Consider the following 57671-nt stretch of genomic DNA (forward strand, 5'->3'; position numbering starts at 1 on the left):
CGCCAGGATCCAGGAACTGTTCGCCGGCGAGGACCTCGCCCTGGCGGCGGCCGAACGCGCCGCCGGAGACCTCGTCAGCGACGCCGCCCTCGAGGAGCTCAGGACGGAGTCGGCGGCGGCCGAACGCAAGGCCCGGGAAGCCGTGCTTGCGGCCGGACTGGCGGAAAACTCGCTCCGGACCCTAGGACGCATCGCCGGTGACTACGGGGAACTCGCCGCCGCCGGCAGGGGACCGCGGGACCGGGCCGCGCTGCTCGCCGCCGTGGCCGACGCGGCCAAGGGCGGAGGCGACAACAGCTACCGCATGAGCCTGAACAGTTACGTCCTCGCCGCCCGGCTTGAGCAGGTGGCCGTCGCTGCCTCGGAACGCCTGATCGGCATGAGTGACGGCCGCTACACGCTGCAACACACCGACGCCAAGGCCGCGCGCGGCGCGAAGTCCGGCCTCGGCCTGGAAGTTGTGGATGAGTGGACCGGCCAGCGCCGGGACACGGCGACCCTCTCCGGCGGCGAGTCCTTCATGGCCTCCCTTGCGCTGGCCCTCGGGCTGGCAGACGTCGTGCAGCACGAGTCCGGCGGCGTGGACATCGAGACCCTCTTCGTGGACGAGGGCTTCGGCAGCCTCGACGAGCAGGCGCTGGAACAAGTTATGGACGCCCTCGAAAGCCTCCGCGACGGCGGCAGGGTAGTGGGGCTCGTGAGCCATGTGGCGGAAATGAAGCAGCGCATCGGCACCCAGCTCCAGGTGGTCAAGGGCCGCAGCGGATCCACCCTGCACATCAGCGACGACACCCGGGTCTGAGCCCTTCCCTGGGACCGTCCCGGGGCCTGGTCCCGGGACGGCCGTTACGGGATCGGGTATCATTGATCTGTTACCGGGTCGCGCGCATCGGGAGGAGGGACGATGCGCACTATTTGAGCGAACCCGGAAACCATGAATCCTTCACCGTCTTCTTTGGCGTCTACTCTTGACGCCCCAATTTCGACCGACACCCTAACGGCGTCCGCCGCACAGCCGTCCGCCGCAGTGCAGGCCCCTGCGCCCGCCAAGGGCGGCCGCTACGCGCAGCTGCCACTGCTGGCCGGCCGCAGCTTCATCCCCCTGGGGCTCTTCGCCCGCCTGCCGCTGGCCATGCTCACTGTCGGCGCCCTGACGCTCGTCACCGCCGTCACAGGCTCCTACGCCGTGGGCGGCGCCGCAGCCGGCGCCGTCGGCATCGGTTCCGCACTGGGCGCCCCCGTCCTGGGCGTCCTCGCTGACCGGCTTGGCCAGCGCGGCGTCCTGCTCGTGTCCGCCATCGCCAACACCGTGGCCATCGTTGCCCTGATCCTCACGGCCTACCTCATCCCCGGGGTCCATGACCTTGCCGCCGCCGTCCCCGTGCTGGCCGCGGCCTTCGTGGCCGGGGTGAGCTGCCCGCAGGTCGGTCCGCTGGCCCGGGTCCGCTGGATGGCGCTGACATCCCGGACGTCCGGGGCCGGAGCCCGTGCGGGCGGAAACTCCGCGGACCTGGACACCGCCCTCTCCTATGAGAGCACCGCGGACGAGCTCACCTTCGTGCTCGGCCCCGCACTCGTCGGTATCCTCGCGAGCATGCTTGCACCGTGGCTGCCGCTGGCCCTGGCCGCGGCACTGACTGTTGTCCTCGTGCCCGCCTTCGCCGTCCACCCCACGAACCTTGCGGTGGTCCGCACAGCGCGGCGCCGGGCCGCCGGACCGGCAGCAGGACTGTCAGCCGGTCTGGCTCCGACAGCGGCGGGGGACGGCCACGGGGACACCCGCACGGCGGCCCAGCGCGCCAGAACCTTCGCCGCCGTCGCCCTTCCTGTGCTGGCGATGGTGTGCATGGGCACCTTCTTCGGCTCCACCCAGACAGCGCTGAGTTCGTTCTCCGCCAGCTTCGCGACCTCCGAGCTCGCGGGCCTGCTCTACGCCGTCATGGGCCTGAGCTCTGCGGCGGCCGCCCTCTCGGTCGCGTACTGGCCCCGCCGCTTCACGGTGAACGCCCGCTGGATTGCGTGCGCGGCCCTCATGGCCGGCCTCGCATCACTGCTGTTGCTGCCCTCGACGGCGCTGCCCATGGTCCTTGTGCTGTTCGTCCTGGGCCTGCCCGTCGGCCCGCTCATGGTCACCGTCTTCGCCATCGGCGGCCTCGTGGCCCCGGCCGGAAAGCTCGGCACGGTCATGACGGTCCTGGCCAGCGGCATCGTCGCCGGCACCGCGCTCGGATCCTCCATCGCCGGACAGCTGGCCCAAAACTTCGGGTACTCGACGGCGTTCCTGGTTCCGGTGTGCGCCGCTACGGCGCTGTTCCTGCTGGGAACGGCCGCCGCCGTCGTACTCCGGCAGCGCGGGAGGAAGACGGCACCGGCCGCCTAAGCCTGCTCGCGACAGGACGACGGCGCTGCGGGATGGCGCACGCGTCTAGCCCAGCTGCGCCTCGATGCGCCGGGCCGCCTCCGTGAGGGCCCCGGCGACGGTGTCCGGATCCTGTGCGGCGCGGATATAGACGACGGCGAGGGCGGCCGGCCGGCCGCCCGGCACCCGCAGCGGCACCGCAATGGAGGACACGCCTGGGATCACCTCGTCATGGCTTGCGGCAAAGCCGCGGCGCCGGGCCTCGGCGGCCTCGGCCCGGTACGGGATGCCCGGGGCCAAGGCCCGCCACTCCTGTTCCGGGAAGGCGGACTGGATGGCGATGCCCGGTGCCCCGGCGCTGATGGGATGCCGCGACCCCGGGTGCTGCACCACCGCGGCGCCGCTGTGCCGCGGATCCACCGTCACCAACGTCACGCACTCCTCCCGGTCCCAGACCGCCACGAAGGCGCTCATGGTCAGGGTGTTGGCCAGCAGGGTCAGTTCCGGCAGGGCCGCCGACTGCAGGTCGCGGGAGACCCCGCGCGCCAGGACGGCGAGGCCCGGGCCCGGCTGGACCCGGCCGCTGTCGTCGCGCACTAGCAGCGAATGGTCCTCCAGGGTGCGCAGGATCCGGTAGGCCACGGAGCGGTGGACGCCCATGGCATCGGCGAGTTCGGCAATGGTGAGCGGCTGCTGCGCCTCGGCGAGGATCTCCAACGCCCTGATGCCGCGGGACAGCGTCTGGGATGGAGAAGCCTGGACGGTGCCGGCGTTCGGGGTCATGGGGTCCATCCTAGGGGCGGGGTCGCTGGCCGCCGGGCGTGCCGGGCAACCCTTGTGCTCCGGCTCACGGTCCGCTAGCGTTCTATATGGGAACTACTTGTTCGATTATAGAACACATCCACTTCAAAGCGCACCTGATCCAAGCACACGTGATCCAAACACAGTTGATCCACCACGCAGCCTAGGAATACGCCACAAACGCAAGGAATCAACGATGATTGCCCATCCACGCGACCACGCCGGGGGTGTCCCGGGCCGGCTGTCTGCCCCGCGGTCCAACCACTTCAGGGGCAGCCTTGGCAGGTTTGCCACCGGCGTGGCGATCGTGACCTTCGACGGGGTCACGAAGCGCCACGGGATCACCGTGAACTCCTTCACCTCAGTCTCGATGGACCCTCCGCTGGTGCTGGTGAGCATCGCCCGCACCGCCAGGGCCCACGATGAACTCGACGGCCGGCCCTTCACGGTGAACATCCTCGGCGCCGAGCAGCGGCATCTGGCCATGCACTTCGCCGGCAGCCCCGGTCCCGAGCCGCTGTGGGTGGAGGGGGACACCGCGCCGCGGCTGTCCAATGTGCTCGCCTATTTCGAATGCAAGCCCTGGGCGGCGTACGACGGCGGCGACCACACCCTGTACATCGGTGAGGTGGTGGACTTCAACTACCGCAACGGCGATGCCCTGGCGTTCGCCAACGGCACCTTCACCACCATCCCGGAAAGCCTGCTGGGCATGGAGGACCTGCTCTAGCGCCGTGCCAATTCTATTCAACACGGCTCAGCTCAACGACGACTGGAGGAAGACCAATGGGCATCCGTACCGGACGGCAGTACCTGGACAAGCTCAACGCCATGAGCCCGCACGTGGTGATCGACGGCGAGGTGGTCAGCGAGAAGATCGCCGAGCACCCGGCTTTCCGCAATGTGGCTCGCTCCTACGCCGGGCTCTTCGACATGCAGCACGACCCGAAGTACCAGGAGGCGCTCACCTACACCTCGCCCAGCACCGGGGACTTGGTCAACGCCTCCTTCCTGGTGCCCAAGACCATTGAGGACCTCCAGCGGCGCCGCCGCGCCATCTCCACCTGGGCCGAGTCCTCCAACGGCTTCCTTGGCCGGTCCGGGGACTATATGAACTCCGCGCTCACCGCGCTGGGCACGGCCGGGAAGTGGTTCTCGCAGGCGGATCCGAAGTTCGGCGAGAACATCCGCAACTACTACGAGTGGGCTAGGGAAAACGACGTCCTCGCCACGCACACCCTCATCCCGCCGCAGGTGAACCGCTCGGTCTCCGGTTCGGAGCAGCTCGGCGGCCAGCTCTCGGCCCGGATCGTGGAGGAGCGCGAGGACGGGATCGTCATTCAGGGCGCGCGGATGCTCGCCACCATCGCCCCGATCGCGGACGAGCTCCTCGTGTTCCCGTCCACGGTCCTGCGGGGCACCCCGGAAGACGCGCCCTATTCCTACGCGTTCGCCATCCCCAATGATGCCCCGGGCCTGCGCTACCTCTGCCGTACCTCGCTGTACAACGGCGGCAGCACCCACGACGAGCCGCTGGCCTCCCGCTATGAGGAAATGGACGCCGTCGCGGTCTTTGACCACGTCTTCGTGCCCAACGAACGCGTCTTCATGCTCGGCCACCCGCAACTGTGCAACAGCTTCTACACCGAAACCGGCGCCGGCGCGCTCATGACCCACCAGGTGGTCACCCGCACCATCGCCAAGAGCGAGTTCTTCCTCGGCCTGGCGTCGGAACTGGCCGAATCGATCGGCATTGACGGGTTCCAGCACATCCAGGAGGACATCGCCGAGCTGATCATCGACGTCGAAATCGGCAAGGCGCTGATCCGCGCGTCCGAGGCCGACGCTGAGCTCAATGACGCCGGCGTCATGCTGCCGAAGTGGTCCACGCTGAACGCTGCCCGCAACTGGTACCCGAAGATCGCCCAGCGCTTCCCGCAGATCATCCGGAAGTTCTCGGCGTCGGGCCTCATGGCCCTGCCGGGCGAGGCGGACGTCAACAGCGAAGCCCGGGAGGACATCGAGCTGTACCTGCAGGGCAAGACCCTGACCGGCCCCGAGCGCGTCCGGCTGTTCAAACTGGCCTTCGACGCCTCGATCTCCGGGTTCGCCGGGCGCCAGTCGCTCTACGAGTACTTCTTCTTCGGGGACCCGGTCCGCATGGCCGGCGCCCTGGTAAACACCTACGACCGCGGCCCGGTCCGGGCCAGGGTCCGCGAGCTGCTCAACCGCCCGGACTGACACGCGGAAGACATACTCCGGGAATATGTGTGTCCTATCACACATTTCATAGTAGTATTTAAAATACTAACTGACCGTTCGATCAGTAATTCCAGCAGGACTCAGTTATCCACTTCGCACCCACTTTGGGCAGTACCGCTGCCCCCAACAACGGAGTTTCAATGACCGCAACTTCACGTGTCGACACCGAGGCGGGTCCCAGCAGCAAACATGAGGAACGCAAGGTCCTCGCCGGGACGCTGGTCGGCACCACCATCGAGTGGTACGACTTCTTCATTTTTGCCCAGCTGACAGCAACGCTGCTCTCACCCCTGTTCCTCGCCCCGCTGAACGAATCCAACCCGGGCCTGGCACAGATCCTGTCCTTCGCCCTCATCGGCATCAGCTTCCTGTTCCGCCCGCTCGGCGCGATCGTTGCCGGCCACCTGGGTGACCGCCTCGGACGCAAGGCCATGCTGGTCTTCACCCTGATCATGATGGGTGCCGCCACGGCGCTGATCGGCATGCTGCCCACCTACGCGCAGATCGGCGTCTGGGCCCCGATCCTCCTGATCCTGCTCCGTGTCATCCAGGGCTTCTCCGCCGGCGGTGAATGGGGCGGCGCAGCCCTGATGGCCGTCGAGCACGCTCCCAAGAGCAGGCGCGGCCTGTTCGGTGCCTACCCGCAGATCGGTGTTCCGGTCGGCATGATCCTCGCCACCGGCCTGCTGTACTTCCTCAACACGTCCATGTCCAAGGAAGACTTCGCGTCCTGGGGCTGGCGTGTGCCGTTCCTGCTCTCGATCGTGCTGATCGTCGTCGGCTACCTGATCCGCCGCGCCGTTGCCGAGAGCCCCGTCTTCAAAGAGATGCAAGACCGCAAGGAAGAAAGCAAGGCGCCGCTCAGCGAGCTCATCCGCAAGCACAAGAAGGCAGTTCTCTACTCGACCATGATCTTCATCGGCAACAACGCTGCCGGCTACCTGTTGATCGCGTTCTTCATCTCCTACGCCACCAAGTCCCTCAAGATGCCCACCCCGCAGATCCTGCTGGCCACCACGCTGGCTTCCTTCGGCTGGCTCATCTTCACCCTGGTCGGCGGCTGGCTCTCGGACAAGATCGGCCGCGTCAAGACCTTCCTTATCGGCTACGGAATTGTCTTTGCCTGGATGATCCCGATGTTCGCCCTCATCGACACCAAGAACATCGTGCTCTACGGCGTCGCGCTGTTCGTCCTGACCATCGGCCTGGGGCTGTCCTACGGCCCGATGTCCGCCATGTACGCCGAGATGTTCCCGGCAGAGGTCCGCTACTCCGGCATCTCGATCGGTTACGCGTTCGGCGCCATCCTCGGCGGCGCGTTTGCAGCCACCATCGCGGAGACCCTGCTGCAGGGCACGCACTGGACCGGCTCCATCGGCATCTACATCATGATCCTCTGCGTCATCTCCGCCATCGGTGTCCTCCTGGCCGGCGAGACGAAGGGCCGCCCGCTCGGCGTCAGCCATCACGCGCCGGCCGAAGAGGCCAAGCGCTAGCCACAAAGCAAGGCACAAAAGAGGCACGGACCGCGGTCCGTGCCTCTTTTGTGTTGGCCTGTGGCAGCTGCCTGTCTGCTCAGACGCCCAGGAAGCTGATGGCACCCTGTTTGAAGGCGCGGCTGGTGATGGCGTTGGTGTGGTTCCGGCCCGGCAGCACCAGCTGTTCAACCATGCCGCCGGCCTTGGCGCCGAGGGCGGCAAGCTCCGGCATCGAGGCGGCCCGGTCGTCCTTTTCCCCTGCCACGAGGAGCATCGGCATGTGCGGGACGGCTTCGGCGGGATCGTACGGCTCGGTCTTGATCGCCTCGACCAGGGAGAGCAGCGCGAAGATGTTGTTGCTGGGCAGCAACATGGCCATCTTCAGCAGGCCCGCGGTTGATTCGTCCGCGATCGGGGTGCCGTCGGCCAGGTACCGCTGCGCGGCGATCAGGTCGAAGTCCGCCAGCGGATCGGCGACATTGGGGCCGCCCAGGACCAGCCGGTGCACCAGCTCATGCTGGGTGGCGCCGAACTCCCAGGCGAGCCGGGATCCCAGCGAATAGCCGATCACGTCGAGCCCGCTGGAGGGGTCGCCGTCGCGCAGGGGCCGCGTCCCGGCGTCGAACACTATTTGCAGCAGGTCCGCGCGGATCCGGCTGGGGGAGTAGGAGTCCATGTCCTCCGGCGCCCCGCTGCGGCCGTGGCCGGGCAGGTCCACGGTGATGACGCGCCGGCCGGCCTCCAGGAGCGCGGCGAGCCAGCCGGTGTCCTCCCAGTTGAGCTTGGACGAGGAGGAGAAACCGTGCAGCAGCAGGACCGGACGGAGCCCGACGTCGTTCTGGGGCTCATGCACCTGCACGTACAACTGGGGGTCGGTGCCCTCCACTGTGTGGGAATGCAGTTCGCCGGTGTGTCTGCCGCTCATGCTCTCAGTCCTCATCAAGTACGGCGCTCAGGCGGACCCGGCGCTTTGGTGCCTCTTCCTTCGGGACCGTGCCCACGATGCCGGCGGTGTTGTCCGGCACCTCAAACACAATCAGGGGCTCGCCGACATTGATCTTGTCACCGGGCCCGCCGTAGATACGCACTACCTTACCTGCCTGCGGGCTGGGCAATTCAACGGCCGACTTGGTGGTCTCGACCTCCACGAGCGGCTGGTTGCGCTCAACCTGCTCGCCCGGTGAAACCAGCCATTCGAGCACGGTTGCCTCGATCAGGCCCTCGCCGAGATCGGGAAGGGGGAAGGAAATTTCAGCCACGTTTGTACTCCAATACTCGCTGGATGCCGAAGAGGATCCGGTCAATGTTCGGGATGTATTCATCTTCCAGATCGCCCGAGGGGTACGGGACGTCGAAGCCGGTGACGCGCTCCACCGGTGCCTTGAGGGTGTCAAAGCAGCTCTGCGTGATCAGCTGCGCCACTTCGGCGCCGAGGCCGGAGGTCAGCGGCGCTTCGTGGACGACAACGGCGCGGCGCGTCTTGCGCACGGAGGCGGCCAGCGCCTCGGCGTCGATCGGCTTGAGCCAGCGCAGGTCCAGGACCTCGATGTCGATCCCGTCCTCGGCCGCGAGCTCGGCCACCTGCAGGCAGCGGGAGACCATGGCGCCCCATGCGACCAGCGTGAGGTGGCGGCCTTCGCGCATCACCTTGGCGCCGGTGGGGGAGCCGGCTGCATCGTGTCTGGAGACGTCTACCTCGCCCTTCTGCCAGTACCGCGACTTCGGCTCCATGAAGATCACCGGGTCCGGCCGCGTGGCGGCGTACTTGAGCAGGTGGTAGGCCTCGTGCGGGTTCGACGGCGAGACCACCTTGAGCCCGGGCACGTGGGCGAAGAGCGCCTCGAGGCTTTCCCCGTGGTGTTCGGGGGCGCGGATGCCGCCGAAGCTGGGCACGCGCAGGGTGATGGGCATCGGCATGGTGCCCCGGCTGCGGTAGTTCATCCGGGCGATCTGGCAGACGATCTGGTTGATGGCCGGGTAGGCGAAGCCGTCGAACTGGACCTCGGGAATGGGGTGGAACCCGGCCATCGCCAGGCCCACCGACATGCCGAGGATGCCAGATTCCGCCAGCGGGGTGTCGAAGACCCGCTGCGGGCCGTGCTTGGCCTGCAGCCCGTCGGTGATGCGGAAGACGCCGCCGAGCCGGCCGCAGTCCTCGCCGAAAATGACGGCCTTGGGGTTCTCCGCGAGGACCTCGTCGAGGGCGCGGTTAAGCGCCTGCTGCATCGACATCACGGTGGTTGATGCGGGGCTGTCTGCGGCCGTGTTGGTGACAGTGTCGTCGGCAGTGTTGTCGCCTGCGGCGTCTACGTTTTCGAGAATCGAGTTAGACATGTTCGGACTCCTCGCGCCAGTTGGCGGCCTGGGCCTGCAGGGCCGGGGTGGTTTCCTGGAAGACCAGGTCAAACATTTCAGTTCCGGGACGGGAGCCGAGGGCCTGGATGCCGGTGCGGATCTGCTCCTCTTCGGCCTTGGCCGCGGCCAGCGCCTCGGCGAAGAACGCCTCGTCCGCGATTCCATCGGCCAGTAGCCGCTGCCGGAGCCGCTCGAGCGGGTCGATGCCGGATTCGTCGCGTTCCTCGTCGAGGGAGCGGTAGCGGCCCGGATCATCGGAGGTGGAGTGCGGGCCGCGGCGGTAGGTCATGGCCTCGATGAGCACCGGGCCGTTGCCGGAACGGGCATGTGCGAAGGCGCGGCGGGTCGCCTCGAGAACCGCGACGACGTCGTCGCCGTCGATCTTCAGCGCCGGGATCCCGTAGCCCGCGGCACGGGCTGCGACGGAGCCGCCGGCCACCTGCCGTTCGGTGGGGACCGAGATGGCCCAGCCGTTGTTCTGGACGAAGAACACCACGGGCGCCTTCATCACGGCGGCGAAGTTCATTGCCTCGTGCACATCGCCCTGGGAGGAGGCGCCGTCGCCGAAGTAGGTCAGGGCGACGCCGTCTTGGCTGTCGAGAGTCTGGCCGTGGGCCCAGCCGACGGCGTGCAGCACGGAACCGGCGACGACCGCCTGGATCGGGGCCAGCCGGGATTCCATCGGGTTGTACAGGCCGCCGTGCCACGTGGCCTTGTGAGTTGACATATAAGCCACCATGTCCACCCCCATGGTCCGGGCGACACCCATCTCGCGGTAGGTGGGGAAGACGAAGTCACGGGTGGTGTCCACGGCGTAGCCGCTGCCCACCTGGGCTGCCTCCTGGCCGAGCTCGGGGGCGTAACCGGGGATGATGCCTTGGCGTTGCCAGGCGATGGCCGAGGTGTCGAGGTGCCGGACGGCCACCATCAGCGAATAGAGCTCTCGGAGCTCGTCGGCAGTGAGCGGCCCGGCAGCGCCGCCGGAAGCCACGGGGAGAAGTGTGTCCATGCCTGTGACCCTAGTCACCGGCGGCGGGGTAGGCAATCAGCCTAGGTTGGGGTGCCCAGACTGCACACTTCTGCCGGCCGTGGCGCCGGGACGCTTGGCAATTTGTCTAGCGTCCCGGCTGGTCCCTTAGTCGGTTAGACGGCTGGCCGGCTGGCCGGCTGGTCGGCCTCTGCGCCGGCGCTGCGGTTGCGGGTGATCCGGGCACCGATCCAGCACGCCGCGGCGATGCCGGCCACCAGCGCCAGGGTGCTGAAGAGCTGCGTGCTGGTTTCCGGGCTGCTGAAGCCGACGGCGAAGATGAGCGCCAGGAGCACGAGTCCGAAGATCGTCAGCCCGGGGAAGCCCTTCATCCGCAGCGGCAGCGCGGTGCCGTCACGGTCGGCCCGGCGCCGCAGGATCAGCTGGGACACGAGGGCCGTGCCCCAGACCACGAGGCACGTCGATCCGACGAGCTGGAACAGTGCCGGGAGAATCTGGTCGGGGAAGAGCAGTTCCAGCACGGCGGCCAGGAAGCCGAAGGCCACCGAGACGCCCACGGCCACCACGGGGACGCGTGCCTTGTTGACCTTCGAGAGGAAGCGCGGCGCTTCGCCACGTTCCGACAGCGAGAAGACCATCCGGGAGGCGCCGTACAGGTTGGCGTTCAGCGCGGAGAGAAGCGCGACGACGGCCACCAGGGTGATCGCGGCACCGGCGCCCGGGATGCGGGCGACGTCGAGGACGCCGGCGAACGGGGACTTCAAGGCCGCCGAGGTTGAGGGGAGGACTGCTGCGATGACGAACACCGAGCCAATGTAGAACGCAAGGATCCGCCACACCACGGTGCGGATCGCTTGGGCGACGCTGCGCTCCGGGTTCTCCGTCTCAGCCGCGGCCACGCTGACAATCTCCGTGCCGCCGAAAGCGAAGGTCACCACGAACAGTGCGGTGGCGATGCCGCCCAGGCCTGCCGGGGCGAAGTCGGAGGTGAAGTTGCTGAGCCCGGGGGACGGGACGTTCGGCAGCCAGCCCAGCAGCAGGGCCGCGCCGATGGCCAGGAACAGCACGATGGCGGCGACCTTGAGGATGGCGAACCAGAACTCGAATTCGCCGAAGTTCTTCACGCCGGCCAGGTTGACCGCCGTGAACAGGGCCATGAAGATCAGTGACAGTGCCCAGACGGGGATCACCGGCCACACGGTGAACAGGAGCGCAGCCGCACCCAGGGCCTCGGCCGCGATGACCACCACGAGCTGCAGCCACCAGAGCCAGCCGACGGTCGCACCCGCGGTCTTGCCCATCGCCTTTTGCGCGTAGACGGAGAAGGCGCCGCTGTTGGGGTTGGCGGCGGCCATCTCCCCGAGCGCCCACATGACCAGGATGATCAGGGTTCCGGCGACGAGGTAGGAGATCAATACGGCGGGTCCCGCCGCCTGGATTCCGGCCCCTGAGCCGAGGAACAGGCCGGCGCCGATCGCGCTGCCCAATCCCATCATGGTCAGCTGGCGCGGCTTCATGCTGTGCCCCAATTTCGGGGCCGGGAGGGCGGTGGGCAACTTCGCTATGGACTTCGTTGTCATACTGGCGAACCTTCGTGTGGTTTGGATCTGTGAGTCCTTATGGGACCTATTGAATTTACCGTCTTTGGCCGGGCGCTATGGGCCGCCGGGGCTCCGCAGGCGTGAGAGCATAGTGGCAGTTTGCTAACTGATTCGGGGCATCGGCGGCGGTTTGTTTGGGCCGGGCCCGCTTGGGAAGGAAAAATCCATGGACGTTGATCCGCTGGATGCAAAGATTGTCCGATTTTTCACGGATTCCCCCAGGGCCTCGGTCCTGGAGGCTTCCCGGGTGCTGAAGATTGCCCGCGCCACGGTGCAGTCGCGCCTGGACCGGATGCAGGACGCCGGTGTGATCGGCTCGTGGGTGCCGCAGCCCGATCCGGCGCACTTCGGATTTCCCGTGGTGGCGTTCTGTTCCCTCACGATCAACCAGGACCTCGGGCACGACGCCGTCGTGGAGGCCCTGTCGCGGATCCCCGAACTGATTGAGATCCACACCGTCTCGGGGAGCTCGGACCTTATGGCCCGGATAGCCGCGCGCTCCAATTCGGACCTCCAGCGTGTCCTCGATGCCATGATTGCGACCAGGTCGGTCCTGCGCTCGTCCTCCGTGATCGTGCTCAATACCCACTTCCAGGGCCGCACCCTGCCGCTGCTCGAAGCCGCGGCCACGAGCAAGTGACAGGCCAGGCGGGTGGCCGGCCTGCCGGCTCGGCGGCCGGCCCACGGGGCTGTGAGCTAGACGACGCTCAGGTTTCCGGGCAGGCCGGTCCGGCCGGTGAGCAAGAGCAGCAATTCGCCGGCGGACGGCAAGCGGGAGCCGATGGCTCCGGCGAGCTCCAGGGAGGCCGCAACCGCCGGGGCCAGCGAGGCGGGCGGCGGGAGCTGCAGGGCGCGCGCCAGGTCCAGGGTGTGCACGGCCAGCTCGAAGGTCCGGGTCGGCAGGTAGTCGATGAGCGTCATTACCCCGGCGGGGGTGGCCACCAGGGCATCGTCCGGCGTGTTCCGGACGAGGGCCGTGACGCGTTGGACAAGCTCCCGCACCGCTGCGGCCGGGTCCCCGCCCAGGGCTTCCCCGGTTTCCTTGCCTCGCCGCGCGATCGCATCCGGCGAGGTGGCGCCCCGGACGGCCAGGAAGTATTCCACCGGACCGACCACCCGCTCCCCGGTGGCCGGGGTGGCGAGGTAGGTCTCCACGGTTGTCAGGGCGCGGCTCGTGTGGCCGGTCAGTGCCCGGACATCCCATTCGCCCAGTGCCGGCCGCGACCACGCCGGGCGCGGGACCTGTTCGGCGAGCTCCAGGAATGCCCGGGCCGCTCCCGCGTAGCGGGCCCTGACTGCTTCTGCGTCCATAGCCCCGATGTCCCCAGCCTCGATGTCCATAGCCCCGATTAATACCGTTGCCGGTACCCGCGGACAAGCCCGGACCGAACCCCCGGGGCCGCCCTGGTCCGCCCATGGTCCGCCCATGGTCCGCCCATGGTGACCTGAAACATTTTGCGCCCGGCCGGCGCGGCCGTATCATTAGTTCTAGTCAATTTGACTATAACTAATCCGGCGGTCGGGCCGGATCCGTCCGGGCAGTCCATCGCAGGACCCGCCCGGGACCCAAGAGGGCGGGTGGATCACCGTTTACACCACAGCAGCCAACGTCTCGGAGCGCCAGACCGCTCCGCCGTCGTTGGCCATCTCCACTGTGATCTTTGCGCTGCGCCCCAGCGAGAAGTCCGGACGGCCCACGCTGTGGATCCCGCTGGTGCGCCGGATCCGCGAGCCGTTCAAGGGCCTCTGGGCCCTGCCCGGCGGCCCACTCACGCACTCCGAGTCACTCCAGGACGCCGCCTCGCGGAACCTGCGCGAAACCACGGGACTGGCCCCGAACTACCTCGAACAGCTCTACGCCTTTGGCGGGCTGCACCGCTCGCCCACCCAGCGCGTCGTCTCGATTGTGTACTGGGCGCTCGTCCAGCCGACGGAGGCCGCGCTCGCGGACGAATCGGAGAACGTCCGCTGGTTCCGCGCCGACCGGCTCGGCGAGCTGGCCTTCGACCACAACGCGATCATCGACTACGCCCTGTGGCGGCTGCGCAACAAGATGGCCTACGGATCCATCGCCTACCACCTGCTGGGCGAGTACTTCACCCTTGCCCAGGTCCGGGAAGTCTACGAGGCCGTCCTGGACCGCGAACTCGATCCCGCCAACTTCCGCCGGCAGGTCAAGGCCACGCCGGAAATCGAAGAAACCGATCACTACCTGCAGGGCGGCAAGCACCGCCCGCCCCGCCTCTACCGCTTTACCGGCCGCCCAGGCCTTGACCCAGACAACAGGAGCACACCATGAGCAGCGTCAACACGGCAATCCAGCTGATCACGCGCGAGCAGGCCACCACCATGACGGGGGGCGCGGCCGCCTCCACCTGCAGCCCCGCGCTGGCCCAGGGGCCCTGGGACTACGACCTCGCCGAGGCCCTCGCCGGAGTGCCCGCCTACGGACCGGGCGCCTCCTCCACCGACGCCGCCCCGGCCTCGACTCCCCGGCAGGGGCAGCTCCCGGAAGAGTACAAGCTCGCCAGCGACGCCGAACTCGACGCCCGGATCCGCGCCGCCAAAGCGGCGCTGGGGGACCGCGCCGTCGTGTTGGGGCACTTCTACCAGCGCGACGAAGTGATCGAATATGCCGACTTCGTGGGCGATTCCTTCCAGCTCGCCAATGCGGCCCTGACCCGGCCGGACGCCGAAGCGATCATCTTCTGCGGCGTGCACTTCATGGCCGAGACGGCGGACATCCTGTCCCGGCCGGACCAGGCTGTGATCCTGCCCAACCTCGCCGCGGGCTGCTCCATGGCGGACATGGCGGACATCGACTCGGTTACCGAGTGCTGGGAACAGCTTGAGGACGTCTTCGGCACGGAGCCCGACGCCGAGGGCCGGGTCCCGGTCATCCCCGTCACCTACATGAACTCCTCCGCAGCCCTCAAGGGCTTCTGCGGCGAGCACGGCGGGATCGTCTGCACCTCCTCGAACGCCGCGACCGTGCTGGAGTGGGCGTTTGAGCGCGGCCAGCGCGTGCTGTTCTTCCCGGACCAGCACCTGGGCCGCAACACCGCCAAGGCCATGGGGGTGCCGCTGGAGCAGATGCCGATGTGGAACCCGCGCAAGGACCTCGGCGGCAATGATGAACAGGCCCTGCTCGATTCCCGGGTGATCCTCTGGCACGGCTTCTGCTCGGTCCACAAGCGCTTCAACGTGGGCCAGATCGAGAAGGCCCGCGCCGAGTTCCCCGGCGTGCAGGTGATCGTGCACCCGGAATGCCCCATGGAGGTGGTGGACGCCGCCGATTCCGCCGGGTCCACCGACTTCATCAAGAAGGCCATCGCCGCGGCCACCGAACCCACCACGTTTGCGATCGGCACCGAGATCAACATGGTGAACCGTCTCGCCGCGGAATACCCGCAGCACACCATCTTCTGCCTGGACCCGGTGATCTGCCCGTGCTCCACCATGTACCGCATCCACCCCGGCTACCTTGCCTGGGTCCTGGAAGCGCTCGTGCGCGGCGAGGTGCTCAACCGCATCACCGTGGACGAGGACGTCGCCGCGCCGGCCAAGGTGGCGCTGGAACGCATGCTGGCGGCGCGGCCGTGACCAGGCGGCTCGTGATTGTCGGCAGCGGGGTTGCGGGGCTCTACGCCGCGCTGCTCGCGACCGACGCCGCCACCGGCAGCGGGCGTGACATCGAGGTGGTCCTCCTGAGCAAGGGGACGCTGGAGCAGAGCAACACCTACTACGCCCAGGGCGGCATCTCCGCCGTGCTGGCCCCGGAGGATGCCGCGCCCGGGGACTCCGTGGCAGCGCACATCGCGGACACGCTCGCCGCCGGTGCCGGGCTGAACGACGCCGAGGCGGTCCGTGTCCTGTGCACCGAGGCCGTCCGGGACATCGCTGGCCTGGGCCGCTATGGCGTGCATTTCGACGTGGGTTCCGACGGCGGACCGGCCCTGGGCCTGGAAGCGGCACACTCGGCGCCGAGGATCCTGCACGCCGGCGGTGACGCGACGGGCGCCTGCATCGCCCGCGGGCTCGTCGCCGCCGTTCTGGAACGCGCCGTCCTGGATCGTGCTGTCCACGGCCGGCTCCGGGTGGAAACCAGCGCGTTCGTCACCGAACTCCTGACCGAACCGGAAGTCCTGTCCGAATCTCTGTCGAATGCACCGTCACAGCCCGGCAGCACGCCCCCGACGCCGGCCCGGGTCACCGGCGTGGCCTACCTGGCCGGCGGCCGGCCCCAGCGGTTGGCTGCCGACGCCGTCCTGCTCGCCACCGGCGGTGCCGGGCGGCTGTTTGCCCGCACCAGCAATCCCTCCGTCGCCACCGCCGACGGGCTGGCCCTGGCCTGGCGTGCCGGCGCCGCGGTGCGGGACCTCGAGTTCTTCCAGTTCCACCCCACCACCCTTGCCGCCCAGGAGATCCCGGGCGGCCCGCCGGCCCTGCTCATCTCCGAAGCGGTCCGTGGCGAGGGGGCAGTGCTGCTGGACTCCGCGGGGTACCGCTTCATGCCCGACTACCACCCCGATGCCGAGCTGGCCCCCCGCGACGTCGTCTCCCGCAGCATCGCCCTCCACCTGGCGGCAACCGGGGCCGCGCCGGACAGCCCGGTCTACCTGGACGCGCGTGGCATCGAGGCAGACCGGGGCGCGGGCTTCCTGGCCCGGCGGTTCCCGACCATCACGGCCGCCACCCTCGCCGCCGGCTACGACTGGACCACGGAGACCGTACCTGTGTCCCCGGCCGCCCACTATTGGATGGGCGGCGTGAGCACCGACCTGAGGGGCCGCACGTCCGTTCCCGGCCTGTATGCCGCCGGCGAGGTCGCCCGCACGGGGGCGCAGGGGGCAAACCGGCTGGCGAGCAACTCGCTGCTGGAGGGCCTCGTGTTCGGCCGCCGTGCGGTGGAGGACTTCCTGCGCGCACCCGTGCCGGAAACGGCCTGGCTCCCGCCGGCACGCGAGGACCTCCAACTGAACAGACATTTGCCGCCCGCGGCGGCTGTTACGCCAAAGACCGGTGCCGCAGAGGTTCCGTTCTGCCGCGCGGCCCTGGGGAGGCTCATGACCGCGGCAGCGGGAGTCACACGCACGGGCGCCGACCTCGACGCCGCCGCGGCCCAGCTGGCGCAGTGGGCCGCAGACCTTGCCGCCGCCGATTTTGAACCCGCCGACCTTGAAACCGGAGTCCGCGCCGGGCGCAGTGCCGGGCACGGCGCCTGTCTCGGCCAGGATGCCCATGAGGACCGGAACCTGCTGCTGGCCGCGGAACTCCTCGTGGCGGCGGCCCGGCAGCGCACGCACTCCGTCGGCGCCCACTACCGGGCAGACACGGACGACGCCTCAGTACTCACCCATTCCATGCAAAGGATTTCCTCGTGACCACCACTGCCCACGCAACCGCTGCCCCGGAAACCGTGCCCTCCCGCACCGCGGCGCTCGCCGGGAGCCTGCCCGAGGCCGCCGTACTGGCCGTCCTCCGCACGGCGCTGCAGGAGGACGCCCCGTACGGGGACATCACCTCGCAGGTGCTTATCCCCGCGCAGGCGCGAGCGACTGCGGTGCTCAATGCCCGCGTCCCCGGCGTCCTGAGCGGCGGGGAAGTCTTCGCCGCCGCGATGAAGCTGACCGACCCGGACGCCGTCGTCGAACTGCTGGTCAAGGACGGCGAGGCCTTCGCGGCCGGAACCGCCCTGGCCCGCGTGACCGGGAACGCCCGCGCCGTGCTGCTGGCCGAACGCGTCGGACTGAACCTGGTCCAGCGGATGAGCGCCATCGCCACCATGACGGCCGAGTTCGTGGCGCTCGTGGACGGCACCGGGGCGCGGATCACCGATACCCGCAAGACCACGCCGGGGCTGCGGGTGCTGGAACGCTATGCAGTACGCTGCGGCGGCGGCGCCAACCACCGCTTCAGCCTCTCCGACGCCGTCCTGGCCAAGGACAACCACCTGGCCGTCCTCACCGGCGGCGATCCGGCGAAGCTCACCGCGGTGCTGCGCGGCGCCAAGGCCCAGCTTGGCCACACCACCCACTTCGAGGTGGAAGTGGACACCATGGAGCAGATCGAGCCCGTACTTGCGGCCGGGGTGGACACCATCATGCTGGACAACTTCTCCGTGGCCGAGCTGGCGGCCGGCGTCGCGCTGGTGGGCGACCGGGCCCGGGTCGAAGCCAGCGGCAACGTCAATCTCGCCACCGTGGCGGACATCGCGGCCACGGGCGTGGACGTCATCTCGATCGGCGGCCTGACGCACAGCGTCACGGCCCTGGACCTTGGCCTGGACATAGAACTGGCCGTTGAGCCGGTTCTTGCCCCGGAACAGACGGACGGCTGAGGCGCACCGTGATCTTCCTCGACGCAGCGGCCACCACCCCGGTCCGCCGCGAGGTGCTGGAGGCCATGTGGCCATACCTCGCGGGCGAGTTCGGCAACCCGTCAAGCCACCATTCCCTGGGTGAGGCGGCCGCCACGGCGCTCGCCGGGGCCCGCGCCGCAACCGCCAGGGCCCTGGGCTGCCGCCCCGGGGAAGTCGTCTTCACCTCCGGCGGCACCGAAGCGGACAACCTCGCCGTCAAGGGCATCGCCCTGGCCCGGCGCGCCGCCGATCCGCGCCTCGACCGGGTGGCGATCAGCGCCGTCGAACATCCCGCGGTGGAAGAATCCGCCAGGTACCTCGAACGGGTCCACGGCTTCGCGGTCGACGTGATTCCCGTGGACCGCTTCGGGCAGGTGACGGAAGAGGCCCTTGCCGCGGTGCTGCACCCCGGGACGGCCCTGGTCAGCATCATGTACGCCAACAACGAGGTCGGCACGGTCCAGCCCATTGCCCGGCTCGCGGCGCTGGCCCGCGCCCAGGGCGTTCCGTTCCACACCGATGCCGTCCAGGCCGCCGGCTGGCTGCCGCTGGACACCGGCGCACTGGGCGTGGACGCGCTGAGCATTTCCGGCCACAAGCTGGGCGCGCCCAAAGGCAGCGGTGCGTTGTTTGTGCGCGGGCGGGTCCGGGTTGAGCCGCTGGTCCATGGCGGCGGGCAGGAACGCGGCCGCCGTTCGGGCACCGAAAACGTCGCCGGGGCCGTGGCGCTGGCGACGGCCCTGACGCTGCCCCGGGAACCGGCCGGACGCATCGCAGCCCTCCGGGACGGGTTCATCGACGCCGTGCTTGCCGGTGTTCCCGGCGCGCTGCTCACCGGCCACCCCACCGAGCGGCTGCCCTCGGTGGCCTCCTTCTGCTTCCCGGGCACCAGCGGCGAGTCCGTGCTGCTGGAACTCGACCGCCAAGGCGTGGTGTGCTCCAGCGGGTCCGCGTGCGCGGCGGGCTCGGATGCGCCGTCGCCCGTGCTGCTGGCCATGGGCATCGAGCCCGAGGTCGCCCAGACGGCGGTGCGGTTCAGCTTCGACTCGACCGTGACCGCGGACGAGCTCCGCCAGGCCGCAGCCGCCGTGGGCGTTGCCGTCGCCGGGGTCCGGGCACTTCGGCCCAACTAGCTGGCAGTAGGGCAGGCGAGGCGGGGGTCAGACCTAGCGGTGGCGGGCGCGCCGGAAGATCCAGTGCCGAAGCATCGAGAACCGCACGGCGGTGGCGGCGAAGCCGGAGAGGGTGGTGGTCCACAGCTCCTCGGCCACGGTGGCGCCGGGATTGACCCAGTGCAGGACGGCCAAGCTGCCGCCGGTGATCAGAAGCGCGACGAGGATCACGATCAGGCCGTTGAGGTGGTCACGCTTCATCCGGCGGCGCTCTGTGATCTTGAACGTCAGGCGCCGGTTGAGGGCGGTATTCATCAATGACGTCAGGATCAGGGCCGCCGCGTTGGCCGGCTGGGCCCCGAGCCAGGGCCGGGAAAGGGCGTACAAGCCAAGGGAAGTCAGGGTACAGACAATCCCGACGCCGGTGAAGCGGACGAGCTGGCGGACCACCGGGTAGCGAAGGACTCCGCGGTGGCGGCGGGCGGTCTGCCCGCGGACGACGGCGGGGGCGGGAGCCTGCTGTTCGAGCTGGGACGCCATCCGCTCAGTACAGCTCGCCTACGGGGATGTCCACGGCCAGCCGGTTCGCCGGGCCGGCAAGGGGACATGCCCAGGCTTCGTTGTAGGCGCAGGAGGGGTTGTAGGCGAAATTGAAGTCCAGGACGAATTCGGCCTGGGGCCCGGAGCCCCGCACGCCGTGGAAAGCCCCCTTGATGGTGTCCAGGAGGTAGCGTCCCGCGCCGTAGCTGCCGCCGGGCTGGCCCGCGGTGGCGTCGCGGAACGGCACGAAGATGCCGCCACCGTAGCCCCTGAGCTTCCAGACTGCGAGCTGCCCCATCTCGGGAAGGTCGAAGGTGCCCAGCCGCACGAACCGGACCAGGCCGTCAGTCCCGGTCTCCACATTCATCTCCCGGCCGGCGCCCTCGAGGGTCAGCGGGACGTGGAAACGGTAGATCGGATCATAGTCCGCCGTCTTCAGGCCGCCGAAGCTGGCCTTGGCCTCGGCCGTCAGCGCCGAGGCCGGGTGCGTGCCGAACATGCGGTCCCGCTCCTGGCGCCAGTAGGAATGGGCTTCCGCCGGGCTGTCCGCGGCAATCTTCCGCGTGGTGGCATAGAGGGCAAAGGTCCGCAGCCGCCAGTCCGCGATATCGAGCGCCGACATGCCTGCCACGTCCCCCTGTTCCCCAAAGTGCGTTCCGTCAAAGTCATGTTCGGCCATGCCCCCAGCGTATCCGCTTTCGCGAGGCCGAAATTTGTGCGCCGAAATTGTGCCCCGCATTCCGGGCCGGACCCGCGCGCCGAATAACCCGTTCCGGCGAGCCATCCAGCCGTAGACTTTCGCCCATGCGCAACCCCCTGCAGAACCCGGCCGCCGGCAGCACCCTCAAGAGTCCGGTGGACACACCGGGCGGCGCAGGCGAGACTCCGGGCGGCGCGGGCGAGACTCCGGGCAGTGCGGGCGAAACACCCGGCGGCTCCGGGCACGCCGCGGCGTCGCTGGCGGAGCTCGTGACCTACCGGACCGTGTCATTCCGAGCCGAGGGGTCCTCCCGGGCGCAGGCCGGAGCGGAGCCAGCCGAGTTCGAGGCCTTCATCGCGGCGCTGCCCCGGCTGTATCCGGCGGTCCATGCTGGCCTGGACCTGGAGCGCGTCAACGGCCACGCCCTCCTGTACCGCTGGCCCGGCCGCGCCTTGGCGGAGGACCCAGCGGCCGCGCAGCGCGCGTCGGTGCTGATGGCGCACTACGACGTCGTCCCGGCGGGCGACGCAGGGGAGTGGACGCAGGCGCCGTTCTCCGGCCACAACGACGGTACCTTCCTGTGGGGCCGCGGGACACTCGATGACAAGGGCCAGCTCGTGGCCATCCTGGAGGCGGCCGAGAGCCTGCTCCGGGCGGGGTACGCGCCGGCGCATGACCTCTACTTCTCGTTCGGCAACAACGAGGAGACAGCCGGCAACAGCGCGGCGGCTGCCGCAGATCTGTTGGCCGCCCGCGGGGTGAAGCCCTGGCTCGTGCTGGATGAGGGCGGTGCCGTCGCGGGCGGTGCCTTTCCGGGGGTGAGTCGGCCGGCCGCCGTCGTCGGCGTGGCCGAAAAGGGCATCCTGGACGTGGAGATGCTGACCCGGGACCCGGGGGGACACGCCTCCACGCCGCCGCGGATGGGGGCGACGGCACGGCTCGCCCGCGCCGTCACGCGGATCGAACGCCACCCGTTCCCGCAGTCGCTGCCGGAGGTGACCGCGGAGATGCTGCGCCGCTTCGGCCCGCATATGCCGCCGCCGCTGCGGGCCGTATTCGCCAACGTGGCACTGCTCCGGGCGCCGATCACCTGGCTCTTTGCCCGGCTCGGCAACGAGACCAACGCGATGACCCGAACCACCGTGGCCATCACCACCCTCGAAGGCAGCTCCGGGGCGAACGTCCTCGCCGCCACGGCCAAAGCGAACGCCAACATCAGGGTGGCGGTGGGGGAGACCGTCGAGGGCACCGTCGCACGACTGCGGACAATCATCCGCGACCCGAAAGTCGAACTGCGCGTCGTGGAGGGCAACGACCCGTCCCCGGTCTCCCCGTCCTCCGGGGCCCAATGGGATCTGCTGGCGGAGTGCATCGGGCAGGTCTTCCCCGAGGCGATCATTACCCCTTACATCATGATGGGCGGCACGGACTCGCGCCGCTTCACCGGGATCTGCGGTGCCGTGTACCGCTTCGCGCCGTTCTTCATGGACGTCCGGGCCCGTGGAACCATCCACGCCGTGGACGAGAAAATTTCCCTGGAGACGCTGGACCAAGGGGTCCGTTTCTACGAAACACTGATGCGGGAGCTCTGAGTCATGCGGCGCCCCGGCTACGCTGGCACCATGACTGGGACGGCGCGTTTCGGAGGATCACACACCGCCGGGAATCGGAGCGCTGTGCTGCGCACCGGCGCGGCGCTCGCGGTCGCGGCGGCAGCCCTTACGGGCTGCAGCAGCGACGGCAAGGGGACGCCGGTCTGGACTGCAGGCAGCGGCGCGACGGAGAGTGCGACGTCGACTGCCGGCCCCGCGCCGGCATCGTCGGCCAGCGCTTCCGCCGCCCCTGGCTCGAGCGCGGCGGCCTGGAAAGTCTTTACCGATCCGGCAAAGACCGTCAGCTTTGAGGTGCCGCAGGACTGGATTGCCCAGTCCGTTGCTCCCGACCCGGGAGCGCTGCCGGGGGCGCTGAAAATCACCGTCAAGGACGCCAAAGGTGCTTACCTGGCCACCTTGCAGACAGGTCTCCCCCCGCGGCCTGCGCCGGCCTGCGCGGACCGCGCCGCCCGGAACTACGTCGTGGTCAGCAGCGTGCCTGTGGACCTGCCGCACGCCGGCGGCGAGGGAACCATTGACCCGCACGTGGTGTTCCGGGTCATCCAGGGCTACAAGTACTTCGGCTCCTACGGCATCACCAACGTGGTGGGCGGCGCCGGCGGCAAGAGTTGCGCGTTGCAGAATGTGGTCCGTGGCCCGGCCGGCAAGGGGGACTATTCGTTTGGGGACCTGACGGTGTTGAAGACGTTGGCGCCGGATCAGAAGGTCGCCCCAGCAAAGTCTTTCGACACTCTCGACCAGGCGGCCAAATACGTCAACGATAGGTCCGAATTTGCCAACGTTCAGCGGATGCTAATGTCTCTGAAGATCAAAAACTAGTCCCGCCCACCCGCACATCCCCGGTCCGTTGGCGGCGGCTTCCCACTGCACCCACCTCACATCCCACATCCCGGAGACAGAGATACATGGAACGCGCCGTAGCCGCACGCCTGGCCTTCAAGACCGTCGCCGAGACCAAGGTGGCTCTCGCCGTGGCCGTGGCCCGGAACGCCGGGTACGGCTCTTTCGACGAGTCGCTCACGGTCACCGCGAGAGGCGAGGACGTGCCGCTGACCGAACTCTCTGACCATCACGGCGGGCGCTTCCACTACATGGAATTCGCCGAACCCACCGACGTGCTGGTTGAGTATTCGGCCACCGTCACCGGCTTCGCCGTGCCCGAGGAACCCGGGCTCATGGAACTGATCCGCTATGTCCGGCCCAGCCGCTACGCGGAGTCGGACCGGCTGCTGCCGACTGCTTATGCCGAATTCGGCGGGCTCCAGGGCGAAGAGCTGCTCCACGCCATCCGCAACTGGGTCTTCAACGAGCTGCGCTACGTCAGCGGATCCTCGCGGGGGACCGACGGCGCCGTCGAAACCCTGCTGCACCGCCGCGGCGTCTGCCGGGACTTTGCCCACCTCGCCATCGCCCTGCTGCGTTCCAAGAACGTCCCGGCCCGGCTGGCCGCTGTCTATGCCCCTGGACTGATCCCGATGGACTTCCACGCCGTGGCCGAAGCGCACATCAACGGCGCCTGGCACGTCATCGATCCGACCGGGCTGGCGCCGCGGGAAAGCATGCTCCGGATCACGGCCGGGCGCGATTCCTCGGACACCGCCTTCCTGTCCACCGTGGGCGGCAGCCTGTCCCTGAAGGAACTCAGCGTCACCGCCGTCGTCGACGAGCTGCCGCTGGAGGACCCGGCGAAGCTCGTCGCCATCCAGTAGGCGGCGCCATCCAGTACGCAGCCGCAGGGTCTTAACGCAGGGTGCTAGCGCAGGGCGACCGAGGCGCGGAGCTTCTCTGTAAGCCGCAACAGCTCCTGCTGTTCGGCGGCGGAGAGAGCCGGGCCCACGAGTGCGGCGATGTCGCGCACGTGTTCCCGGCCGATCTGCTTTTGCAGGTCCCGTCCGGCATCGGTGAGCCGGATGAGGATCCCGCGGCCGTCCTGGGGGGCCGGTGTCCGTTCGACGAGCCCGCGCTTTTCGAGCCGCTCCACCAACCGGCTCAGGCTGGACTGGCTCAGCAGGACGTTGTCGTTGAGCTCGTTCAGGCGCAGCCACCCGGAGGGGCAGCGCGAGAGCGTGAACAGGACGTCGTACTCATTGAGCGCCAGGGCTTTGAACGCCGGCGCCGCCTGCAGCTTGCGCATCACCGCCACCTGGGCCCGGAACAGGGATTCCCAGGTTTCCGCGGCCAGGCGTACCGGCGATTCTGTGCTCTTGGCGGGCATCATGAGCCCTTGATGGTGGTCTCTGCCGCGGCGGCGTCGACGGTGCCCGCCGCCAGCGCGGCGGCCACCCGGCCGGCGTGTGTCGGCGGTTCCGGGACATGTGCGGGCTTGAGCGCGGCATATTCCTTGCGCAGCACCGGCAGTACTTCTTCGCCGAACAGATCCAGCTGTTCCAGGACGGTCTTCAGCGGCAGGCCGGCGTGATCGATCAGGAAAAGCTGGCGCTGGTAGTCGCCGAAGTACTCCCGGAACGTCAGGGTCTTTTCGATCACTTCCTGCGGGCTGCCGACCGTCAGCGGCGTCTGGGACGTGAAGTCCTCCAGCGAGGGGCCGTGGCCGTAGACCGGGGCGTTGTCGAAGTAGGGGCGGAACTCCTTGACAGCGTCCTGGGAGTTCTTCCGCATGAAGAACTGGCCGCCCAGGCCCACAATCGCCTGGTCCGCCTTGCCGTGGCCGTAGTGCTCGTAGCGTTCGCGGTAGAGGCCGATCAGCTGCTGGTAATGCTCCTTGGGCCAGAAGATGTTGTTGGCGAAGAAACCGTCACCGTAGTACGCCGCCACCTCGGCGATCTGCGGCGTGCGGATCGAGCCGTGCCACACGAAGGGGGCCACGCCGTCGAGCGGACGGGGGGTGGAGGTGAAGTTCTGCAGCGGGGTGCGGTGCTTGCCGGACCAGTTGACGGTGTCCTCGTCCCAGAGGCGGCGCAGCAGGGAGTAGTTTTCGATTGCGAGTTCGATCCCGTCCTGGATGTTCTTGCCGAACCAGGGGTAGACGGGGGCGGTGTTGCCCCGGCCCAGGACCAGGTCCACGCGTCCGTCCGCGAGGTGCTGGAGCATCGCGAAGTCCTCGGCGATCTTCACCGGGTCATTGGTGGTGATCAGCGTGGTGGCCGTGGACAGGATGATGCGCTCGGTCTGGGCCGCGATGTACGCGAGTGTGGTGGTGGGGGAGGACGAGAAGAACGGCCGGTTATGGTGCTCGCCGAGGGCGAAGACATCCATGCCGATCTCTTCGACCTTCTTGGCGATCGCCACGGACGCCTTGATGCGCTCGTGCTCCGTCGGGGTGCGGCCCGTGGTGGGGTCGGTGGTGATGTCGCTGACGCTGAATACGCCGATCTGCATTGCGTGCCTTTCCGTGGCCGGGGTGATCCGGGATCTGCTTCTACTATAACCGATATACATGCATTTGCATCTATCGAGCGGTATAACGTCCGCCACGGACGAATATTCCCGCACCGGTGCGGCCGAGTTTCCCGTGTGCAGGGGAACGTGGGCCTAGGATGCAATCAATCGGCTGGCCGTGAGGTGCCCGCCCGCCCGAAAGGCCCCCATGCGACGTGTCGTAGCTTTTCTGTGTCTGGTGGAGCTCACCAGCGGAATCCTGCAGGGCTATTACACGCCCATCCTCACCGATATCGCCCGGCATCTGGGGATCCACGACGCCGACGTCAACTGGTTTGAGGCCGCGCAGCTCATGGTCAGTGCCCTCGCCGTGCCGGTGCTGGCCAAGTTGGGGGACATGTACGGGCACCGGAAGATCCTGCTGGCTTCCACGTTGGTCACCGCCGCGGCCTCCTGGGGCGTCGCGCTTGCCCCGGACTTCTGGACCTTCCTGGCCGCTTGGTCATTCCAGGGCTTCTACGTGGTCTGGCTGCCGCTCGAAATCGCCCTGATCTTCAGTCGCGTCCATCAGCTGCCTGACGGCGCCGCCCGCACCCGGCGCGCGGCCGGTGTACTGGTCGGGGCGCTGGAGACTGGTGTCATCGCCGGCGCGCTCGCGGCCGGCGCGCTGGTGGAAATGTTCGCCGGGCAGCTGCAGCTCGTGCTCCTGGTCCCCGCGGCGGCCGTGTCCGCGTGCTGGTTCGTCATCCGGTTTGGCGTGCCGGAGTCCCGTGAGCGCAGCGGCGGACGGGTGGACACCCGCGGCTTCGCGCTGCTCGCCGTCGGACTGCTGCTCATCACTTCGGGGCTGACCTTCATGCGCCTCAACGGAGCCGGCGCGTGGTGGCCGTGGGCGCTGGTGGGAGCCGGGATTCTGGTGTTCATCCCGTTCGCGCGGTTCGAGCTGCGCGAGGCAGATCCCCTCGTGGATATCCGGATGCTGCGGGGCAAGTCCATGTGGCCGGTCCAGCTGACGGCCGGGCTCTTTGGCGTCTCGGTCCTGGGCGCACAGGCCCCGCTGTCCACCTTCGCCCGGACCGACCCCGCGCTGCACGGCTACGGCCTGGGCCTGCGCGCCGGGCAGGTCTCAATCATCATCGGCGTCTACGTGCTGGCGCTGCTCGTCGGCGCGCTGCTGTACCCGGTGGTGACCCGACGGCTCACGCCGCGCTGGACGCTCGTGGGCGCCGCGGCGCTGGTGGGCCTTGGCTACCTGCTGTTCCTGCCGTTCCATGGCAGCCTCGCCGAAACGCTGGCGAACATGGCTATCGCAGGCGTCGGCTCCGGTGCCCTCGTAGCGGCGCTGCCGTCGGCGGCCGCCGCGGCGGCACCCCTCAACCGCACCGCGATGGCCACGGGCCTGACCAACACCACCAAGACCATCGGCGGGGCCTTCGCGTCCGCGGTGTTCGGTATCGCCCTGCTCAGCCACGTCCTGGCCGACGCCGGGGCCGGGGCGGGGGACTCCGGGCAAACCGCGGCGCCGCTCACCGGGTACCTCACGGTATGGACCATTTGCGGGGTTACCGGGCTTGCCGCGGCTGCCGCGTTGATGCTGGTGCCCCGGCTGGCCTTCTCCGACGCCGCCACCGCCGTCTCACCCGTCCCGGCCAGCTCGCACTAGCCGGACCCTTCCTCCTCGACACCTGACGAAGTATGTTCGTACGGTGACGGGTACTCGAGGGCACAGACGGGGAAGCGCGGCGGCCGCGGCCGTCTTGGTGGTGATCAGTCTCCTGCTCTCGGGATGTACCGCGTCGCGGTTGGATCCTGTGAGTACTGTGGACGCGCGCACCGTGCTGGAGGAGTTCAAGTCCCGGGACATGGTGGGGCACATGCAGGCGCCGCAGCGGGTGGCCGATGCCAGTGGCGGAAACCGGGCCGCCGGGACCTCAGGATACGAGGAATCGGCCCGCTACGTCGAGGAGCAGCTGCGCGCCGCCGGGTATGAACCGGTGCGACAGACCTTTTCCTTCCGGCGTGATGGCCGAGGCAAGTCGCGGGTGGAGTCCTTCAACATCCTGGCCGACACCGGCGGCGATGCCGGGCACACCGTGGTGGTGGGCGCGCACCTGGACTCCGTGCAGGAGGGGCCGGGCATCAACGACAACGCCAGCGGGGTGGCGGCGGTCCTGGAGACAGCGCGGTGGATGAAGGAGGCCGGGATCAAGCCGGTCAACCGGGTCCGGTTCGCTTTCTGGGGCGGGGAAGAGGACGGGCTGTACGGGTCCCAGCACTACGTCGACGAACTCAGCCAGGCCGAGACCGGCCAGACCGCGGCGAACCTGAACGTGGACATGGCTGCCTCGCCCAACGGCGTGCGGTCCGTGCACGACGGGGACGGATCGGATTTCGGCGACGCCGGCCCGGCCGGGTCCAAGGCGATCGAGGACATCCTGTTCCGCTACTTCCAGGAAAACGCCCTGGCTGCCGAGACTACGCCCTTTGACGGCGGCTCCGACTACGACGCCTTCCTCTCGGCCGGCATTCCCGGCGGCGGATTGTTTACCGGCGATGTGGAGAGGAAAACCCAGGCCCAGGCGCAATCCTTTGGCGGGGCGGCCGGCAAGGTCCTTGATCCCTGCTACCACCAGGCCTGCGACACCATCGCCAACACCAACCAGGAACTGCTCCAGGAAATGTCGGGCGCCCTGGCCTACGCCACCGTGGCCTACGCGATGGGCAACGCCGGCTAAGCGCCGTCCATGCGCCGTCCATGCGCCGTCAAGTCGAGCGTCCAGGCCGCCGGCAAGTCGGGTGTTGAGGCCGCCGGCGTCCATGTCCAACGGATGCCCGGGCGCCGCGTTTTTGTCCAAGTACCCAGGGGCCGCCAGAAGTGTTGAACCTGCACTGAATCGGGTAGTTAATCAGCCGTTTAAGAGGAAAAAACAGGTACCCGCTACTCAGGTGCTGTGAGTTTGCTGAGTTTACGATAAGAAACGGATAAGCATTCGGGCGGGCGCAAGTGACCTGCCCAGTTCACGTAGAGAAAACCTCGATACGTGGGTAAATACGGGCCTCGCGAAGCAACGGTCAGTGCGCCACAGATGCTGCACTGCTTCCTTTCCGTGCCCGTCAACCGGAAGGCCTGGGCGGTGTTTACGCTCGGGAAACTTCGCCAGTGAGAAGTACGGGGGGCATCGACAGATGGACATCTTCGAAAGTTTGGAGTCTGAGGTCCGCAGCTACTGCCGCAGTTGGGACACCGTGTTCGAACGTGCGGCCGGCAGCAGCCTCTACAGCGAAGACGGCAGGGAGTATCTGGATTTCTTTTCCGGTGCCGGAGCACTTAACTACGGGCACAATAACCCGGTGCTGTTGCGGCCACTCGTGGACTATCTTCTCTCGGGCTCAATCATTCACTCGCTCGATATGAAGACGCCTGCCAAGCGGCGCTTCCTGGAAACCTTCCGGGAGTTGATCCTCAAACCGCGGAATTTGGACTACAAGGTCATGTTCCCCGGTCCGACGGGAACAAACTCCGTGGAGGCCGCCCTGAAGCTCGCCCGGAAGGTTACCGGCAGGCCGCATGTCCTGAGCTTCACCAACGCATTTCACGGGATGACCTTGGGATCACTGTCCGTTACGGGCAATTCCATGAAACGGCAAGGGGCCGGCGTTCCGCTGACGAACACATCGAGTATGCCCTATGACGGCTTTTTCAACGGCCAGGTACCGGACTTCCTGTGGCTGCGGCAAGCCTTGGAGGACGGGGGCTCAGGCATCGATAAGCCCGCTGCGGTGATCGTGGAAACTGTCCAGGGCGAGGGTGGGCTCAGGGCCGCTCGGGCGTCCTGGTTACGAGGCCTTGCGGAGCTGTGCCGCCAACATGGCATCCTGCTCATCGTTGATGATGTTCAGGCCGGATGCGGACGCACCGGGACATTTTTCAGTTTTGAGGAAGCGGGCATCACTCCTGACATCGTCTGCCTGTCGAAGTCCATCTCGGGCTTTGGACTGCCTTTGGCGCTGACTCTGTTCAAACCCGAGTTGGACATCTGGAAGCCCGGCGAGCACAACGGAACATTCCGGGGGCACAACCCGGCCTTCGTCACCGGCACGGCTGCCCTGGAACACTACTGGCAGGACGACAAATTCGAGTCGAACGTCGCGGGGCGCATCTCGCAGCTGCACGAGGGGCTTACACAGATCGCAGCGGGTGTCGAGGGCGCCACGGTCCGTGGCCGGGGACTGCTCGCGGGTGTCTACTACCCCGACCCTCAGACGGCGGCGAAGATTGCGGCTGAATCGTTCGCCCGGGGCCTGCTCGTGGAAACTTCCGGTCCGGAAGGTGAGGTGGTCAAGGCGATGCCCGCGCTGACTATCAGCCCCGAAGATCTGCAGAAAGGACTCGATATTCTCGCTGCAGCCGCAGTGTCTGTGACCGGAGAGCCGGTCATCTTGGGATCAACCGTTTGAGCATCCGAAAAGATGGCAAAGCCGGCTCAAAGTGGCCAGCACCGCTTGCAACAATCGAAGTAGATTTCGGGGAGAGAAATGGGTACCCGCAAGGCAACTGCACTTAACGAAAGTGATCTAGCGGACACCGACCGGGCGATGCGCCCGGGCAGCGTCATTGTACAAAAGTTTGGGGGTTCATCCCTGGCGGATGCCGCGGGTATCCTCCGGGCGGCCGAGCGGATAGCCAAAACGCGGACCAACGGATATCGGGTCGTGGCGGTGGTTTCCGCCATGGGGGACACCACAGATGAACTCTGCGACCTCGCTGCTGAGGTTTCCGCTCGGCCGCTTCCGGTGGACCTCGACGCCCTTCTGAGCATTGGTGAACTTGTGTCCTCGGCACTCTTGGCGATCGCACTGGCGGATCTTGGCCAGCTGCCCCGCACGTTCACTGGCAGCGCGGCCGGTTTCATCACCGACAGCATCCACGGCAAGGCACACATTACGGATGTCAGGCCGGACCGCGTTCGCAGTAGTTTGGCCCGTGGCGAAGTGCCCATCGTTGCAGGATTCCAGGGCAGGACGCAGAAGCGGAATAAGGTCACCACCCTCGGTCGCGGCGGCTCGGATCTCACCGCGGTCGCGCTGGCCGCAGCACTCGGGGCCGATATTTGCGAAATATATACGGACGTCGACGGCGTCTACACCGCGGACCCGCGGGTTGTCCCGACAGCGCGAAAGATCGATGTCCTCTCGAGCGAGGAAATGCTTGAGTTCGCGGCCTCCGGATGCAAGGTACTGCACCTGCGGTGTGTTGAATATGCCCGCCGGTTCGCCATTCCGATCCATGTGAGGTCCTCCTTCGTGCCGGAGGCAGGGACGCTGATCTTGCCTGGCCTTGACCGTCATCCACTCCTCCAGCCCGCAAGGGAGCAACCGGAGGTGACCGGAGTGGCCGGGGTCAACTCGACTTCGAAAATTACTGTTGTTGGAATTCCGGACCGGCCGGACAGCATGGCGCGCATCTTGAAGGTCCTCTCGCGTTCGGGAGCGCACGTCCAGGCAATTGTCCAGAATACGGCCGGCCCAGGCGCGACGCGTTCCGACGTAGCCCTAATCGTGCCGGCTGCCCATGCAGGCACCGCCCTTGCAGTGTTGGATGCCGAAAAGGGAACAATTGGTTTTCAGGGTTTGCAGCACGACAGCGAGGTGGGCCGGGTGTCCATCACTGGGCTGGGTATGCGCTCGTCCCCGGAAATCTTCTGCACGTTCCTTAAGGCCCTGTCGGACGCCGATGTGGACCTCGATCTTGTCGACATATCCGAGACGTCCGTGGGCGCGGTCACGCACGCCGACCGGCTCGTGGACGCCGAGCGCGCTGTCCGACGGGCCTTTGGTATGGCCCCGGCCGGCGAGGAATCGATGGTTGGGCATGAGGGCCACCTCATGCCAACTGATGGCCCCCCGGTCGAGACGTGGGTTGGAATTTCTGGCCAGGATATGACACCTGTCCCGCAGGGCGACAGAACTGTGGCACGTCACTTCTAGCGAAGGAGCTAAAGGATGGGCAAGACTGCGAGGATCGGCAACGGCCTCACCAGACCCCCTGAGTTGCGGGGAAAGATGTCGATGCTCGGCGGCTCGGAAGGGGGAGCCATACTGACCTCGGCCGCGCCCGATCAGGCTGCGCGCTGGAGTCGGGGCGAACGGTTGGACCAGCTTTTTGAGGACAGCTGCGACCACTTGCGTGAACGGGGGCTGGGCGACCAGGTTGCCGTAGATGCGGGGGACGTCGTCTTGACCTACACGGAGCTGGATGAACGGGCGAACCAGCTGGCGCGACATCTCCTGGTGTGCGGTGCCCGGCCGGGTGACCGCATCGCGTTGTTGTTTGACCAGCCGTGGCGCGCCTACGTGGCGATGCTTGCCGTACTGAAGATCCACGCAGCCTATGTTCCGCTGGATCCGGGATTTCCCCCTGATCGCCTTCAATACATTGTCGAAGACGCCAATGTGGCGATGGTACTTTCCCTGTCACATCTGAAGGATTTGCTACCCGAAGTGGCCGCCGTCACGGTGTGTGTCGATGATGTGCAGGCGCAGATCGACGCCAAGGACTCCGCTCGCCTGAGCGGTGCGGACCATGGCGGGACGAAGGATGAGCTGGCGTACATCATCTACACCTCCGGTTCCACAGGCCGGCCGAAGGGCGTGGCGGTCGAGCAGGCAAGCATCTGCAATTTTGTCCGCGTGGCCTCCGACATTTACGGGATTGAGTCCACGGATCGCGTGTACCAAGGCATGACGATCGCCTTCGATTTTTCGGTGGAGGAAATTTGGGTTGCCTGGATGGTCGGTGCCACTCTGGTTCCCAAGCCAGGCCGGTCCAGCATGTTGGGTGCCGAGCTCGCGGAGTACCTGCAGGAAAAACGGATCACAGCTCTTTGCTGCGTTCCAACGTTGCTGGCGACGCTTGACGATGATCTGCCCGGTTTGCGGTTCCTGCTGGTCTCCGGAGAGGCTTGCCCCAAGGATCTCGTCATGCGCTGGCACCGTCCCGGCCGTCGCTTCCTGAACGTCTACGGCCCGACCGAAGCGACCGTGACTGCCACGTGGTCGGTCCTCGACCCAGACCTGCCCGTGTCCCTCGGTGTGCCATTGCCCACCTACACGGCCGTCATTGTGGATCCCGCTGAGCTTCGGGCCCTGCCGCGCGGTGAAACGGGAGAAATCGGCCTCGCCGGGGTCGGCCTGGCGCGCGGGTACGTGAACCGTCAGGACCTGACGGAACGGGCCTTTGTCCCGGATTTCCTGGGAATCGAGAACAATCCCTCCGGCAGGATCTATCGCACCGGAGATCTTGGGCGGGTGAACGACGACGGGCAACTTGAATACTTCGGCCGGATCGATACCCAGGTCAAAATACGTGGCTACCGCATCGAACTGAGCGAAATAGAGTCCGTCCTCCTGCAGCTCCCCGGCATTGCACAGGCAGTCGTTCAGACCTATGAACCGGAACAGGGAACCGTGGAACTGGCCGCCTATTACACCCTGCGCCAGGACGTCGGGGGTGTTGATGCCCATGATCTCCACCGGATGCTGCGCACCAGGCTCCCCGGTTACATGGTTCCTGCCTATTTTGAACAGCTGGACGCCATTCCCATGATGGCCAGTGACAAGGTGGACAGGAAGCGGTTGCCGCGTCCGGAGCACAGGATCAGTCAGGCGGCCGCCGGGTCCTATACCGCGCCAACGACCGCCGCCGAAGAGGCCCTGGCAACGCAGCTTGGCGCCGTTCTGAGTCTTGACAAGGTCTCTACCGAAGCCCATTTCTTCAACGACCTGGGTGCGGACTCGTTGTTGATGGCGCGCTATTGCGCCCGCATCAGGAAAGAGACCGCCCTGCCGGCAGCGGCCATGCAGGATATCTATGAGAACCCGACCGTTCGGCAGCTTGCCGCGTGTCTCGAATCTAGGCACAGCGAATCTGTTCACAGCGCGGCCGTACCTGAGACCGACGCTGTAGCCCCGGCATCGGTGCCCCCGGTGAGCGCGTTCCAGTACGGTCTTTGTGGTGCGATCCAACTGCTGGTTTTCCTCGGTTACATGATGTACGCCGCTTGGCTGCTGATTTTTGGCTATGAGTGGACGTTGGGGGGAAGCACCCCGCTTGATATGTGGATTCGCTCCATCGGTTTCGGCGTGGCCACTTTCGTGGTCCTGTCTGTAACCCCGATCATCGCCAAATGGGTCCTCGTCGGGCGGTGGAAGCCGGGCACCATCCGAATATGGAGTCTGGCTTATCTCCGTTTTTGGACGGTCAAGACACTTACCAGGGCAAATCCATTGGCCATGTTCGCCGGCTCTCCGCTCTACGTGCTGTACCTGCGGCTCCTGGGCGCAAAGATCGGCAAGGGGGTGGTGATCTTCTCCCGGAAGATGCCCGCATGCCCGGATCTGCTCACGGTCGGTGACAACACCGTCATCAACAAAGACTCCTCGTTCGTGTGCTACCGCGCACATGCGGGCATCATCGAGATGGGCCCGGTGTCGCTGGGAAGCAACGTTCTTGTCTCGGAGAGAACCACCCTCGACATAGGAACGACGATGGGCAATGACACCCAGCTCGGGCATGCCTCGTCGCTGCAGACTTCCCAGGTCGTACCCGACGGGCAGGTCTGGCACGGTTCCCCGGCCGCACGTGCCAGCGCCAATTATCGGCGGGTCCCGGCACTCGACTGCAGTACCCGCAGGCGAGTCATCTATAGCCTGCTCCAGCTGTTCAACCGCCTGGTCCTGGTTGTTCCGGCGGGCGTTCTCGGGCTGGCGATGCTCCTGCCGCCCTACCTGAGCACCGGACACCTGCAATTGGGCGCCTTCACGTTTTTTGCCGACGTTGCGGCTGTATCACTGGTTATTTTCATTGTCGGGCTGTTCACCGGTCTGGTGGCCGTCCTCTGCGTCCCGCGTTTGCTGAACCACTTCATCAAACCTGATGTGGTGTATCCGCTCTACGGCTGGCATTTTTCGATCCAACGGCTGATATCCCGTTTCTCGAACGTGAAGTTGTACAAAGACACCTTCGGCGACAGTTCCTACATCGTGTACTACCTGAAGGCCCTGGGCTGGAAGCTGGGCAAGGTGCAGCAAACGGGATCGAACTTCGGCCCCACGCTGGGCCACGAGTCGCCATTCCTGAACACCGTGGGAACAGGAACCATGGTCTCAGACGGCCTGAATATGATGAACGCCGACTACACGAGCAGCTCCTTCCGACTCTCGCGGGTCCAGATCGCCGGCCATAACTTCCTGGGCAACAACATCACGTTTCCGATTGGTGCCCAGGTCGGTGAGAACTGCCTGCTGGCCTCGAAAGTGATGATTCCGATTGACGGCCCGATGCGGAGGGATGTGGGGCTGCTCGGCTCACCCGCATTTGAGATTCCCCGGTCGGTTCAGCGTGACGCTGAGTTTGATGAACTCAAAATCGAGGACGCCATGAACAGGCTCCTGCCAGACAAGAACCGGCACAACATCATTAGCATGGTGCTGTTCCTGGCCGTGCGCTGGTTCCTGCTCCTTGCTGCCACATTCGCCGGAGCCATTGCCGTATCGGCGCACAGCTTCCTGGGCGTGCTGGCCGTCGCCGGGGCAATGCTCGGCTTGCTGGTGTTCCGGGTGCTGTTTACCGCATTGGTGGAGCGTTCGGTCATGGGCTTCCGCCGCCTGAAGCCGCAGTACTGCTCCATCTACGATCCGTACTTCTGGCGGCACGAGCGTCTCTGGAAGCTGCTGGCCGTGGGACCGTTCAACGGGACCCCGTTCAAGGCCCTGATCTGGAGGCTGATGGGCGTCAAGGTGGGCAAGCGGCTCTACGACGCGGGCTTGAACATGCCGGAAAAGACCCTCGTGACGATTGGCGATCACTGTACCTTCAACGAGGGAGTACACGTCCAGGGCCACTCCATGGAGGACGGCGCGTTCAAGTCCGGCCACATCGTGATTGGCAACCGCTGCTCCCTGGGCGTGGACGCCTGGGTCAACTATGGAGTGACGATGCACGATGGTTCGTCACTCGGGGCCGACGCCTTTCTGATGAAGGGTGAAGACGTCCCGGACGGTGCAACATATTCCGGCAACCCGGCGCGCGAGCTGATGAGCCCCGCCGCGCCCGCAACCCTCGCGGCCCCGGTATCCCGCGGACCCCGTCACAGGGACGCTGTCGCGGCGGCCGGTGGCCGTCTGAAGCTCTCGAAGGGAGCCCACGGAACGCACGCAGCCCACGGCGCCCATGGAACCCCCGCGACGCCCCGGGCATCGCGGGACAAGGCCGGGACACCGAATTCTGGGTCCTAGTGCGAACTGGTTGGCAGGGCAGCGTCTTCGGGGAAGTCATCCGGGAAGTCCTCAGCCACGCTGGCCGGCCCGGAATGACGTCCGCGGGGCAGGGACTTTTGCAGGGCCCTGCGCTCACGCCGTCCTTCCACAAGCCGGTACAGCACGGGAACCAGGATGAGCGTGAGGACGGTGGAGGAGATCAGGCCGCCGATCACCACGATCGCCAGGGGCTGGGAGATGAAGCCGCCGCCGCCGGTCAGGCCCAGCGCCATTGGCGTCAGGGCGAACACCGTGGCGAGCGCGGTCATGAGGATGGGGCGGAGTCGCTGGCGGGCGCCGTGCGTGATCGCGTCCGCCACGTTCATCCCGGGTTCGCCGTCGCGGGGCTGGCGGTACTGGTTGATCAGGTCGATCAGCACAATCGCGTTGGTGACGACGATGCCCACGAGCATCAGCATCCCGATCAGCGACGGGAGCCCCAGCGGCACCCCCGTCACCACGAGCAGGGCGATGGCGCCGGTCGCGGCGAACGGGATGGAGACCAGCAGGATCAGCGGCTGCACGAGGGACTTGAAGGCAGCCACCATGATCACGTAGACGATAGCGACGGCGGCCAGCAGCGCGAGGCCCAGTTGGCGGAACGAATCGGCCTGCTGGGTCGTGGCGCCGCCGATCGTGGCGGTAACCCCGGGCGGCAACTGGACTGACGTGAGCCGGTTCTGCACTTCGGTGCTGACCGCGCCGAGGTTGGCGCCCGAGGGCGTCACCGAGACCCGCGCGGTGCGCTGGCCGTTGCTGGCCGTGATCGATACCGGCACGTCGACCTGCTTCACGGAGGCGATGCTGCCCAGCGGCACAGTGCCGGCCGCCGTCGGGAGCGGGATGTTCTGGACCGCGGCGATACTCGTGAAGCGGGTGCCTGCGCCGATCCGCACCGGGAAGTCGTTGGTGTCGATCCGGACAGTCCCGGCCGGAATCGGGCTGATACTTGCGGCCAGGACTCCGGCCACGCGTTCTTCGTTCAGGCCGGCCGCGACGGCGTTGGCCCGATCCACCTTGACCTGGACCACCGGTTGGCTGGCGGCCAGGTTGGTGGCCACCTCGCTGCTGCCGGGAACGCCGTCCATGGCCTTGACCATCGCGTCACTGGCGGTCCGGAGATCGGCGGCGGTGGCGGCCTTGAGGGTGATGTCCACGGTCGAGGTCGTGCCGAAGCCGCCCTGCTGGGAACCGACGGTGATCTTGCCGGCGTCGCCGAGTTGGGCGAGCTTGCTGCGGACCGTGTCCTGGAGCTTGCCCTGCTTGGCTTTCTCATCCGTCACCACGGTGAACGTCGAATTCGACGCGCCGGACGAGAGCAGGGCCGAGAATCCGGTCTGAGCGTTTCCGGTGGTGGCCTGGACGTCCCTGATTCCGTCGATGCCCCGCAGGGCGTCTTCGACCCGGATGGCCGATGCGCTGGCCTCGGCGAGGCTGGTCCCCGCCGGAAGGGCCTGCTTGACGGTCATGCTGTTCTCGCCGGACCGGCCCAGAAGGTCGGTGGCAAGCAGCGGGGACATCGCCACGGTGCCGCCGAGCACCAGGGCCGCGGCGATCAGCGTGAGGACCGGATGCCGCTGCGTGCCGGTAAGGACCGGCAGGTAGCCGCGTTGCAGCAGCGTGCGCTGCTCGGCCTCGTGCGCCTTGGCGGCAATGCCAGCGTCCGAACCAGCGGCGGAGCCTGTGACGGCGGGTGTGCGCAGGAACCAGTAGGCCAGTACCGGCACGATTGTCAGCGAGACCAGCAGCGAGGAAAGCAGGGCGATGGTCACCGTGAGCGCGAACGGCCGGAACAGTGCACCGGCCAGATCGCCGACGAAGGCGATGGGCAGGAAGACGGCCACGGTGGTCAGGGTGGACGCCGTGATGGCGCCGGCGACTTCGCGGATGGCGGTCACGATGGCGGTGATCTTGTCTTCGCCGTAGCTCAGGTGCCGCTTGATGTTTTCGATGACCACGATCGAGTCGTCCACCACGCGGCCGATGGCTATGGTGAGCGCGCCAAGGGTCAGGATGTTGAGCGAGTAGCCGGTGGCCGAGAGCCCGATGAACGTGATCAGCAGGGACAGGGGGATGGACACTGCCGTGACCAGGGTGGCGCGCACGGACATCAGGAACACCAGGATCACCAGGACGGCAAAGCCCAGTCCCAGCAGGCCCTCGGTGGTGAGGTCCTTGATCGACTTCTCGATGAATGGCGCCTGGTCGAAGACCGGGGTGAACTTGGCGTGAGAGCCAAGCTCTGCCTCGAGCTGCGGGATAGCGTCCTTGACCGCGTGGGAGATCGCGACGGTGTCGCCCTCGGGTTTCTTGGTCACGGACAGGGCGAGAGTTTCCTTGCCGTTGGTCCGCGTCATCGAGGTGCGGGCGTCCTCGACCAGGCTGACATCCGCCACACTGCCGATCGTCGCCGCAGCGCGGGCCGCGCCCAGGGGGAGGGCCTTGATGGCGTCGAGGGAATCCACCGGGCTGCCGATCTGCAGCGAGAGGGTCTTGCCCTGTTCTTCGATGGTGCCGGCCGGAACCAGCGCGCCGTTGTTCTTCAGCGCGTCACTGATGGACTGGATGCTCGCGCCCGACGCCGCGAGGTCCTGGGGCCGCGGCAGGATCTGGATGTGCTCAGTGGCGCCGCCGGTGACGTCGGCGCCCCGCACGCCGTCGAGCTTCTGCAGCCGGGGGACACTGAGCCGGGCGAGATCGGCGTTGAGCTCGCTGAGCGGCTTGTCCGAGGACACGGCCAGGTACACGATCGGGAAGTCGCTGATGCTCCCGGCGATCGCCTGCGGCTGGACGTCCTTCGGCAGGGCCTGCTTGGCGTTGGAGATTGCGCGGTCGATCTGGTTCCGGGCCCGGTCCAGGTTGGCGCCGTACGTGAACGCCAGGGAGATCTGTGAGACGCCGTTACGGGACGTCGACGATGTCGACTCCAAGCCCTCGACGCCGTTGAGCGCCGTTTCCAGCGGGGCGCTGATCTGCTTGTCGACGACTTCCGGCGACGCGCCGGGCATCGAGGAGATGACCGTGATCTGCGGGAACTCGATGGACGGGATGAGCTCCTGCTTCAGCGAGGACATCGTGATTACGCCGAACACCGACGCGAACACGGTGATTAGCGCGATGAGGGCCCGATTGGCGAGCGAGAGCTTTGCGAGCCGGAACATCTCATGGTCTCCTGGTGGGTCGAGCACATACTGCAAACGGGGACGTCAATGAGTTGCGGCGGTCCCAAACCAGCAGTTTAGACCAGCCCTGACCCGGGCCCGGCTTAGTTGCGGGAGGTGACCTGTTCGAGTTGCAGGGTCTTGGCCGTCTCGGCCTCCAGCTGAGCGGCGAGCTCGGGGTTGTCGTTGAGCTTGACACCGTAGCCGGGCATCATGTCCTTGAGCTTGGACTGCCAGCCCTTGAAGTTCTTGGGGAAGGACTTCTGGAGGAGCTCGATCATGATCGGCACGGCCGTGGACGCGCCCGGGGAGGCGCCGAGCAGGGCGCCGATAGTGCCGTCACGTCCGGCAATGACCTCGGTGCCGAACTGCAGCACGCCGCCCTTCTTCGGGTCCTTCTTGATGATCTGTACCCGCTGGCCGGCGGTGATGAGCTCCCAGTCGCCGTCCTGGGCCTCGGGGTAGTACTCCCGCAGGGCCTCGACCTTGTCGCCGTGGCGCTTGGCGACTTCCTTGATCAGGTAGGCGGTGAGGTCCATGTTGTCCTTGGCCACGGCCAGCATCGGGATGATATTGGAGGGGCGGATGGACAGCGGCAGGTCCAGGTAGGAGCCGTTCTTGAGGAAGTTCGTGGAGAAGCCCGCGTAGGGGCCGAACAGCAGGGAGCGCTTGCCGTTGACGTAGCGCGTATCCAAGTGCGGTACGGACATGGGCGGGGCGCCGACGGATGCCTGGCCGTAGACCTTCGCGCTGTGCTGGGCCGCGAGGGCCTCGTCGGTGCAGCGGAAGAACTGGCCGGAGACCGGGAAGCCGCCAAACCCCTTGCTTTCCGGGATGCCGGAGGCCTGCAGCAGGTGCAGGGCGCCGCCACCGGCACCGACAAAGACGAATTTGGCGTGGATGGAGCCGTGCTCGCCGCTCTGGGGGTGCTTCAGCGAGAGGTCCCAGCCGCCGCCGGACGCGCGCTTGATGTCGCTGACGTTGTGGCCGTAGTTGATCTCAACGCCGTTATTGCCCAGGTACGTGGTCAGCTCTCGGGTCAGGGCGCCGAAATCGACGTCGGTTCCCTCGGCGGCGCGGGTTGCCGCGACCCGCTGCTTGGGGTCGCGGCCCTTGACGATCAACGGGGCCCACTTGGCGATCTGGGCGTGGTCCTCGGAATACTCCATCGAGCGGAACAGCGGGTTGGGCTTGAGGGCCTCATAGCGGGTGCGCAGGAACTTGGCGTGGTCTTCGCCGATCACGAAGCTCATGTGCGGAACGGTGTTGATGAAGCCCTTGGGGGAGCCGATCAGGGAATTCGAGACGAGGTGGGACCAGAACTGGCGGGACAGCTGGAACTGCTCGTTGATGTTCAGGGCCTTGCCGGGGTCCACCGAGCCGTCTTTGGCTGCGGGGGAGTAATTAAGTTCACACAGGGCCGCGTGCCCGGTGCCGGCGTTGTTCCACGGGCCGGAGCTTTCCAAACCCGGTTCGTCGAGCTTCTCGAACAGTGAGATGGTCCAGTTCGGCTCAAGCTGCTTGATGAAAGCACCGAGAGTGGCGCTCATGATGCCGCCGCCAATCAGGACGACGTCGGCATGTTGGGTCTTGGAAATGAAAGTCACAATCAGTCTCCGATAGCAGCGGCTCTGGCTGTCACAGAATATCCCGCACCGCCCACTAACTGAAATTGGCCCCGGGCGTCAAGGCCTTAGCTCGACATTTGTGAAAACTTCATTGAGCACCGGCGACGCCGGGTACTTCAGGACCCGGTCCGAGAGCGCCAGTGCGGAGATCGGGAAGGCAATGGGAACCGCGGGCACCGTGGCCGCGATCTGCCCATTGATGGTCTGGTACTGCGAAGTGCGGTCCTGGCCATCAGGCAAGCCACGGGCCCGGGCGATCTTGGAGAAGACCTGGGGATCCTGGTAGCCGAATTCGCCGGTGTTCTCGCCGAAGAGCGGGCCCACGAAATTGTCAGGGTCCGAATACGAGCCGTTCCAGCCGAGCAGGTGCAGGGCGTGGTCGCCGGGGGAGGTGACCTTCTGCAGGTAGCCGTCCGCCCAGTCCACAGGTACGGGCTTGATGTTGAGCCCGATGGCGGTCAGTTGCCGGCTGATTTCGGCGTACACCTTTTCCGGCGTCGGAAGGTAGGGCCGGGTGACGTTGAGCGGGTAGTAGAACTTCAGTGCTTCGCCCTTGTAGCCGGCCTCGGCCAGGAGTTCCTTGGCCTTGCCCGGGTTGTAGCCGAGCGCAGCGGCGTTGTTGTTGAAGCCGCTGAGCTTGGGCGGAACGAACTGGGAGGCCTGGGCTGTGTTGTCGATGAAGAACCGGCGGATCAGCGTGTCCTTGTCCAGCCCCATCTCGATCGCCTGGCGCACCTTGAGGTTCCGCAGGATAGGCACTTCCTGGTTCATGCCCAGGTACATGACGGAGAAGGGGTCCCGCTGGATGATCTGCTTTCCGCTCTTGACCAGCTGATCGAAGTTTCCGGCGGTGACGGCGTCGTAGGCGTCGATCTTGCCTTCCAGCAGTGCCTGCATCCGGCTCTGCGGCTGATCGTAGGTCACAAACTTGATGGTCGCGATCTGTCCCTTGTCGCCCCAATAGTTCTTGTTACTGGCCAGGGTCACGCTGCCCGGGTCCCAGGCGCGGAAGACATACGGTCCGGTGCCCACCGGGTGGAGGCCGTAGGCGGACACCGGCTGCCCGCCCCGGCTCTGGTTCAGGACGTCCGCTTTCTCCGCGGCGAGGGCCTTGGGCGACGAAATCGCGAAGGCCGGGAGGGTGAGGGCCTGGAGAAATCCTGTGAAGGGCTGGCTGAGGCCGATCCGCACGTCGTCCGGCGCCACGGCTTTGCAGCTCTTGTAGATGGATAGCGGGGCCTGGTCCGCATGGGCCTTGAACACACCCTTGAATGTGGTGCCCGAGGCCTGCTTGCGAAGGGCCTGTGAGAAGTTGAACCAGCGGTTGAAGTTGGTGCAGACCGCGGCGGCATCAAACGGCGTCCCGTCCTGGAACTTGACGTTTTCGCGCAGCTTGAACTCGTAGGTCCGGCCTTCATCGCTCTGGGACCATTCGGTGGCCAGCAGCGGCGTGGGCTGGCCGGTTGTCTGGTCCACGCCCACGAGGCCTTCCAGGACCTGCCGGGTGACGCGGTAGGACTCGACGTCGGAGACCAGGGCAGGATCGAGTCCCAGCGGCTCCGAGCCGGTGCCGAAGGTGAAGACCGCGGTAGGTGCCGCGCTGGAGGTGGACGAGGCGGTTGCGGAGCTGGGTGACGGGCCGAGGCTGCCCGTGCAGGACGCGAGCGGCAGCACAAGGAGAGCGGCCCCGATGCTGGCGGCAATCCGCCGCACTGTCCTGCTGGGCACTGTACTGCTGGGCACTCGAGAATCACCTCTGGGAACTGGATGGTCCGCCGGCTGCGGAACAGCCCCAGTCTAGTTGACGGCCGAGCCCGCCAGCTTTTGTGGCCCACCGTCGCCGGCGATCAGCCACCGGCGGCACGGCCCCCACAAAAAAGCGGAGGCCCGCACCTGGGGGGTGCGGGCCTCCGCCTCTCCTAGTGGTCCAGGGAGTCAGGCTGGAGCCGGGGCAGGAGGGCTTGGGGCTGCTTACTTGGGCATCAGAACTGAGTCGACCATGTAGACAGTGGCGTTGGCGGTCTGGACGCCACCGCAGACAACGTTGGCGCCGTCAACCTTGAGGGCATCCTTGGTGCCGGTGACCGTCACCGAACCGCCTTCAACCGTCTTGTGGGTGCCGACGATCTGGTCCGGGGTGATCTTGCCGGGGACGACGTGGTAGGTCAGGATCTTGCTCAGCGTGGCATCGTCCGTCTTCAGGGCATTGATCGTAGCCGGGGCGATCTTCTTGAAGGCGTCATCGGTCGGGGCGAAGACGGTAAATTCGCTGCCGTTGAGCGTGTCCACCAGATTGACCTTGGGGTTGAGCTTGCCGGAAACAGCGGCGGTCAAGGTGGTGAGAATCGGGTTGTTGGACGCCGCGGTGGCTACCGGGTCAAGTGCCATGCCCGAGACGGAGCCGGCACCGCTCGGAACCTTGGCGGCGTAGGCTGCGCAGCCGGAGCCGACAAGGTTGGCTGCCGGATCCATGGCTGCGGCGGAGGCGCTCATGGACGGGGACGGCGCCATGCTGGGTGCCGAGGGTGCCGAGGAGGCGGGGGCCGACGAGGCGGTGGTGCTGGATCCGCCGCAGGCAGTGAGGCTGAGCATGGCGGCAGCTGCGATACCTGCAACGGCGAACGTGGTGCGCTTGATGTTCTGCATTTCGGTTTCTCCTTTGTTGTGCCGATGGTTGCCTGCGGCGAACTTTGCCGCTGCGGCCTTTCCCGACTGTTGGGCACCGACCCTTGGTTGGTGTCTCAATGGGTATTCGGCTGTTCGGAGGAACCGGATGGGTGCGGACGTGAAATTCTTTTTGACCTCTTCAGGCCCACGGGGAAAACACGGAAAGTCCGCTGAAAGCTGCTGGAAACGACGAGAACCCCGGTCCGAAGACCGGGGTTCTCTCTGTGCGCAAGGGGGGACTTGAACCCCCACGCCCGAAGGCACAGGAACCTAAATCCTGCGTGTCTGCCAATTCCACCACTCGCGCGCGGCGCCGTCGTCGTCCCGGGAAAGAACCCCGGCGGCGGACGCCAGGCTCCATTGTACCTATCAGGCGTCGAGTTTCAGGTCCCGGCGAAGTTTGGCGACATGCCCGGTGGCCCGGACGTTGTACTGCGCGACGGCAACCTGGCCGTCGGCGTCGACAACGATGGTGGAGCGGATGAGGCCTTGGTAGGTCTTGCCGTAGTTTTTCTTTTCGCCCCAGGCCGCGTAGGCCTCGGCGACGGAGTGGTCCTCGTCGGAGAGGAGCGGGAAGGTCAGCCCTTCGGCGGCCGCGAACGCCGCAAGCTTGCTGACAGGGTCGGGTGAGATTCCCACCACGTCATAACCTGCGGCCTGAAGCGCGCCGAGGGAGTCCCGGAAATCGCAGGCCTGCTTGGTGCATCCGGGTGTGGAGGCGGCCGGGTAGAAGTAGATCACGGTGTTCCGGCCCCGGAAATCGCGCAGGCTGACGTCCTGTCCTTCGGCGTTCTTGAGGGTGAACTCCGGTGCTGTGGCACCGGCGGTGAGTCGCTCAGACACGTGTGTCTCCTGGGTGAGGTGTGGCGTGAAGTGGGGTGATTATCCAGCGTACTGACGCGATCGGCGTCGGACGAATCCGCTGATCGCTATACTCTTGGGTATGCCTGATATGGATCGCTGGCCCACGGGCCGCCTATTGTCCACGGCAGCACGTCTTGTAGAACACTCCTGGAACGAAAAATTGGGGGCCATTGGCCTGACCCATGCCGGGGTGATCGCAATGGAGGTGCTCTCGGCGAATGGGCCTATGACACAAGCCCAATTGGCCCAGCTCGTCCGGGTGCAGGCTCAGACCATGGGCAAGACACTGAGCCGGCTGGAAGCGCACGGCCACATTTCGCGGCAGCGCAGCACCTCCGACCGGCGCAGCCATGTGGTGTCTCTAACTGACCAAGGGCGCCAGGCCGTCGCGGCGGCCGCCGACATGGAACGCTCCGTGCTCGCCGCGACGCCCATTGACCCGGACCTGCTGCGCCAAGAGCTCCAGGCTGTGGTCAGGGTGCTGGCAACCAAGTCAACGTCCCCGGAGGTCAAGGCCATCGTCACGGGCGCTGAGCCGGGCGTCGCCGCGGCGCCGGGCGTCGCCGCCGGGACGGCCCCGCTGAGCTGATATAGCCGGTGGCGCTGAACTCGTCGGCGCCACCGGGGCCGCACTTCGCCTCAGACCAACCTGGCCTTATATCGTCGCGGCCTGGTTCGCCAGAGTGGCCACCATGGCGGACATCTTGAGGCCGGTGAGCACTACCGTGAGCAGGGTGACGCCGATAGTGGCCCACACCGGGGCGAGCCCCCGCCGCGGGGCCACCTCGTGGACAATCACGGAGCGGCCAATCACGTAGAGCGCCACGTTGAGGAACACCCACGCCCAGTGGAACGGCCGGACCACGCCGTCCTTGCGCAGCCGGTCCCAGTCCAAGTACGCCAGGAGTGCGGACACGCCGTAGATCACGAAGCTGATGGCCACCAATAGAAAGTAAGGCGCCGTGAAGATCGACGCCGGATCAATTGTCTGGACCTGTCGCGTGCCCACGGTGCGCAGCCGGAGCACCGGGTTCCAGAACATGAGCAGGATGAGCGACACCAGCGGCAGAGCCACAATCGTCCAGATGTACGGGTTGTAGACCGGTGTCCGGTCACTGATGCGCCTGCGCGGTGCCACCGGGTGTTGGGCCGGAGCCGCCTGGAACTGGGGTGAGCTGAACTGTCCGGTCCATGCCGAACCATTCCACCACTGAAACCGGCCCGAACCGGCAGGGTCGGGATACCAGCCAGGGCCAGGGGCTGAAGCGTTGGGCGGTACGGTCATGGCTGTACATCCTTTGCGGGGTGTGGCGCGGGCGCGGCGTGGCGAGTGCGGTTCAATGCATTCTCTGGTTCCAAGACAGAGAGTACATGGGGCGAGCACATGGGGGCTCGACGCGCCCCCGCTTCGGGGGGACGATTAAAGGGCAATCACCATGAAGGAGGTCAGTGATGTGCTATCAGTACAACAGGGATTTCCGGCGGGATACCCGGAAGGATGCCGCGCAGGAAACTGAGGAACGCCCGGAGCCCCGGGTGGAGGCAAAGGAAGGCAGGTTCTGGGGCTTCCCGCGCCGCAGCAAGGAATTCACAGTCGAAGTGCCGGAAACGGTCGTTGACCGGCCCCGCGAGAAGGTCTAGGGACACGACGCGACTCTGGCGGCCGCTGAACCCCCACATTGAAGCGCGACAGCTGAAATGTGACGGTTCGGCGGCCGTTTCACGGTTGGGCAGGCCGGCGAAGGCCAATTGCCGCGGAGAGCCCAATGAGGAGGCCACTTAGCGCCAGCAGGGATCCGGCGACGCCGAGCTGCCCGTCCTGCCCTGAAGCACCTTCGCCGGCCGCGGCGCCAGGCAGGCGCCCCGCTGGTCCCTGGCCCGCATCGGGCGCTCGAGGTGCGGAGGTCCCCGTCGTGCCAGTAGCCGGAACAGACGCCGTGGCCGGTGGAGTCGCGTCGTCTTGGTCCGCTGTTGCAACGTGGGCCGTCGTCGAGGGTGCCGGGACCTGGGAGGGCTGGGAGGGCTGCCCCTGGGACGGCGTTGGCGACGGCCTTCGGGAGTGCGCTGGTGGATGCGCCGCCCCTGATGGTGGCGGCGCGGAGTTGCCCGGGACAGTCGGACTGGGCGTCGGGGAGGCGGACGGCGGGCCCGGCGTCGGCCGTGGCGGACAGAATTTCGCCGGGAGGAGGCCGGCTGGCCCGCAAGGATCGGCCATTGCGGGCAACGCCAGGACGAGAGGCGACGCCACGAGCATCAGGGCCAAGGCTGATGTGTAGCAGGCCTTCCGGATGGAGTTCATCCTCACCATCGTAGGGTTACGCCGCCGGTATGCCGGGAACCCGGACCCGGTGAGGCTCCTTTTCGCCAAAGAAACTCCGTCCCGCGGGCCGCTCAAAACGATGCTGCTTGGCCTGAACTACCCATAGGCTCACGTCGCTGCGACGAGCTGGTCGTGGGGGTTGAGGCACTCGGTGATGGCGCTGCGGAGGCGTGCTCGTCGGCCTCACCGGGCGGTGATTTTGATTCCGGCGACCGCCCCAGTCCAGGGGCCGGTTGGGTCTTGACGGGTCACTTGGGCACTGACGTATCCCTTCTGCAGTTGGACGACCTGCGTCTGGGCTCCCGAGCAATCGACCTCGAACACCATGTGCTCCGTTCCGGCCTTCGTATCTTGGGAGAGGTAGATCTGGGCATGGGGGATGCCCACACACGCCGCGGTGACAGTGTATGGACCAGCAGTCATCACTGTCGCGACTTTACTGAAGCCGCCCCCTGGCCCGTCGGCCGGGCCGGCGTCGGCAAGGAGCAGTGATCCTGGTGCCTTTGCCAGGCGCCTGTGCAGTTCGTCGTAGTTGCTCGCTTCCACGTCCAGAATTCCCCGCTCTTTCGCAGCGACGGTAGGCGTGGGTCGGTGGCTTTGCCCGGTCGCCGTCGGCTGCGTACCGCCGTCATCCTCATAGGCACAGCCGCCCATGCCGCCGGCCAGCAGTATGCCGACAATGAGTGTCGCACCGCAGCGAACTGTGTTCGTTCCCCCAGAACCAGACATGCGCCGAGTCTACGGTCCGTTCACCGAATGGCAAGTGGTTCCTGCCGCGCAATCCTGTCGCTAGACTCGCCCCAGCAGCACACGTTGGGGGCGTGGATGTCTTTTCGCAGAGCCCCGAAGGACCGACCATAAAGGGCTCACATGGCATCGAAGGCATTCCCGGCGACCTCACTGCCGCCGGTGATCGTGTACGCGGCAATCAATCCCGGCGCGACGGTCAGGAACACTGTCGCCGCCGCGTACCTGAACGTCGGCCTGACCGCGGACGAAGCCGCGGGCGCCGAAGAAAGCGAAGGAACTCGCCACGTCGTACGGCGACAAGATCCTCTACTGCGGCGATCTTCCGGCCGAGGACCAGGAACGGTTGTCGTTGCTGCTGGGAAGGATCGAGACGGTCCGGCAGCGGCTGCTGGCGGGCCCCGCACTCCCGGCGGGCGCAGAGGCAAAGGTCTTTGCCGCTCTGTCAGCGCTCGGCGCCTTTCTTGTCCATCCCGCCCCGGAACCGCTCCCGGCGACGCTGGGCATGCTGGACAGCGACATCGAAGCGTTGAAGGCCAGGCACCAGATAACCGAAGCGGCAGCTCAGGCGGCCTTTGAGAGGGTGCTGTCCACGATCGAGGACCTGGAAGCTATGGAGGCCGCGACCCCCGCTTCTGTGCGTGACCTGGCGGCCGACAAGGGCTAGGCGGCGGCTAGAGCTCTTCCCGGGCAAGGGCCTTAGTCTGGGCCGGCGTCGGCCGTCCAAGGCGCTCATCGAGGGTGACGCGCAGCCTGGCGGCGGCAACCTGAACCCGGTGCTGGGAAGCAGTCGTGCTGGAAACCTTTACGGAGACGCGGCGGGGTGCATGGTCGTTCTTATGCTCCGATGTGCTCGTGCTCATCGTCTGTCCTCCTCCTGCGCTCGGGGGTCTGTGCCTTCATTGTCGCCCATGTTGTCGCCGGAGTCCACGGCATCAGGGGTCTGCAGCACCGCATGGTGGCGCAGGTATTCGCCCAGCTCCAGGATGTCTTCCTCGGTAACGGAACTTCCTGCCTCCATCTCCACGTCCGACTCGTCAAATCGAGGGAACACGATGCGGACTGTCCGGTCCGACTGGCTTCCCTGGTCCCCTGCGTCGTCTGCTTCCGGGCTGCCGTTGACGGTCTTCCAGGCGATGTCGAACAGTTCCAGCTCTTCCTTCCTGGCTAGCTCGCTGTGAGCCAGCACTTCAAGGGTGGCAAGGCCGAGAGCTTTCGTGGCTTCGTCTTCAGAGAGGGCTCGTTCCAGCGCCCATTGGGCGCGCCGCCACCATTCGGCCCGGCTGTCGGCTGCTGTCTTCTGGTCGAGGGCGTTCCGGTCGGCTTCGCGCCTCTGCTCCAGGGCGTTGTTGTCCGCCCTGGTGCGCTGCTTGAGGATCCGCCAGTTGATCAGCGCCGCGACGAGAGCGGCCAGGAGCACCGCTGCAGGACTGAACAGAGCCACGTTCTGCCACCACTCCAAGGGCACGGGGGCAAGCGGGGCAGGCGGCGGTGTCGGTGGCATGCGACCAGCCTAAGCCGCGGCCCGGACTGTGGCCGGGGACAAAGCGGGTCCCGCGGCGTGTTTCGGTGCTCCATGGCGATCACCGCAGGGACCCGGCGCAACGGATCCACCGCGAATACGCCGCCGATATCAACGAGGCCGGGGTGAAAGCCGCCCTGGACGTGGTGCGCCGTCTCGGATTCCCTTACGCTGACACCGGAGCCGACGAGATGGGGGAATAGGCGCAGATGAGTGAGTCGGGGGAGCAGGGCGATCCGCAGCGGATTCCGCCTTGGAAGCTTAAAGAAACATCCGGCGCCCCGGCATGGCTGAGGACTGGCACAACGCCGCCCCGCCGCCTCCCGGCTGGAACGCCAACCAGATCACGTCCTCGGACGTGTGGGACTTCCGTCCGCGCCGCGCTCCGTGGCCGCTCCGCCTGTTCAAGGTCGCCGCCATCCTGACCGCCGGCTCGCTCCTGTTCAGCTTCAACCTCTACCTGCACGGTTACCTGAAACCGTCGGCGTTCCTTGGTGGCCCCGCGACAACCCCCGCCACCAGCGAGCCCGGCCTGATTTACCACACCGGCACAGACCCCACCAGGGGTCGGGGACCCGCGGACGCTGCCGGATCCGAACCCCTCACCGACTACCCGACCCCGGGCCGCGAAGAGCATGACGCCCCGCTCGGCCAGCCTGCACCGGTGCCCGCCACGTCCGCCGACTACGCCTTCATGGACACCGGCGATGACGGACAACCGGTCAAGTACGACCCGTGCCGGCCCATCCACTACGTCACCCGCTCCGCCAACCAGCCCACCGCCGGACCGGAACTCATCCAACAGGCCATCGCCGCAGTCTCCCGCTCGACCGGGTTGGTATTCATCAACGACGGGGCCACCACGGAGGCACCGTCAGAGCAGCGCGAGTCCTACCAGCCGGCCCGGTACGGGGACCGGTGGGCGCCGGTGCTCATCGCCTGGGAAACCACCGCCGAGGATCCCCGCTTCACTGACCTCGAGGACGAGGACACCATCCTGGGTGTGGGCGGCAGCGAGGCTGTCAGTATCGGGGACACCGACTACACCTACGTCAGCGGCCATCTGACACTGAACGCCCCCGGCCTGCAGTCCCTGCTCGAACTGGAAGGCCCGGCACAGGTTCGCGGCACCATCGAACACGAACTCGGCCATGTCGTGGGGCTTGATCACGTCCAGGACCCGACCCAGCTGATGAACCCGTCCGACACCGTCGGCGTGACCACCTACCAGGCCGGGGACCTCAACGGCCTGGCCATCCTCGGCCAAGGGGTGTGCCGCCCAGGGGTCTGACCGGGGGGCCGCCTAACACATAAAGGGCCATGAAGATCCTGATCACCTTCCGCGAAAGCGACGCCACCGCCATTGAGGGCCTGCGCATGCCATGATGCCCATGAGGTACCGACTGTATTCAGGGCCGAATCGAGGCTGGCAAGCGGCTCCTTGGGCTTCCGTCGCCGGAGGGCTGGCCAGAATAAAGAGCCCATAAATATCCCCTCGGAAGGATGATGGCAAAAAGAAACCCCGCCTCATGGCCGAAGCCAGTGAAGACGGGGTTTCTCTGTGGTGCACCCCCCGGGACTCGAACCCGGAACCCATTGTTAACACTTCGAATGTCTTCGGTGCAAAGGCGAGGGCGGTACTTTCTTTCATTTCTCGGCGAAAGTGGTAGCGAAGCGTGAGAGGTGAACCGCAAGGAGCCGCAGTGAAATGCGCCAAGTACGGATCAAAGTGACCCTCAAAGTGACCCTCAGGGTATCTCGGACTCAGCATCAAAGATCCCGTCGAAGGCAGTGCGGTTATCGACCATCTGAAGAAGTTGCTCGATGTAGAACTCTTCCGTTATCTGCGGTGACGAGTGCCGCAATTGATCTGCCGCAGCTTGGAGACCCGACGTTTTGGCCACCAGTGTGGCGGCGCTTTTCCTCATCTATTTAGGGCTGATCCAGGCAAAGTCGTCGCCATTCTGAGCGTCGAATGAGCGGGCATCATTCCACGAACGTCGAAAGTTGGATGTAGTGAAATGGCCCCCCTTTGCGTTTGGGAAGACGAAACCTTGCCCTTTCCGGCCAGCTGCTTCTTTTCGCTGTGACAGCACGCTGACGACATAGCCCGGAAGAGCGATGGGCCTGGCGTGCTTAAGTTGTGCGGTGTTCCCTTTGGTGTAGTCCTGGACACCCTTGGACGTTACTGTGTGCGTCACCATAAAGAAGGGAATTTCGTCCTCGAGCCAAAGGTGATTCCAGCGCATAGCCAGTAGCTCCCCGGTGCGAACGCCCGTTCCTAGAAGTACGTCGACGGCATCCACGAGGTGCTTTCCACGCGGCGGTCCAAACTGTTGGGCGTCCTGCCAGGCCTTAATCCTTCGCCGCATCTCCACGTACTCGGAACGGGAGAGACCCCGAGCCGGAGCTCTGAGGGCCTGCCTTTCTTTAGCCGAACCGTCCTTGGCAACAGGGTTTACTCCGTCCGGGAGAGCCCGATACGACAAGGCGAAGTCGAACATCAGCTTCAGGACGACGCGTGCAGTCTTCTCTGCAGTCAGACCGCCGGTTACAACGTCACGCGTCCGTCCGCTCTTCGAGGTGACGGTCGTGATTCCTCCCTCAGCAATCTTCCGCAAATGGTTTCCAGATAACCCCTGGTAGCCAGCCGGATGGGTTTGTTTCCGATGTACGGGACAATGCTGATCCGACAACGGTTGGTGTAGGCAGTGATTGTGTCTGGTGCTTTGTGTCTGAGGGATGCCAGCCAAAGTTTCGAGAGCTCGGCAATGGTGGTGTCCCCTGTGACAAGCGCGTCGGGACTGGCCCTCCGGTAGTCCTCAAACTTCGCCGACAAATTTTCAAACGACTCCACCTTCGATCGGCCGGAGGCTTTCATCCTGCGACGTTCACCGTCAATCGTTCTGTAGTAGACCAGGCACTGCACTCGGGAGCCAATCTTCGTGAACTGCGGTTCGCCGTGCATCCCGCCGTGTTCAAGTTCTACCTGTGCCAAAATCCCTGCCTAAATGACGTGCCTACAAACCTATTAGACGGTACCGGAACGGATGTCTGATTCCCGAGCAATTCGCGAAGACGCCACCCGTGGCACGGAGTCCCGCATAGGGATTTCGTGAGACGGGCATCACCGTGGCAAGGGCTGCCGTATGGCACGCAGTGACACCGGCTGTCAAGCACGCAATCTTTCGGACGCCTTCGGCACTGAGCTACTCAGCGAGTTACCAGTACACTCTCCTGCCGCCAGGCGGCTCACCGATGCATTGACGTTGGTGGCTAAGCGGACATGACCCAAACCGCCCGGGTGCGGCGCAGTCAAAGGGGACGAAGAGGCTCACCCCGTCGCCATCAACAAGCACCAGGCTCGTCCCGGGGCTTGGGGAGTCGACTAGCTCTCGCTCTTCCCTTGAAACGGACGGAATGCCACGATGGTGCTACATGAACGCCCATGTAGGCGCGTTCGGCACCCCTGGTGCGGAAGTTAGTGCAGACATGCACCCCTTTCCGCGCCGGCCTCTACGGCACCGCGGCCCTACGCGGTTGCTCCAGAGCCATGAACCTGATGACTCGCTTTCATTTGGCCAGCATCATATGAAACGAACCGCAGTTTGTGTCCTAGCTAGGGCACATAAGCTTTCGGTCGGCGTGGGCATCACTCTCTTCAACCCGATACCCAAGCCCGCGATGCTCGCTTTCACGTGAGATTGCCTTGGGGACTAGAAATGTTTGATCTGTTAAAGGACATAGAGCGGTATAAGGGCATCACTCCCTATGCGAGCGAGCATCACGGTGTTTACCAGCCCATCCTTGGCTGGGAGTCGAAACTAACAAAGGACTGGATACTCCGGGGCGGATCCCTAATTGATCCGCCGGTGGAACGTATCCTCGACGGACGTATCCTGCCGGGTCCCACGACTGTGGGTTACAACGATCCCCGCGAATTTCTCGCAACCCCACTGGAGCCTGGCGTAGGAAAATCTCCTTTTAAGGTCCTGCTGCTGAAAGATTTGAACAGCGAAGTTCTTCGGGACGTGCAAAGGAAAGTACAGGCATTCGTGGAGTCGCATGACGGGCGGCTTCCGGTGGACAACGAATGGGTTGAGGTTGTCGACTTCAATGATTTCATGGATCCCGAGAACGGCGCGCTGCGAAAAGCCAATGACATTCACCGGACGAAACTGTTCGCTGAACTTCAAGCCAAGTCTCCCGGCGGAATCATCACGGAGGCAATGACTATCGGAGCCCAGGCGCGGCATTTGGAGCTAATGCAGTATGAATCGCAGATCGCCACCTTTCTGCTTTGGAACGCTTCCAATGAAGCTGGCATGACGACCGACAATATGAAGCAGATCTTTGCGGTGACTGAGGCGCCTCCGCTGACCGAGATGTTCCGTTCCACCGACCCGCTGGCCACTATAGATCCTTTGGATAGAAGCGGTGTTTTGTCTCCGGTGGGCTTCATGCATCTGTTCCGACAGTATTTCTTCGACTTGGGAACATTCCTGGGAGAGCCTGTCGAACACATCTGGCTGGCCCCGGGCACCTCTATCGAGCTTATCGAGGTAAGCACCCGCAAGGCGATTGTGGAACGCACAGAGGAAACCGCCCAGGACATGACGACCAGGACGGAGTCCAGCTCCGCAGTCAAGGACGAACTGAGCGACGCCATCAAAGCCGAGAACAGCAGCAGCACTAAACTCGGTGTATCCGCCAGCAGCAGCGGAAATTTCGGAGTTGTCCAAGGCACCGCGTCAGCGAGCCTCGGGCTCGAATCCGCACGCAAGGACGCGCGGGAAAACACGCTAAAGAACACCCGCGAGCAGTCTGAAAAGCTTTCCACGGAAATTAAGAACAGCTATAAATCAGTTTTTAAAACCGTCACTGAAACTACCGATACCCGCAGTCGCCGCTACGTACTTCAGAACCCCACCCCAAAACTCTTCAACTACGAGCTGCGCCGCAAGATGCGCCGGGTTGGTGTCCAGATGCAGGGTTTGGGCGAGCGGCTGTGCTGGCAAGTTTTCGTCGACGATGCCGGCGGCGGCTTGGGACTTTCAGAAATGGTACATTTTACACAATCCCCGGACTTAGCGAGTCTGAAACAGTTGGAAGTCGAACCGCCGCCGGCACTCATCACCAAGACCGTTTCGCCGCCGATCCCGTTCATCGGCATGCGAACTAACGACGACAACGGGCCGGGAGCCGATTATGGCAATACCCGCGAAATAGAGGCCTTCGACGGCAAGCACCACGGCAACCGCACGAACACCAACGATGAGGATGCGGCCGATGCGGAGATCGTCATGGGCCCATTCCCCTACACTTTCGCCCCACCGCAAGGAAACTACTTCCTGTCCGAGGTCCGGGTGCTCGGGCCGCAAGGCGGCAAACGGGCGGCCATTCGGGAGCCCGTCACGATCAGCGACAATGTTTCTGGGGCATTTAACCTCGTTCTGGAGTCGGTGAATTTCGGTGGCTCTAATCAGATGCTTTTGGATGTTGAGCTTGTTTTTTCTCCCAACTTGGGAGCATTCGCAGAGTATGAAGCGCGCAAGAAGAAGGCCGAGGAACAATATGATGCGGAAAAGCAGCGGCTGCTTGAGAAGAGCTATATGGAGAGTGTGCGCAAGCGTATCAAGGACGAAAGCAATATCAAGCCCCGCCCTTCCTGGGACCTGAGGGAGGAAGAACGTACAGTCATCTATCGTTCATTAGTCGAACGACTGATGCTGGACACCTGGGCCATCGCCAAAAAAAGCCCCAAAGACGGCAACAATTCTCGGCTAAGCCATGTCCGCTCAGAGATTATCCGCGCCATTTTTGATGTCGATGCCATGCTCTATTTTGTCGCCCCCGAATGGTGGATGCCGCGCAGGCACAAAAGCGCCAATACGGGAGACACCACTTTTGCCCTTACCGATGCCGACCTCGTAAAGTGGGGGCAGGTGGAAAAACGCGACGACAACTACAAGATCACCGAAGAATCAACTGTTGCTAGGCTGGGCAGCTCCTTGGGCTGGCTGCTCCAGCTGGACGGGGACAACCTGCGCAACGCATTTCTGAACGCGCCTTGGGTCAAAGCCGTCATCCCCATCCGGGCCGGCCGGGAGAAAGCTGCTTTGAACTGGCTGCGCGCCATCGAGGGCCACGACAATGACGGCTGGGATGCCCACTACACTCCCACCAATGCTGAAGACAGACTGCTCGTAGCTGAGCTGGAAGCAGAAGGAAACGAAGCCACCATCGGCAATGTTCTAGAGAAAATCGCCCAACGGCTCGAATTAGTAAACACCGACATTGAAAACACCCTGCAGGCGGACAAGGTCTTTGAGCGTGGATTCGATCACCTCGCCGGTGGGTTCGACGCCGGGATTCCGGCCAATGAGCCCTATACGCAATGGATAACGATCTTGCCCACGGATCAGATTGCTGCCGTGGAATACGAACCCACGACTCTCTTTGAAGCCTGACGGTCATGGGAAACATAGTCTGTCCCGATGATGAGTAATCCAGCCAAGCCGCGACTCGTACCCCAACATACACAAGATCTCCAGAAGGGGCTCCAGGGTCACTCTGCGACTCTGACGCTCAATGATTCGCACCCAACGCACCGGATCATAGCGAACATCGAGTTCAAGCTTCCATGCGGGCTAGGGTCAGAAACCAGCAATCCATCACAGTGTGGCGTCGTATGTGATTTTTCATCGCACCATTCCCCGAGTGACAGATAGGCCGGGTTCGGATGGGTGACGAGAAGCTACTTGGAATCGAGCCCATCGACGGCATACCGCCGATCACCCGCCCGACAATCGATACGACTGCGCCGGTCGTAAAGCCCGTTGAGCCGAAGGCTCCATCCCGTCCAGTCATGCCGGACCCCGATCGTACTGCGGAGCGGCAGGCACCGCCACATCCAAATGCCGTTCCGCGCCGACGTCCGGCCAGTGATCGTGATCGACCGCGCACGACCGTGACCAGGATAATCGTGAATCTTGACAGCGAACGCGTGGCCCTATTCACTGCAGACGGACCGCCATACCGGGGTGACATCGTCACTGATCTATTACCCGGTTTGTACTGGCTTAAAGTGGACCGTCGGTCGAAACTCTGGGTTTTCGAATCGCGTCAGGTGAAGACGGGTCTGCGGTTCTCAATCGCGCTAGACGGCCCCGATCCCTTCTCACTCAACTTCGTCGAACCGCTCATGCTTTGGGCGCAGCGTGGCATCCGGCCGTCTGGCAGCAATGATCTGACGAGCCTGATCGCCAAGCTCGTCCAGCAGGAGCACGATCGGGTCTTCGATTTGGCCCTCGCAGAGCTATGCCTCCTCAGTGAGGTAGATCTCTACGACGTGCTCGATGAACTTTGGGCAACGCAGCCGGGGGTACTCAATGCGATCCTCATCGCATTCGTGAAGGCTTCGCAGGACTCCGATGTACCGGGTCAGTCAGGTGTGCTTCGCGCACTCGAGAGCTTCGCGCGACCGTCGAAGGAAGTTTACGTTGACGCCTTCAACAGCTGCGTCTTGCATCCGAATTCGTTTACCGTCGATGAGGAGCGCAGGCGCGCGAACCTCACCAATCTGCAGCTCCAACTCGGATTCGACCTCATCCCACCGCGGCAGCTCCTCATCTACGCTGATGACATTTCAAGTGACACCGAACCTCAAAAGGAACCATCGACCTACGGCCCTGGCAGCCTGACATACCCGCCTCATTTGTCGAGGGGCACCACGCCGCGGCTGCACGCAGCGAAGGATGCTGCGATCGCCGAACTCGAGCGACAAAACGCCGAGTTCATCGTCGAGTCCTTCCGGCAGGTAGCGAACGTGTTGCTTTCGGTCTACCAGTCCAGCTTTTCGATCTCGAAGGTAACCTCGGCGCGCTCGGGCCTTCAACGGCGGGTTGATCGTGGTCCGGGCGAGTGGCGTCCCGACTTCGAGGGTGGCACCAACATGCGGACGGCCGACATGAACTATCAAACCACGGCCTGTAACTCGCCGCGTGGGATGGGGTACTCGGTCAACGGCGTCCAGTTCGACGGGTATGTCAATGAGAGCAGGACCCTATTGGAGGCCAAAAACTGGATGCCGGGTGGGCGCATGATGAACATGCTCAACAAAGGGTACCTATCCGCAGCCGACGAGGTCGTCGGCCGCGCCCAGCGGCAGCTTGCCGCAGCGGCTCCGAGCGGGGCTGCCATCGAGTGGCGGATGGCAAGTCGGGAGGCAGCAGACATTGTGCGGACCATCTTCAAGAACTGGGGATTCAAAATTCGGGTCGTATACATCGCGCCGTTATGAGGGGCGCCAGCAACCAGACTCCGACTCGGTGTAACAACGGTCTGTACCCGGTCACCGGTGTGGACGGCGTCCCCGGGTCCTCCTGATCCGCCACCCATTGACAGCATCGTCCAGGAGCTTCACTTTGACGGGATCGAGTTCGCCTCGGCGGAGTGTGTAACGCTGGGTGTGGAGCCAGACGCCGAGTGTGTGTTCGCTCTCTGAGTCATAGGCGTGGTGGCGGGGCCAGTCGTGGCCTTCCTCGCGGTAGGCCGCGAGCTGGTCGAGGCCGCGGTGCCAGCGGGCTTCGTCCGCGGATTCCCTGCGATTTTCCTGCCACCCCGGCACCTGGGCCAGACCGTCACTGTAGGCCGGGTCCAGGGTCCCCTCGGCCGCTTCGCGCCGGCGAACGGACAGCCACCGCGCCATCTTCCTTTCGCTCCGTTGCCCGGAGCGGTCGCGGGGGAGCCGGCCTTCGGCCTTGACGCAGGTGATGAGCTCGTCCATGCAGGCGAGATCCGTGGGGGAAAGGTAGGGACCGGGTGCGGCGTCAGCGGCGGCGTGGTGTTCGGCCTCGAGCCCGGGGTCCTGGCGGCGGGCGATGACCAGGTGGTATCCGACCGTGCAAGGCTCGGCGCGCACGAGGGCAGCGATG

47 protein-coding genes and 1 tRNA gene (2 of these 48 cut by a window edge) are annotated in these 57671 nt (G+C 65.7%); 26 read left to right on the forward strand and 22 right to left on the reverse strand.

Annotated features, from left to right (window positions below; translation table 11 throughout):
* Together BLS42_RS12095 and BLS42_RS12100 are read left to right on the forward strand one after the other, a co-directional pair.
* Window positions 1-802: the end of an AAA family ATPase gene (locus BLS42_RS12095; protein ID WP_090581474.1), read on the forward strand. Its footprint begins 2282 nt before the window's first position; only the last 802 of its 3084 coding nucleotides appear in the window; its start codon lies off the left edge, out of view; its stop codon occupies window positions 800-802.
* Between the two features lie 153 nt (window positions 803-955).
* On the forward strand, window positions 956-2380 hold the full coding sequence (locus BLS42_RS12100; RefSeq protein ID WP_256336437.1) for an MFS transporter: 1425 nt from the start codon (window positions 956-958) through the stop codon (window positions 2378-2380).
* A 45-nt stretch (window positions 2381-2425) separates the two neighbouring features.
* On the opposite strand, the gene BLS42_RS12105 is transcribed toward BLS42_RS12100, so the two are convergent.
* A complete protein-coding gene (locus tag BLS42_RS12105) occupies window positions 2426-3142 on the reverse strand; it encodes an IclR family transcriptional regulator (protein WP_090581478.1) in 717 nt (238 codons plus the stop codon).
* Window positions 3143-3356: 214 nt separating this feature from the next.
* Between BLS42_RS12105 and BLS42_RS12110 the strand changes: the two genes are divergently transcribed.
* The 3 genes from BLS42_RS12110 to BLS42_RS12120 all read left to right on the forward strand — a co-directional run bounded on the left by BLS42_RS12110 (window position 3357) and on the right by BLS42_RS12120 (window position 6918).
* Window positions 3357-3890, forward strand: coding sequence for a flavin reductase family protein (locus tag BLS42_RS12110; RefSeq protein WP_090581481.1), 534 nt, complete (start codon window positions 3357-3359; stop codon window positions 3888-3890).
* A 56-nt stretch (window positions 3891-3946) separates the two neighbouring features.
* Window positions 3947-5401, forward strand: coding sequence for a 4-hydroxyphenylacetate 3-monooxygenase, oxygenase component (gene hpaB, locus BLS42_RS12115; RefSeq protein WP_090581482.1), 1455 nt, complete (start codon window positions 3947-3949; stop codon window positions 5399-5401).
* A 161-nt stretch (window positions 5402-5562) separates the two neighbouring features.
* Window positions 5563-6918 (forward strand): MFS transporter, encoded by a 1356-nt coding sequence (locus BLS42_RS12120; protein ID WP_090581484.1) that lies wholly within the window; start codon window positions 5563-5565, stop codon window positions 6916-6918.
* A gap of 79 nt (window positions 6919-6997) precedes the next feature.
* Here BLS42_RS12120 and BLS42_RS12125 read toward each other — a convergent pair whose 3' ends face one another.
* The 5 genes from BLS42_RS12125 to BLS42_RS12145 all read right to left on the reverse strand — a co-directional run bounded on the left by BLS42_RS12125 (window position 6998) and on the right by BLS42_RS12145 (window position 11823).
* Window positions 6998-7825 (reverse strand): alpha/beta fold hydrolase, encoded by an 828-nt coding sequence (locus tag BLS42_RS12125; RefSeq protein ID WP_090581485.1) that lies wholly within the window; start codon window positions 7823-7825, stop codon window positions 6998-7000.
* 4 nt (window positions 7826-7829) lie between these two features.
* Window positions 7830-8159: a biotin/lipoyl-containing protein gene (locus BLS42_RS12130; RefSeq protein WP_018775751.1), complete on the reverse strand. Its 330-nt coding sequence runs from the start codon at window positions 8157-8159 to the stop codon at window positions 7830-7832.
* Entirely contained in the window at window positions 8152-9234 is a 1083-nt protein-coding gene (locus tag BLS42_RS12135) for an alpha-ketoacid dehydrogenase subunit beta (RefSeq protein WP_090581487.1), read from the reverse strand. The genes BLS42_RS12130 and BLS42_RS12135 overlap by 8 nt, the downstream gene beginning before the upstream one ends.
* Complete coding sequence (locus BLS42_RS12140) at window positions 9227-10264, reverse strand: thiamine pyrophosphate-dependent enzyme (protein ID WP_090581489.1); 1038 nt, start codon at window positions 10262-10264, stop codon at window positions 9227-9229. Before BLS42_RS12140 ends, BLS42_RS12135 begins: the two co-directional genes overlap by 8 nt.
* Before the next feature lie 134 nt (window positions 10265-10398).
* Window positions 10399-11823 (reverse strand): amino acid permease, encoded by a 1425-nt coding sequence (locus BLS42_RS12145; RefSeq protein WP_090581490.1) that lies wholly within the window; start codon window positions 11821-11823, stop codon window positions 10399-10401.
* 187 nt (window positions 11824-12010) lie between these two features.
* Here BLS42_RS12145 and BLS42_RS12150 point away from each other — a divergent pair, with 187 nt between their 5' ends.
* Window positions 12011-12484 (forward strand): Lrp/AsnC family transcriptional regulator, encoded by a 474-nt coding sequence (locus BLS42_RS12150; protein ID WP_090581492.1) that lies wholly within the window; start codon window positions 12011-12013, stop codon window positions 12482-12484.
* A 56-nt stretch (window positions 12485-12540) separates the two neighbouring features.
* Here the strand turns inward: BLS42_RS12150 and BLS42_RS12155 are convergent, their stop codons facing one another.
* On the reverse strand, window positions 12541-13155 hold the full coding sequence (locus BLS42_RS12155) for a maleylpyruvate isomerase N-terminal domain-containing protein (protein WP_090581668.1): 615 nt from the start codon (window positions 13153-13155) through the stop codon (window positions 12541-12543).
* Between the two features lie 271 nt (window positions 13156-13426).
* On the opposite strand from BLS42_RS12155, the gene BLS42_RS12160 reads away from it, so the two are divergent.
* The 5 genes from BLS42_RS12160 to BLS42_RS12180 are packed head-to-tail and all read left to right on the forward strand — an operon-like array spanning window position 13427 to window position 19338.
* Window positions 13427-14143: an NUDIX hydrolase gene (locus BLS42_RS12160; protein WP_090581494.1), complete on the forward strand. Its 717-nt coding sequence runs from the start codon at window positions 13427-13429 to the stop codon at window positions 14141-14143.
* On the forward strand, window positions 14140-15447 hold the full coding sequence (gene nadA / locus BLS42_RS12165) for a quinolinate synthase NadA (protein WP_090581496.1): 1308 nt from the start codon (window positions 14140-14142) through the stop codon (window positions 15445-15447). Before BLS42_RS12160 ends, nadA begins: the two co-directional genes overlap by 4 nt.
* Window positions 15444-17228, forward strand: coding sequence for an L-aspartate oxidase (gene nadB, locus BLS42_RS12170; RefSeq protein WP_090581498.1), 1785 nt, complete (start codon window positions 15444-15446; stop codon window positions 17226-17228). The genes nadA and nadB overlap by 4 nt, the downstream gene beginning before the upstream one ends.
* Window positions 17229-17263: 35 nt before the next feature.
* Entirely contained in the window at window positions 17264-18184 is a 921-nt protein-coding gene (gene nadC / locus BLS42_RS12175) for a carboxylating nicotinate-nucleotide diphosphorylase (protein ID WP_090581670.1), read from the forward strand.
* Window positions 18185-18192: 8 nt separating this feature from the next.
* Window positions 18193-19338 carry a cysteine desulfurase family protein gene (locus BLS42_RS12180; protein WP_090581500.1) on the forward strand — a complete coding sequence of 382 codons (1146 nt, stop codon included), beginning with the start codon at window positions 18193-18195 and terminating at the stop codon, window positions 19336-19338.
* Between the two features lie 33 nt (window positions 19339-19371).
* On the opposite strand, the gene BLS42_RS12185 is transcribed toward BLS42_RS12180, so the two are convergent.
* A complete protein-coding gene (locus BLS42_RS12185) occupies window positions 19372-19857 on the reverse strand; it encodes a GtrA family protein (protein ID WP_090581502.1) in 486 nt (161 codons plus the stop codon).
* A gap of 4 nt (window positions 19858-19861) precedes the next feature.
* Window positions 19862-20536, reverse strand: coding sequence for a DUF1684 domain-containing protein (locus BLS42_RS12190; protein WP_090581504.1), 675 nt, complete (start codon window positions 20534-20536; stop codon window positions 19862-19864).
* Between the two features lie 125 nt (window positions 20537-20661).
* Between BLS42_RS12190 and BLS42_RS12195 the strand changes: the two genes are divergently transcribed.
* The 3 genes from BLS42_RS12195 (at window position 20662) to BLS42_RS12205 (ending at window position 23879) form a co-directional block, all read left to right on the forward strand.
* Entirely contained in the window at window positions 20662-22149 is a 1488-nt protein-coding gene (locus BLS42_RS12195; protein ID WP_090581506.1) for a M20/M25/M40 family metallo-hydrolase, read from the forward strand.
* A 30-nt stretch (window positions 22150-22179) separates the two neighbouring features.
* Complete coding sequence (locus BLS42_RS12200; RefSeq protein WP_090581672.1) at window positions 22180-22989, forward strand: hypothetical protein; 810 nt, start codon at window positions 22180-22182, stop codon at window positions 22987-22989.
* Window positions 22990-23075: 86 nt separating this feature from the next.
* The gene (locus tag BLS42_RS12205) at window positions 23076-23879 is read left to right on the forward strand and encodes a transglutaminase-like domain-containing protein (RefSeq protein ID WP_090581508.1); all 804 of its coding nucleotides are present in this window, start codon (window positions 23076-23078) and stop codon (window positions 23877-23879) included.
* Window positions 23880-23923: 44 nt separating this feature from the next.
* Here BLS42_RS12205 and BLS42_RS12210 read toward each other — a convergent pair whose 3' ends face one another.
* Both BLS42_RS12210 and BLS42_RS12215 read right to left on the reverse strand, forming a co-directional pair.
* Complete coding sequence (locus BLS42_RS12210) at window positions 23924-24385, reverse strand: MarR family winged helix-turn-helix transcriptional regulator (protein WP_090581510.1); 462 nt, start codon at window positions 24383-24385, stop codon at window positions 23924-23926.
* Window positions 24385-25509, reverse strand: coding sequence for an LLM class flavin-dependent oxidoreductase (locus tag BLS42_RS12215; protein WP_090581512.1), 1125 nt, complete (start codon window positions 25507-25509; stop codon window positions 24385-24387). Before BLS42_RS12215 ends, BLS42_RS12210 begins: the two co-directional genes overlap by 1 nt.
* Window positions 25510-25717: 208 nt before the next feature.
* On the opposite strand from BLS42_RS12215, the gene BLS42_RS12220 reads away from it, so the two are divergent.
* From BLS42_RS12220 to BLS42_RS12240, 5 genes are all read left to right on the forward strand, one after another.
* Entirely contained in the window at window positions 25718-27172 is a 1455-nt protein-coding gene (locus BLS42_RS12220; protein WP_090581514.1) for an MFS transporter, read from the forward strand.
* A gap of 148 nt (window positions 27173-27320) precedes the next feature.
* On the forward strand, window positions 27321-28244 hold the full coding sequence (locus BLS42_RS12225) for a M20/M25/M40 family metallo-hydrolase (protein ID WP_256336438.1): 924 nt from the start codon (window positions 27321-27323) through the stop codon (window positions 28242-28244).
* Window positions 28245-28695: 451 nt separating this feature from the next.
* Window positions 28696-29967 (forward strand): diaminobutyrate--2-oxoglutarate transaminase, encoded by a 1272-nt coding sequence (gene ectB / locus BLS42_RS12230; RefSeq protein WP_090581518.1) that lies wholly within the window; start codon window positions 28696-28698, stop codon window positions 29965-29967.
* A gap of 78 nt (window positions 29968-30045) precedes the next feature.
* Window positions 30046-31497 (forward strand): aspartate kinase, encoded by a 1452-nt coding sequence (locus BLS42_RS12235; protein WP_176803372.1) that lies wholly within the window; start codon window positions 30046-30048, stop codon window positions 31495-31497.
* Between the two features lie 15 nt (window positions 31498-31512).
* Window positions 31513-35805, forward strand: a complete 4293-nt coding sequence (locus BLS42_RS12240) for a Pls/PosA family non-ribosomal peptide synthetase (protein ID WP_090581522.1) — start codon at window positions 31513-31515, stop codon at window positions 35803-35805.
* Here BLS42_RS12240 and BLS42_RS12245 read toward each other — a convergent pair.
* From BLS42_RS12245 to bcp, 6 genes are all read right to left on the reverse strand, one after another.
* Window positions 35802-38987 carry an efflux RND transporter permease subunit gene (locus BLS42_RS12245; protein ID WP_090581524.1) on the reverse strand — a complete coding sequence of 1062 codons (3186 nt, stop codon included), beginning with the start codon at window positions 38985-38987 and terminating at the stop codon, window positions 35802-35804. The two genes, BLS42_RS12240 and BLS42_RS12245, sit on opposite strands and share 4 nt — an antisense overlap.
* A 104-nt stretch (window positions 38988-39091) precedes the next feature.
* Window positions 39092-40594, reverse strand: a complete 1503-nt coding sequence (locus BLS42_RS12250; RefSeq protein WP_090581526.1) for a malate:quinone oxidoreductase — start codon at window positions 40592-40594, stop codon at window positions 39092-39094.
* 78 nt (window positions 40595-40672) lie between these two features.
* A complete protein-coding gene (locus tag BLS42_RS12255) occupies window positions 40673-42328 on the reverse strand; it encodes an ABC transporter substrate-binding protein (protein WP_371129567.1) in 1656 nt (551 codons plus the stop codon).
* Window positions 42329-42586: 258 nt separating this feature from the next.
* Entirely contained in the window at window positions 42587-43261 is a 675-nt protein-coding gene (locus tag BLS42_RS12260) for a fasciclin domain-containing protein (protein WP_090581528.1), read from the reverse strand.
* Between the two features lie 246 nt (window positions 43262-43507).
* A tRNA-Leu gene (locus BLS42_RS12265) sits at window positions 43508-43589 on the reverse strand.
* Between the two features lie 62 nt (window positions 43590-43651).
* The gene (gene bcp / locus BLS42_RS12270) at window positions 43652-44125 is read right to left on the reverse strand and encodes a thioredoxin-dependent thiol peroxidase (protein WP_090581530.1); all 474 of its coding nucleotides are present in this window, start codon (window positions 44123-44125) and stop codon (window positions 43652-43654) included.
* A gap of 109 nt (window positions 44126-44234) precedes the next feature.
* On the opposite strand from bcp, the gene BLS42_RS12275 reads away from it, so the two are divergent.
* The gene (locus BLS42_RS12275) at window positions 44235-44735 is read left to right on the forward strand and encodes a MarR family winged helix-turn-helix transcriptional regulator (protein WP_371129568.1); all 501 of its coding nucleotides are present in this window, start codon (window positions 44235-44237) and stop codon (window positions 44733-44735) included.
* A 66-nt stretch (window positions 44736-44801) separates the two neighbouring features.
* Here the strand turns inward: BLS42_RS12275 and BLS42_RS12280 are convergent, their stop codons facing one another.
* Window positions 44802-45431: a DUF2510 domain-containing protein gene (locus tag BLS42_RS12280; protein ID WP_090581533.1), complete on the reverse strand. Its 630-nt coding sequence runs from the start codon at window positions 45429-45431 to the stop codon at window positions 44802-44804.
* Window positions 45432-45595: 164 nt separating this feature from the next.
* Between BLS42_RS12280 and BLS42_RS12285 the strand changes: the two genes are divergently transcribed.
* Window positions 45596-45787 carry a hypothetical protein gene (locus BLS42_RS12285; protein ID WP_371129563.1) on the forward strand — a complete coding sequence of 64 codons (192 nt, stop codon included), beginning with the start codon at window positions 45596-45598 and terminating at the stop codon, window positions 45785-45787.
* An 862-nt stretch (window positions 45788-46649) separates the two neighbouring features.
* Here the strand turns inward: BLS42_RS12285 and BLS42_RS12290 are convergent.
* Entirely contained in the window at window positions 46650-47195 is a 546-nt protein-coding gene (locus BLS42_RS12290) for a hypothetical protein (RefSeq protein ID WP_256336439.1), read from the reverse strand.
* A 364-nt stretch (window positions 47196-47559) separates the two neighbouring features.
* Here BLS42_RS12290 and BLS42_RS12295 point away from each other — a divergent pair, with 364 nt between their 5' ends.
* The gene (locus BLS42_RS12295) at window positions 47560-47880 is read left to right on the forward strand and encodes a hypothetical protein (protein ID WP_090581536.1); all 321 of its coding nucleotides are present in this window, start codon (window positions 47560-47562) and stop codon (window positions 47878-47880) included.
* A gap of 7 nt (window positions 47881-47887) precedes the next feature.
* Here the strand turns inward: BLS42_RS12295 and BLS42_RS12300 are convergent, their stop codons facing one another.
* On the reverse strand, window positions 47888-48076 hold the full coding sequence (locus tag BLS42_RS12300) for a hypothetical protein (RefSeq protein WP_090581539.1): 189 nt from the start codon (window positions 48074-48076) through the stop codon (window positions 47888-47890).
* Complete coding sequence (locus tag BLS42_RS20240) at window positions 48073-48717, reverse strand: hypothetical protein (protein WP_176803374.1); 645 nt, start codon at window positions 48715-48717, stop codon at window positions 48073-48075. The genes BLS42_RS12300 and BLS42_RS20240 overlap by 4 nt, the downstream gene beginning before the upstream one ends.
* A gap of 65 nt (window positions 48718-48782) precedes the next feature.
* Here BLS42_RS20240 and BLS42_RS20245 point away from each other — a divergent pair, with 65 nt between their 5' ends.
* The 4 genes from BLS42_RS20245 (at window position 48783) to BLS42_RS12335 (ending at window position 57037) form a co-directional block, all read left to right on the forward strand.
* A complete protein-coding gene (locus tag BLS42_RS20245) occupies window positions 48783-48938 on the forward strand; it encodes a hypothetical protein (protein ID WP_176803376.1) in 156 nt (51 codons plus the stop codon).
* Between the two features lie 83 nt (window positions 48939-49021).
* Window positions 49022-50026, forward strand: a complete 1005-nt coding sequence (locus tag BLS42_RS12310) for a zinc metalloprotease (RefSeq protein ID WP_090581541.1) — start codon at window positions 49022-49024, stop codon at window positions 50024-50026.
* A 2431-nt stretch (window positions 50027-52457) separates the two neighbouring features.
* A complete protein-coding gene (locus tag BLS42_RS12330) occupies window positions 52458-55205 on the forward strand; it encodes a hypothetical protein (protein ID WP_143019186.1) in 2748 nt (915 codons plus the stop codon).
* A gap of 272 nt (window positions 55206-55477) precedes the next feature.
* Window positions 55478-57037, forward strand: a complete 1560-nt coding sequence (locus BLS42_RS12335) for a hypothetical protein (protein ID WP_143019187.1) — start codon at window positions 55478-55480, stop codon at window positions 57035-57037.
* Between the two features lie 51 nt (window positions 57038-57088).
* Here BLS42_RS12335 and BLS42_RS12340 read toward each other — a convergent pair whose 3' ends face one another.
* Window positions 57089-57671: the 3' portion of a helicase associated domain-containing protein gene (locus tag BLS42_RS12340; RefSeq protein WP_090581553.1), read on the reverse strand. Its footprint extends 74 nt past the window's final position; the window shows 583 of its 657 coding nt (coding positions 75-657); its start codon lies beyond the right edge, outside the window; the stop codon is at window positions 57089-57091.

This window comes from Arthrobacter sp. ov407 (assembly GCF_900102895.1).
GTDB lineage: Bacteria > Actinomycetota > Actinomycetes > Actinomycetales > Micrococcaceae > Arthrobacter.

Coding starts and splice junctions, on each gene's coding strand:
- BLS42_RS12105 (WP_090581478.1), bottom strand. CDS start 3,142: ATGACCCCGAACGCCGGCACCGTCCAGGCTTCTCCATCCCAGACGCTG.
- BLS42_RS12110 (WP_090581481.1), top strand. CDS start 3,357: ATGATTGCCCATCCACGCGACCACGCCGGGGGTGTCCCGGGCCGGCTG.
- hpaB (WP_090581482.1), top strand. CDS start 3,947: ATGGGCATCCGTACCGGACGGCAGTACCTGGACAAGCTCAACGCCATG.
- BLS42_RS12120 (WP_090581484.1), top strand. CDS start 5,563: ATGACCGCAACTTCACGTGTCGACACCGAGGCGGGTCCCAGCAGCAAA.
- BLS42_RS12125 (WP_090581485.1), bottom strand. CDS start 7,825: ATGAGCGGCAGACACACCGGCGAACTGCATTCCCACACAGTGGAGGGC.
- BLS42_RS12135 (WP_090581487.1), bottom strand. CDS start 9,234: ATGTCTAACTCGATTCTCGAAAACGTAGACGCCGCAGGCGACAACACT.
- BLS42_RS12140 (WP_090581489.1), bottom strand. CDS start 10,264: ATGGACACACTTCTCCCCGTGGCTTCCGGCGGCGCTGCCGGGCCGCTC.
- BLS42_RS12145 (WP_090581490.1), bottom strand. CDS start 11,823: ATGACAACGAAGTCCATAGCGAAGTTGCCCACCGCCCTCCCGGCCCCG.
- BLS42_RS12150 (WP_090581492.1), top strand. CDS start 12,011: ATGGACGTTGATCCGCTGGATGCAAAGATTGTCCGATTTTTCACGGAT.
- BLS42_RS12155 (WP_090581668.1), bottom strand. CDS start 13,155: ATGGACGCAGAAGCAGTCAGGGCCCGCTACGCGGGAGCGGCCCGGGCA.
- nadA (WP_090581496.1), top strand. CDS start 14,140: ATGAGCAGCGTCAACACGGCAATCCAGCTGATCACGCGCGAGCAGGCC.
- BLS42_RS12185 (WP_090581502.1), bottom strand. CDS start 19,857: ATGGCGTCCCAGCTCGAACAGCAGGCTCCCGCCCCCGCCGTCGTCCGC.
- BLS42_RS12190 (WP_090581504.1), bottom strand. CDS start 20,536: ATGGCCGAACATGACTTTGACGGAACGCACTTTGGGGAACAGGGGGAC.
- BLS42_RS12195 (WP_090581506.1), top strand. CDS start 20,662: ATGCGCAACCCCCTGCAGAACCCGGCCGCCGGCAGCACCCTCAAGAGT.
- BLS42_RS12200 (WP_090581672.1), top strand. CDS start 22,180: ATGACTGGGACGGCGCGTTTCGGAGGATCACACACCGCCGGGAATCGG.
- BLS42_RS12205 (WP_090581508.1), top strand. CDS start 23,076: ATGGAACGCGCCGTAGCCGCACGCCTGGCCTTCAAGACCGTCGCCGAG.
- BLS42_RS12210 (WP_090581510.1), bottom strand. CDS start 24,385: ATGCCCGCCAAGAGCACAGAATCGCCGGTACGCCTGGCCGCGGAAACC.
- BLS42_RS12215 (WP_090581512.1), bottom strand. CDS start 25,509: ATGCAGATCGGCGTATTCAGCGTCAGCGACATCACCACCGACCCCACC.
- BLS42_RS12220 (WP_090581514.1), top strand. CDS start 25,718: ATGCGACGTGTCGTAGCTTTTCTGTGTCTGGTGGAGCTCACCAGCGGA.
- ectB (WP_090581518.1), top strand. CDS start 28,696: ATGGACATCTTCGAAAGTTTGGAGTCTGAGGTCCGCAGCTACTGCCGC.
- BLS42_RS12235 (WP_176803372.1), top strand. CDS start 30,046: ATGGGTACCCGCAAGGCAACTGCACTTAACGAAAGTGATCTAGCGGAC.
- BLS42_RS12240 (WP_090581522.1), top strand. CDS start 31,513: ATGGGCAAGACTGCGAGGATCGGCAACGGCCTCACCAGACCCCCTGAG.
- BLS42_RS12245 (WP_090581524.1), bottom strand. CDS start 38,987: ATGTTCCGGCTCGCAAAGCTCTCGCTCGCCAATCGGGCCCTCATCGCG.
- BLS42_RS12260 (WP_090581528.1), bottom strand. CDS start 43,261: ATGCAGAACATCAAGCGCACCACGTTCGCCGTTGCAGGTATCGCAGCT.
- BLS42_RS12275 (WP_371129568.1), top strand. CDS start 44,235: ATGGATCGCTGGCCCACGGGCCGCCTATTGTCCACGGCAGCACGTCTT.
- BLS42_RS12280 (WP_090581533.1), bottom strand. CDS start 45,431: ATGACCGTACCGCCCAACGCTTCAGCCCCTGGCCCTGGCTGGTATCCC.
- BLS42_RS12290 (WP_256336439.1), bottom strand. CDS start 47,195: ATGTCTGGTTCTGGGGGAACGAACACAGTTCGCTGCGGTGCGACACTC.
- BLS42_RS12300 (WP_090581539.1), bottom strand. CDS start 48,076: ATGAGCACGAGCACATCGGAGCATAAGAACGACCATGCACCCCGCCGC.
- BLS42_RS20240 (WP_176803374.1), bottom strand. CDS start 48,717: ATGCCACCGACACCGCCGCCTGCCCCGCTTGCCCCCGTGCCCTTGGAG.
- BLS42_RS12310 (WP_090581541.1), top strand. CDS start 49,022: ATGGCTGAGGACTGGCACAACGCCGCCCCGCCGCCTCCCGGCTGGAAC.
- BLS42_RS12330 (WP_143019186.1), top strand. CDS start 52,458: ATGTTTGATCTGTTAAAGGACATAGAGCGGTATAAGGGCATCACTCCC.
- BLS42_RS12335 (WP_143019187.1), top strand. CDS start 55,478: ATGGGTGACGAGAAGCTACTTGGAATCGAGCCCATCGACGGCATACCG.